Raw genomic sequence first — 57,671 nt, 5'->3', positions numbered from 1 at the left:
TCCCGTTACCAGGAAGAGCTAAACCTAACACTTCACATAAACAGTTCATAGAGTTCGCTGTAAACATACCGGAACAAGAACCACAAGATGGACAGCCATGATCTTCAATATCCTTTAATTCTTCTTCTGAAATTTTCCCAGATTGATAGGCTCCTACCCCTTCAAAAACAGAACTTAAATCGACAACTTCCCCTTTAGATGTTTTCCCCGCTGCCATCGGACCACCTGAAACGAAAACAGTTGGAATGTTTATTCGAAGTGCAGCCATCATCATACCTGGTGTAATTTTGTCACAGTTTGGAATACAAATCATTCCATCAAACCAGTGTGCATTTACAACTGTTTCTACTGAATCTGCAATGATTTCACGACTCGGAAGCGAATAACGCATACCGATATGACCCATCGCAATACCGTCATCTACTCCAATTGTATTAAATTCAAATGGAACCATGCCTGCTGCACGTACTGCTTCTTTAACAAGTTTCCCAAACTCATTTAAGTGCTTATGACCTGGAATAATTTCAATAAAAGAATTACAAATTGCTATGAATGGTTTATCAAAATCTTCATCTTTTAAACCAGTTGCTTTTAATAAACTACGATGCGGAGCTTTATCAAAACCTTTTTTAATCATGTCACTTCTCATCTTGTCAAATCCCCTCTTACGTATTTTTCACTTATATTCTCTCAATCTATTTCTTTACTAACGTTTTCTTTTCTGGTTCCTTAATCCAGCTCATCATTTCACGAAGCTCTGCTCCTACTTTTTCTAGCTGATGATTTTGTTCTGCTTTTTTCATCGCATTATACGTTGGACGCCCTGCTTGATTTTCTAAAATCCATTTCTTCGCAAATTCACCTTGCTGAATTTCTGCAAGAACACGTTTCATTTCCTTCTTCGTTTCATCTGTAACAATTCTCAATCCTGTTACATAATCTCCAAACTCTGCCGTATCTGAAATAGAATGGCGCATATTCGTTAATCCGCCTTCATACATTAAATCAACAATTAACTTTAATTCATGTAAACATTCAAAGTATGCAATTTCAGGACGATATCCACCTTCCGTTAACGTTTCAAAACCAGCTTTCACAAGTGCTGTTACTCCTCCGCAAAGCACTGCTTGCTCACCGAATAAGTCTGTTTCTGTTTCTTCTTGGAATGTCGTTTCAATTACACCTGCACGTGTACAACCTACACCTTTTGCATACGCTAATGCTACATGTAGTGCTGTCCCCGTTGCGTCTTGATGCACTGCGACTAATGCCGGAACACCATTTCCTTCTTGGAAGACACGGCGAACGAGATGACCTGGACTCTTCGGTGCGACCATCGCTACATCTACGTAACTTGGCGGATTAATTTGCCCGAAGTGAATATTAAATCCATGTGAGAAAAGTAACATTTGTCCTTCACGAAGATTCTCTTCTACTTCTGTTTTATATACATACGCTTGCTGTTCATCCGGCAATAACATTTGTACAACTTGTGCGGTTCGAACCGCTTCTGAAACGGACATTACTTCAAACCCATCTGCTTTTGCTACTTCATATGATTTACCAGGACGAACACCAACTACAACTTCCACACCAGAATCTCGTAAGTTTTGTGCTTGAGCATGACCTTGAGATCCATATCCAACTACCGCAACTGTCTTCCCTTTTAATAGCTCTAAATTTGCATCTTTCTCATAATAAGTTTTCATATTCCATACACTCCTTATAATTTATTTACTTGCAGTACATTGATTAATTTTTTCAACTGACTGACAAGTAACGTTGCTTCATTTTCAGTACAAACTGCTGTTAGTTTCATATCAGAAACACCACTTGTATCTCTTTCGTTTAAATTTAAAGAAGAAATATAATAACCACGCCGAGCAAAAATTCCGCTTATACGTAATAAGACGCTCGGATCGTTATGAATAACTAATGAAAAAGTATGACTCATTCTTCCCACCTCTTCATAATCATTTCGTTATTCCCTTTGTTTGGCGGAACCATTGGAAAGACGTTCTCACCTTCTTCTACACAAAAGTCAACTACGACAGGACCTTCATGAGAAAACGCTTCTAACATTACCTTTTTCGCCTCAAACGAATTTGTTGCTCTTAGCCCTTTTACACCATAAGCTTCTGCTACTTTCACAAAATCTGGTGACCCAATTCTCGATTCCGACAAACGGTTTTCATAAAACATTTCTTGCCATTGCCTTACCATTCCTAAAAATTTGTTGTTTATAATGAATACTTTGACAGGAATATTATTTTCAGCAATTGTTTGCAGCTCTTGAATGTTCATTTGGAAAGAAGCATCACCAGCAATACAGATGACAAGTTCTTCTTCTTTTGCAAGCTGAGCACCAATTGCTGCTGGAAAACCAAATCCCATCGTCCCTAATCCCCCTGATGTTAGAAAAGTCCGTGGTTTTCTCGCTTTATAAAAGTGAGCAGCCCACATTTGATGCTGTCCTACCTCTGTCGTGACAATCGCTTCACCATTCGTTAATTCACTTACTAAGTTGATAACATGCTGTGGTTTTAACTCAAATTCTTTTTGCTTATATGAAAGTGGATATTCTTCTTGCCACTTCTTCACTTTCTGAAGCCATTCATCTGTTTGTGTATAAATAGACATATGTAACAGCATATGTAGCGCCTTTTTCACATCACCAACAATCGGATGCTCTACAGTTACATTTTTATGGAACTCAGAAGGATCAATATCAATATGTACTTTTTTCGAATACGGAGAAAAAAGTTCTAATTTCCCTGTTACACGATCATCGAAACGAACACCTAACGCCAGTAATAAGTCACATTCTGTTACTGCCATATTTGCAGCGTACGTTCCATGCATACCGAGCATTCCTAAAAACAACGGATCTCCCGGCGGATATGCCCCCAGTCCCATTAAAGTTGAAACGACTGGAATACGATTCTCCCTCGCAAACTTGATGAGTTCTTCAGATCCGCCTGAATGAATGACGCCTCCCCCGATATAAAGGAGTGGGCGTTTTGCTTTTGAAATTGATTTTGCTACCTCTCTCAGTTTCAAACTGTCTGGAAAAGGTTCTGGTTTATATCCTAGAATCTCCACTTCTTCATTAAAGAAACTTGTTACATTTGCATTTTGAACATCTTTTGGAATATCAATTAATACCGGTCCCGGTCGCCCGCTTTCGGCGATGTAAAAAGCTTCTTGCACAGTTCGTGATAAATGATTTACATCACGAACTTGGTAATTATGCTTCGTAACAGGTACTGTAATTCCGACAACATCCGCTTCTTGAAATCCGTCTTTACCAATTAAAGGCGTTGCAACTTGCCCTGTAATGACAACTAAAGGAATCGAATCCATATAAGCATCTGCTAAACCCGTAACTAAATTCGTCGCCCCTGGGCCAGAGGTAGCAAAGACTACCCCAACCTTTCCCGAAGCTCTCGCATATCCTTCTGCCGCATGAATGGCAGCTTGTTCATGACGAGTTAACACGTGCTTTAAACCACTTTCGTATAACGCATCGTATATTGGTAAAATCGCGCCGCCCGGATAACCGAAAACAGTCGTTACACCTAATTTCTTCAAACATTGAATAACGTGTCCAGCACCTGTAGCTTCTTCACTCTGCAGTTCATCATATGCTGTATACTGTTTCTCCATTTCAATTAACTCCTCTCCCTATTTACGCTAAACTTTCCGCCAATCCTGGAACACGTACTCCTCTTTCTCTCGTTAATTTTTTAAATTCTTCGGTTAATCTTTTTGTTACATCTCCTGGTTTTCCATCTCCAATTTCTCTTGAATCTACTTTCACTACAGGAATTAGTTCCGCTGCAGTTCCTGTTAAAAACACTTCATCTGCTACATATACGTCATGGCGAGTAAACGGCCTTTCCTCACACGGAATATTAAGTCGCTCACATAACTCAATCACACTATTTCTCGTAATACCTTCTAGCGCCCCTAAGTACGAAGGAGGTGTTAACACTTTTCCATCTTTCACAATGAAAACATTATCTCCAGATCCTTCACAAACATATCCTTGTTGGTTGAGCATAAGTGCCTCAAGTACGCCTGCTTGTGCGGCTTCAATTTTCACAAGTACGTTATTTAAATAGTTCATTGACTTAATACGTGGGTCTAATGCATCTGGTGTATTACGTCTTGATGCAACAGATACAACGCTTAGTCCATTATCATAAAATTCCTGCGGGAATAACTTTAATTGCTCTGCAATAATAATTACGCTCGGTTTCACACAACTTCTCGGATCGAGTCCTAAGTCACCTTTTCCTCTTGAAACAATTAATCGAATGTAGGCATCCGCGTATTCATTTTTTTGCAATGTTTGTAAAACTGCTTCTTCCATTTCGTCAACCGCCATTGGAATTGTAAGTAAAATAGATTTCGCCGATTCATATAATCGTTTCACATGTTCTTTTAAACAAAATACATTTCCTCCGTAACTACGAATCCCTTCAAATACACCGTCCCCGTATAAAAAGCCGTGATCATATACTGAAACAACTGCCTTTTCTTTTTCTACAAATTCCCCATTCATATAAATGTACTGGTTTCCCATCTCACATCTCTCCTCTTTTTTCTCTCTATTTTTGCAACCTATTTCTATATCGATTGCTGAGATGAGTATTTTTAACAGAATATTCAGTATGCTAACCTTAAAAATATACTCGTCTCAACAATCGATTACTTACACACTTGTAGCAATCCATTGCTGAGACGAGAGACTCGTGGTACCACTCAGCTTCCTTACACTTCTCACGAAATATAAGCTCTGCAAGTCCAATTAGACTTTTGTTTTTCTATCGGAAACAACTCCGCTACTTTTTACTAACTTCAAAAGCAGTGCTCCGAGGTGATTTTCAATGATTCAATTGTTACCACCCTCACAGCCTTTGGGCGGCTCTCTGAAACAATCTTTATCATTTACTCTCCTCTTCCTCGCATTCTTTTATTCTATTTTTTAAAATAAAAACTCTCGCCTCAGCAATCAACTACTACAAATTAGTAGCTTTGATTGCTGAGGCGAGAGTTTCGCGTTACCACTCAGCTTCCTTATACTTCTCACGAAATATAAGCTTCATAGGTCCAATCAGACCTCCGTCCTTTTACCGGAGACGATGCCGCCGCCCTCTACTCAGTTTCCCTTTCGCAAGCGATGCTCCGAGGTGATCTTCAATGATTCGATTGCTACTACTCTCACAGCCTAGGAGTAGCTCTCTGAAACGACCATAATCATCTACTTTCCTCTTCTTTGCATATACAACATATAAAGTTAGAAAATTCTTAATTAACTTTTATTTGTTACACGTATTATAGGACGCGGTTCTTTCCATTGTCAACATGTTTTTAGAAAAACATTAAAATTCATTCTATTTACCAGAAATATATTTATTTTTTCTCAAAACAAAATCGGAATGAACTTCTTACACATACTCATATATTACTTAAGTATGTTCGCATTACTACATAAAGAAAAACAACTTAAAAACATATACAATTTATGAGGAGATGAGAAAACTATGTTAAAAGGTAAAATAGCATTAGTTACAGGAGCAAGCCGAGGAATTGGACGTGCTATCGCAAAACGGTTAGCAAACGACGGTGCATTAGTTGCTGTTCATTATGGAAATCGAAAAAAAGATGCTGAAGAAACTGTTCATGAAATTCAATCAAATGGCGGATCAGCTTTTTCTATCGGTGCAAATCTTGAATCTTTACACGGTGTAGATAACCTGTATATTTCTCTAGATAACGAACTACAAAAAAGAACTGGTGGAACACAATTTGATATTTTAATAAACAACGCTGGAATCGGTCCTGGTGCTTTTATTGAAGAAACGACTGAACAATTTTTTGATAGAATGGTTTCAGTAAATGCAAAAGCACCATTCTTTATCATTCAACAAGCACTACCACGTTTACGTGATAATAGCCGAATTATTAATATTTCATCAGCTGCCACCCGCATTTCTTTGCCTGATTTCGTTGCATATAGTATGACGAAAGGTGCAATTAACACGATGACTTTCACGCTTGCAAAACAACTCGGAGCACGAGGAATAACAGTAAATGCAATACTTCCAGGCTTTATTAAAACAGATATGAATGCAGAACTATTGAGCGACCCAATGATGAAACAGTACGCTACTACTATTTCCGCCTTCAATCGCTTAGGTGAAGTAGAAGATATTGCCGATACCGCTGCTTTTCTTGCCTCTCCAGACAGCCGCTGGGTTACTGGACAATTAATTGATGTGAGCGGAGGATCTTGTTTATAAAAAACATATATTTTCAAATCTTTTTTATTGCGCAATAAAACAATTTATATAATACTATATAAAACATATACATTTAGGAGGATTACAGCAATGTCCGAAAAAACATACGAACTCGCAACCTTCGCAGGTGGTTGCTTTTGGTGCATGGTAAAACCATTTGATGAACTTCCTGGTATTCATAAAGTACTTTCTGGCTATGCAGGTGGTCATATAGAAAATCCAACATATGAACAAGTAAAAGTTGGAACATCTGGCCATTTAGAAGTCGTTCAAATTACATTCGATCCTTCTATTTTCCCGTATCAAAAATTACTAGATTTATATTGGCCACAAATCGATCCGACTGATGATGGCGGACAATTTTTTGACCGTGGTCCCTCTTACCGCACAGCAATTTTTTATCATAATGAAACACAAAAAGAGCTTGCAGAAAAATCGAAGCAAACGCTAGCAGAAAGCCGTATGTTTAAAGATCCAATCGTGACTGAAATTCGCCCGGCTGCACCTTTTTATGAGGCCGAAGAATACCATCAACATTTCTATAAAAAGAATCCAGAGAAATATGCTACTGAGCAAAAAGAATCTGGCCGTGAAGACTTTATAAAAGAAAATTGGCAAAAAAAATAATAAAAACGCATCGTGCTTTTTTTCAAAGTGCGATGCGTTTTTATCTTTGAAAAAAGTACCATACAATTAAAAGAACAACCGCTGTTAATGTCCAAAGTACTATCTCGTTTTTTACTCTATTCTTTTTATTAGTCATTTCATCTCCTCCTAATAGCAATACAACTTATTCAACATTTCCTCTGTTTAATTGTCCACCTTATATACGTGAATACATCCTTACAAATTCTTATAACAAGACCACCGATGATTCCGATTGCAATTGAAATTACTAACATCTGTACAAAACTAAGAGTAGTTGTGTATGTTATGTAGATAACAATGCATACAAGTAAAACATCCGGTAAAGAAAGCAAAAACTTTTTAAGCATTTCTTCAGCTCTCCTATGCTTTATTTGTAATTTATACTTTCTACTGTAGCTTTGAAATAAAGTTTGTTCAAAAATTCCATTTAGACACTCATTTTACGAAAAAAGAATAAGAACCTCTTTTAAAAAGGGATTCTTATCTACATATCCTATTCCATAATTACTCATAAAATAGAATAATATTACTGGTGATTTATTGTAAATTATCTATCAACAAATAGTTATTAAAAACTATTTACCAGGCAATCGGATACTGCGCCAACTACCTACATCGCATTGACCGTATGTATTATCACCTACTGCTACCACCGTGCCATCTAATTTAAGTCCAACCGTATGCGCACAACCAGCCGCTATCGCTACAATATCACGCCAATCACTTACATTACATTGGCCATACTCATTCCAACCTACTGCCGCCACAGTACCATCTGATTTCAGAGCAATTGTATGATTACTCCCTGCCGCTATCGCCACAATATCGCGCCAATCGCTTACATCACATTGCCCCCGTTTATTATTACCCACTGCCGTCACCATACCGTCAGATGTAATACCAACTGTATGAAGATATCCCGCCGCTATCGCCACAATATCACGCCAGCTACTTACATTGCATTGGCCATATCGATTATTACCCACAGTCGTCACCGTTCCGTCCAATTTAAGACCGACTGTATGCCAGTCACCCACCGCGACCGCCACAATATCACGCCAGCTACTTATATTACATTCTCCTTCTTTATTTCGGCCCACTGCTATCACCGTGCCATCCGGTTTAAGGCCAATGGTACGGCGCCACCCCGCCGCAACCGATACAATATTATGCCAATCATTCACATCACATTGGTCATGATTATTCCAACCCACTGCAACCGCAGTACTGTCACATTTAAGACCGATTGTATGAGCATTACCCGTGTTCGTCGCCATATGAACATTGCCCGCTGCGACCGATACAATATCACGCCAGCCACTTACATTGCATTCTCCTTCTTTATTTCGGCCCACTGCTACCACCGTGCCATCCGATTTAAGAGCAACGGTATGACCACGACCCGCTGCTATCGTATTTTTAGGCCACCTCTTCACTTTTAACACCTCTTCTTTCGGTGAAATGTAATTCATGTTTTACCTCCTTGCATATAAGCAACTGTATCCAAATAGATATTTTCATCAAATTTCATTATAAATGAACTAATTTTTTTATAAATCTACATCTCCAAAAGAACCTATTACTTCTTCTTCAAAAAATAAAAACCTCCAGTTTAAATACTAGAGGTCTTCTATTTTTATTTCTTTAGTCTCTCAATAAAATCCTGTAACTTATCAAGCGATTTCATATTCTGATTACAAGCTACACCATCTTTACAAATATAGTTTCCCTTTTTCACGAAAGTTCCTGGTATATTACCTTTAATTTCAACTAAAAACATCCCTACTTCTTCATGTCCATGACATAATGAACAAATGCTCTTTTTATTTAAACTTTGGAACGTTCCTTGCAGACCAACAAACTTATTTTTATCATTTTTCGCTATAATAAATTTCCTGCTTGACCCTTTATCAATCCAGCTTAAATAAGATAATTCTTTCATGTCCAGTTCTTCCATATCAGGAAGTTTTAATTTTTTCGCTTTAGGAAATAATTTTTTTAATGTTTGCGCTGTAACTTCCTGAAACGGAATGACATACGGATTTATTTTCAGTAAAAACGATTCTGCATCTTCTCTATTTTGAACTGTTAATACCTTATCAATTAACTCTTTCTGTTCATCCGTTAAATTTTCAAATACATGTATTATCTTTTCAATCGCAAGTGATTTTAACGCTTGAATTACACCTCTATCATTTGCCGTCGCATGTCCATTTGCTAAAATATAAGCTTGTGACTTTATAAAATTGTATTGATCACTTCTAATAAAAGCTTCCATCTTTATCACTCCATACAAATTGTTGATCTAGTCTTATTGTATACAATGATTCAGCTTCTTGATATGTAAAAGATAACTTAGAAATGAACATTACATACTCTGACTATGTTCTACCTAGGCATTTCCTGACAAAAGAAACCATCATCTGTTTTCCATTCTGCATATAATACATCTTCAAATTTAGTAATCCCTTTTTTCTTTATTTGTTTATAAAGCCATCCTTCATCAAAACCTGCTTCCCTCAAATTATCTTTCACTACTTTTCCATCACTAATTAATGAAATCGGTAAGTATACAGGTTTATGTTTTAAACTTAAATCATTTATAGTAGGAGATTCATATTTGCTTTTCTTCAGAACACTTATGTTTCCATTAGGTTCCAAAATCATATATTCAACTTCTCGGATTGAAAATATATCTTTTTGTTGTAGTTGATTAATATCCAAATGATTTGAACTTAGTTGTTCCCGGTCAATATATCCATTACGGATAATGATTGATGGAGAGCCTTCAAAAAAACTTCTCGTCCCTCTAAATTTTTGCGTTATCACTTCTATTGTATAAATTAACACTACCCATACAAGTACTGCATATAAAATAGACCATACTTTTATTTCCGGATCATATATAGTATTTCCTACTAATTCTCCGAGAACTATGGCAGAAATAAAATCAAATGGCGTTAACTGAGAAATTTGTGTCTTCCCTAATATTTTAGTAGCAATCAATAGCACAAAAAAACCAAAAAATAGTTCTATCGTTATTTGTCCTAGATGATTCATATATGCTCACCTTTCTGCTTTTCACTCAAATGCTCTATATTCTATTTAGTAAAAAGCCGGCACATTTTTTCTATTATCTTGCCCATTCATATCCAATAGATACAAAACAAAAAGAGTCTAGTTCAATTTAATAATTGAACTAGACTCTTTTATTTTCATTTAGAATACACAATCTTTTTAATCGTTTCTCCGGAAAGAAAATGCTCCTCCGCAAGTTGATGAATGGAAATTCCACTTTTAAACGCTTCTTTAATAGCTTTGTTTCTTTCATCTAGTTGTTTTCTTCCTCCGGATTGTGTACCCCATTTACAATGTTTTGTTTCTTGTTTTGGAATGTAAATTGTTTCACCTTGTATATACTTTTGAATTTCAGCAATTAAACTTTCTGGTAAAACCGTCGCAGCTTTAACGTATTTCATTTCTGCTCGCCCCTTATTTTTTATGGTTCATTTCAATAAGGTGCAAAGCCAAATATAAAAAATGATACGAGCTCATTTAGGCGATTGTATATTACTTGTCTACCCCACGCAAAGTATCGCCATTTCCATACTTGGCTTTGCATGAGACGCTGCAGTGTCTGGCAATTGAATTATAATCGCCATATAAACACCTCCTAATATACCTTTTGCATTTTATTATATGATAAATTTCTTCCCCTTGCATCCACATCCTTTTTAAAGCACGAAGTTACTTAGTTTGATATAATACTTTTTAGTCCAATCCAAAAGTATAGTGAGGTTGCGTTATGAAAAAGAATATTATCATTACAATCGTTACATTATTCATTATTACTGTAGCATTATTCGGAACATACAAATTGATGAACGCAAGAAGTTTTCAATTGTTTGGAGGTTTAACAAACCGAGTAGAAACAAATGAAAAAGTGATTGCTTTAACTTTTGATGATGGCCCTACGAACAATGTAAAACAAATATTACCACTACTAGATACATACAATGCAAAAGCTACTTTCTTTTTAATCGGAAGTGAACTAGAGAAAAACCTATCGTTAGGAGAAGATATCGTACAATCTGGACACCAAATTGGAAACCATACATACTCTCATAACAGAATGGTTTTTAAAACACCTTCTTTTATTAAAGAAGAAATAGAAAAAACGAATTCATTAATCCGCCAAACAGGATTTACAGGCGAAATTGATTTTAGACCACCTAACGGTAAAAAGCTAATTGGTCTGCCCTATTATTTAAATAAAAACAATATCGAAACAATCACATGGGACCTTGAACCTGATACTTTTTATACATCTACAGCTGATAAAATTGAATATGTTAGTAAAAATGTAAAACCAGGTTCTATCATTTTATTACACTCTATGTATGATGAGTCTAATGAAAATTTACAGACCATTGAAGGTATTTTAGACTCTTTATCTAAGAAGGGCTATCAATTCGTAACAGTAAACGAATTACAAAAAAGAGCAAAATAAAAAGGTAGCGTATCATAGAGCGATACGCTACCTTTCTTTTATATAATTCCAAGTACATTTAGGAATACGATAATAATCGCAATTGGTGCAATATAGCGAAGTAAGAATAACCATAATACGAACAGTTTATAGCCTTTATTTTTACTTACACCAAGTTCTTTCATTAATACATCTTTCTTCATTTTTAAAGGGACAAAGATGGAAACTAATAAAACACCAAGTGGCATTAGTATGTTACTAACCGCATAGTCTGCTAAATCAAAAATTGTTTTCCCAAATGGTTTCACATCACTTAACAAACCGAATGATAAGGCTGATGGAACCCCTACAACAAAGATTAACAAGCCAACAATTAATGCCATTTTTTCACGTTTCCCTTTACTTTTACCTTTAGTTGTTAAAGACGCAACACTAATTTCTAACATCGAAATTGCTGATGTAATAGTAGCAAAGAAGAATAGTAATAAGAAAACAATGAAGAATAATTTCCCGAACGCCATTTTACTGAAAATAGCTGGCAGTACGATAAACAATAGCCCCGGCCCTTGAGATGGTTCCATTCCAAATGCGAATACAACTGGGAAAATCGCTAGCCCTGCAAGTAATGTAATAACAAGTGTTAAAGCTACGATAGAAAATGCTGAACGCGGTAAACTTTCTTCTTTCGGTAAGTATGAGCTATACGTTACCATAACGGCTACACCAACAGATAGCGAGAAGAACGATTGCCCCATTGCATATAAAATGATTTCTGACGTTACGTTTGAGAAATCAGGTTGTAAGAAGAATCGAACTCCTTCTCCAGCACCGTCTAAAGTAAGTGCACGAACAATTAGTACAAAGAATAATACGAATAATGCTGGCATGAAATATTTATTTACTTTTTCAACACCATTTTGTACACCTTTACTTACGATAAAAATAGTAATAAGGATGAATAATAGCTGTGATCCAACTGCTAAATACGGATTGGAAATGATTTCACCAAACGTAGCTTCGTATGCCCCATTTCCTTCCCATAGTCTACCTGTAATTGCATTCCATAAATATAGTAAAATCCATCCCCCTACAACACTGTAGAAAGAAAGTAGTATGAAACAAGTTACAATCCCTAATTTACCTAACCAAGGCCATAGTGTTTTTGGTGCGATTTCGCTATACGCCTCAACGGCCTCTTTTTGTGTACTTCTTCCGATAACGAATTCAGCTAATAATAGCGGTAAACCAATTAATAATGTGAAACCGATGAAAATAAGGAAGAACGCGCCGCCTCCTCCAATTCCGGCCATATACGGGAACTTCCAAATCGCTCCAAGACCAATCGCTGAACCTGCTGCAGCTAATACGAAACCTAATTTCGATGTCCATTGCTGTGAATTCATTTGTTAATCTCCTCTCTTTATCTTTATCTTTTTCTGTTTTACAATCCGATATTTATATTGTTCTATCCATACTCTTTTCTAATACGTTCACTTCCTCCCTAATAAAAAACGTCCCTACGTAAATACGTAGGGACGACAAAAATATCGCGGTACCACCCTAGTTGTGAAGATACACCAAAGTTAGGACCTAAATAAAAAACGTCCCTACGCAAATACGTAGGGACGATAAAATATCGCGGTACCACCCTAGTTATGAAGCCACACCAAAATTAGGACCTAAATAAAAAACGTCCCTACGTAAATACGTAGGGACGATAAATATCGCGGTACCACCCTAGTTGTGAAACAATCTTCACCACTTTATTTGATAACGGTATAAACTACCGTCTTTCATTTCCTCATAATGTGAGATTTATGAAAGATGCTCCAGGACGAACTTCATGAATAATCTATATACTGATTCACACCAACCATCAGCTCTCTGAAATAGGGAGATTTTCACTACTATACCCTTTCATTGCCCAAATATTATTTTCCGAATTGATTACTATCATTTTTATCATACATTAAAAATAGTGTCAACTTATATTTTGAAATTTTATGCATTACATTCTATTTAAAAATTCAAAATATGACTTTTGTATGAATAGTATTAGAACATTTATGGTTTATACTGTATTAACTTCTCTAGCAGGTTTATAGTAGTATACGATAAATGCAAGACAGCACGAGTAGGAGGAAAGAATTTTGTCTACTTCAAAAGTTTTAAAAGGTACCGCTTTATTAAGTGGTGCAACAATGATTTCACGAATTTTAGGTTTTATATACTTTTTCCCCTTTCAATTATTAGTTGGAACGCAAGGGGTCGCTTTATATGGATACGCATACTCTTGGTACGGTATTTTATTAAGCTTTTCAACAGCTGGTATTCCTATTGCCGTCTCAAAATTTGTTGCAAAACATAATGCACTTGGTGATTATAGTACAAGTAAAAAATTGTATAACTCGAGCGTAAAATTAATGATGTTTATGGGCTTTTTAGGATTTTTAACTTTATTTATTGGAGCACCGTACATATCACAATTTATTATTCGCTCGAAAACACCAGATCCACAATTTATCGCAGACGTAACACTTACAATGCGAGCATTAAGCTTCGCGCTTATTATCGTACCAGCTATGAGTGTTACACGTGGTTATTTCCAAGGTTTTCAACATATGAAACCAAGTGCTGTTTCTCAAGTCGTAGAACAAATCGCACGTGTCGTTTTCATTTTAGTTGGTAGTTTTATCGTCTCAAAACTATTAGGAGGTTCAGTAGCTTCTTCTGTTGCAGTTGCTACATTTGGTGCTGTTATCGGGGCACTTGCAAGCGTCTCTATTTTAATGATGTACTGGAAAAAATATAATGGATTAAAACCTCCTGAAGGTGAGCTGAAAACGAGATCATCAAACATTCCGTTAAGAAGTATTTATATGGAATTACTACGTTATGCAATTCCAATTGTATTTGTAGGCATTGCAATCCCGCTCTATACGTTAGTAGATCAATATACCGTAGCTGATGTCCTTAGAGCAATGGGAGAACCTTTAGAAACCGCGAATGCAGTTTTCGCTTATATAACGAACTATGCCCAAAAGTTAATTATGATTCCGGCTTCACTTGCAACTGGATTCTCATTAACAATTATTCCGGCTATAACGAAATCATTTACAAGCGGGAAGCTAGATGAATTACAAGGACAAATTTCAAAGATATTTCAAGTGTTGTTATTCTTCACTATCCCAGCCGCATTCGGTCTTGCTAGTATCGCTTACGATGCATTCCGCATGGTTTATGTAAATCCTGAAATTGCACTTGGTGGATCACAATATTTAATTTCATTTGCGCCTTCTGCTGTATTAAGTGCAATTTTCACAGTTTCAGCCGCTGTATTACAAGGAATTGATTATCAAAGAAAAACAATGATTGCATTCTCAGCCGGTATTCTCGTTAAAATTGTGGTGAACACACCGCTCTTACATTTATTCGGTGGACATGGTGCTGTACTTGGAACAATTCTTGGATATCTCGTTTCAAATATTATTATGTTATACTGCATCGTTAAGTTTGCGAAATTTAAAATTGGCGAAACAGCAAAAACAGTATTTCTAATTACGATTTACTCCGCAGCAATGTCTGCTGTTGTAATTGTATTAAGAGCAATTATAAGCTGGATTATTCCTGGACAATCTTATATAGAATCACTGATCATTGTGTTTATATGCGCATCAGCAGGAGGACTTGTTTATCTTTTATTCGTATTAACGAGTGGACTTGCTTCGCATATTCTCGGTAATCGCATTCAACGTTTACCTATACTAGGAAAGTTAGTTAAATAAAAAAACAAGAGATGTAACTCATTGTTACATCTCTTGTTTTTTTACTTCGCATATTGAATACGCTTTTGTTGTTCCGCGATATTTAACTCCGGAGCATATTGTTCTACTAAATGTAATACCTCTTCAATTAGCACTTCTAACTCCTGTACACTATACTCCGGTTTCCCTATCAACGTATTCGCCATACGCTCATATAAATTTTCAGGTTTAATACTCATTCGTCCCACATTATATGGCATCCATTTAAACGCAGGATGGTGCACGTACATTCTATTCAAACCGAATAAAACACCGAATAAATCCCTTTGTACTTCACAAATAACATCATAAAGCATAAGCCAGTCTTTTCGTTTTAAAAGCGCCTCTCGATTATGCCAACGATTGCTTAACCAAAGGTTTTCTGAAATCATCCTTTTCGCCAGTTCTTCTGGAAATGCTTCAACTCTATCTTTTAGAGCATGTACTTTTACTTCTCCATACAAACTCACACCATCATGAACCGATGATACAATACATTGTTTCTCATAATTTATATCATACTGCTCTATAACTTCTGAAATATTTTTTTCTACTGTCAATGTTAAAAAGTTACTAATCTCTAGTTTAATTCCTTCTTTCGTCAAATACGTTTCCGACCATTCTTCGTCCTCGTAAGGATGATATGACAAAATCGTTCCACCAATATTATTAATTGGACCTAGACGCTCTTCATCCTCTGGTGGTTCTGACCATAAAATATGTAATTCAATATCTGAATGTTCATCTTCTAACTTTCTCGCTACAGATCCTGCTAAAATAATAGCTTCGACTTTCTGGTTTTGCCTATAAATCTCCGACATCTCTATCGCTTTCTCTTTTAATCCCATTGCATTTCCCCCTAAAACTGCAGTACTCCCCTTACTTTTCATTTATCTATTTCGATATTAAACATTATATTACCTTTTCAAATTTCCACTAAATCATATTTCTACCCAATAACGCTGAACAATTTCGCCAGAATTAGAAGAAACTACTTCATTTTCTAGCACACCGCCAACCTTTTGAATCGTTTTAGCCGAACCAATATTAGCTTTATCACAAGTTATTAGCACTTTCTTCAACCCTAACTTTTGCGCTTCACTTAATGCAAGTTTCAATTGTTTTGTCGCGTAACCTAGGCGACGTTTATTCGGATGGATACTATAACCGATATGACCGCTTTCCAGCAATAATTCTGGATTTAATCGATGTCTAATATTCACAAAACCGATAAGTTCTCCTTTTTCAAAACTTAAAAACTGACTAGATGGCACTCGATTTGCTTGTAAGTTTTCTCCTACTTCTTGTATACTCACTTTTTCAAACCATTCATCTAGTGAATCAAAATTTTGTAAAGAACAACTACCGTGCGGTTCTTCTCCTGCATGTAAAAATGCCTGCCTATACTCCATAATTTGTTCGCTATATTCGTATGTTGGTTTCAATAGCTTCATTGTCATTCTCCCCACTCACCCATTATCTATTTTTCTAAAAGAAACACCTTAATAGGGGATTTTCATCCTTACTATTAAGGTGTTTCCATCAATTTTATTCAAATAGCCCCATACTTAAATAGCGTTCCCCTGTATCAGGTGCAATACATAAAACCTTTTTACCAGCACCTAAACGCTTCGCTATCATTATTGCGGCGTAAACAGAAGCTCCTGAAGATGGCCCTACTAGTAATCCTTCTTGTCTTGCCAAGTTCCTCATTGTAGTTAATGCCTCTTCATCTGCAATTTGCATAATTTCGTTATACACTTCTGTATTTAAGTTTTTGGGAATAAACCCTGGGCTTGTTCCGACTAGTTTATGAGGGCCTGGAACACCACCAGATAACACTGGTGATCCTTTCGGTTCTACTACGGCAATATATAAGTTTGGTAGTTTCTCTTTTAACGTTTCACCGGTCCCTGTAATTGTTCCGCCTGTTCCTGCGGTTGCTACAAATGCATCAAGTTCTCCATCCATTTGTTCATAAATTTCAAGTGCAGTCGTATAACGATGAATATTCGGATTTGCTGGGTTTTCAAATTGCTGCGGAATAAAACTATTTGGAATTTCTTTTTGTAACTCTACCGCCTTCGCAATTGCTCCTGGCATTCTTTGTTCTGCTGGTGTTAAAACTACTTCTGCTCCGTATGCTTTCAATAAATTAATACGCTCTTTGGACATATTATCTGGCATAATTAAAATAGCTTTATATCCTTTAGCAGCTGCATTCATCGCTAAGCCAATTCCTGTATTTCCACTTGTCGGTTCAATAATTGTATCACCTGGCTTAATGAGACCGTGTTCCTCGGCAATATGAATTAAGTTATAGGCAGCACGATCTTTCACACTGCGTGACGGATTAAACATTTCCAGTTTTACATACACATCCGCTGCGTCCTCTGGAATAAATTTAGATAATCGGACAACAGGTGTATCTCCTATTAATTCTGTAACGTTTTCACATAATTTCATAGCGCATCCCCTATTCTATCGTTTTCTTATCATTTGGCAGTAACAATGAAGTAAGTCCAATTAATGGTAAACCACTACATAATAGCATAATAAATTGAAGACTATACATATCAGCTAATTTCCCAAGGACTACAGCACCTAATGCTCCAAGACCAAACGCAAGACCGACAATTAATCCTGACACCATTCCAACTTTCCCTGGAACAAGTTCTTGAGCATATACAACGATTACACTAAAACTACTAGAGCTAATAAATCCAATGCATAAAAATAACGGTACAACCCACATAAGAGAAACGTGAGGTAACAATAGTGCAAGCGGCGCTGAACCGAGCATCGAAAAGACAATAATCTTTTTCTTACCGAATCGATCCGCTAGCGGACCACCAAAGAAAGTACCTAATACACCAGCAATCATAAAAGCGAAGACGAAATACTGTGCATTTTTTATAGATAAACCGTAATGCTCTATTAAATAAAATTGATAGAAATTCCCGATACCAGCACCGTACCAAGAACGTACGAATGTTAGAAAAACAAGAAGTATAATAACAAATTTAATGTGCGTACTTACAATCGCATTTTCAGCCTCAAGTGCAGCCCTCTTTTTCCTTCTTACAGCACCAGTGGCTAATTCATTTTTATACCAATTTGATACGAAAATTAGTAATACAATTCCAACTGCTGCAAAGGCTGTAAAACCTAAAGAACCAATTTGACCGAGCGGAACGAAAATTAATGCTGTAAAAATAGGTGCTAGAGAATTCCCTGTATTTCCCCCCACTTGATAAATCGCTTGTGCTAAACCTCGTTTTGCACCGGCTGCCATATAAGCAACACGAGCGCCCTCCGGATGAAAGACCGCGGAACCTAATCCAATAAATAAAACAGAAATAATAACAACTATAAAGTTCGGTGCAAATGCGAGTCCAATCATCCCAAGCATACTCGAAAACATACCGAGCGGTAATAAAAATGGTGACGGCTTCTTATCTGAATACATCCCAAAAACCGGCTGCATAATCGATGACGTCATATTTAACGCAAACGCAATCCACCCTACTTGCATATAGGATAAATTCATCGTTTTTTCCAAAATAGGAAACAACGCTGGCACAACTGCTTGCATCGAATCATTCAAAAAATGTCCGAAACTAATCGCAAATAATATTCGATATATTGTCGGTGTTTCTACTGTATTTTTTTGTGAAACTGCCTGCATATGTGTATTTCTCCTTCCTGTACAAAATGTATATTTATTACAGTTATTGTAATAAATTTAGACTTTAATCAGAATAAATTCTGAGTTTTGAAACATTTCTATTCTATACTGGTTTCATTTCTTTTTCCAGAAATTCAACTTCTAAAAAATATATTTTTTCTATCTGCTTTGTCGGATTTATTCATATGAACTCTTTGTATTTTCTTTTATACTAAGGCAGGACGAAAGGAAGGCTTGCAATTATGAAGAAAAAGACGATCCTAAAACATATTAGGGTCGCCTTTTTTTATTAAATAGAAAAACGCTTATATTTCTCATAATCACTTGTCTTACATTCTAGTGCCATTTTCGTACCTTCGTTTTCATAACTCGTAGATAAAACGTGTGCATGATTGTTGAAATACGAAACTACCTGCCCTTGATCATACGGAATTAACATTTCACACTTCGTATACTCTTTATAAATGTGTGAACGAACTACTTCTACAAGCTCTTTAATTCCAACATGTTTCTTCGCAGATAGATAAACGCGATCTTCTTGCACTTTCGGAATTTCAACATCTACCAAATCTGATTTGTTATATGCATATATCGTCGGGATATTTTCCACGCCAATTTTCTTTAACGTTTCATTTGTAATATCAATTAATTGCTCATAATTGGGATTTGAGTAATCTACAACGTGAATGAGTAAATCCGCTTCTGCCACTTCCTCTAGCGTTGAACGGAAGGCTTTCACAAGATGATGCGGTAATTTACTTACAAATCCAACAGTATCCGTTAATAAAAATGATTTATTATCCGGCAAATCAATATTTCGTACAGATGTCTCTAACGTCGCAAATAACATATCTTTTTCAAATACTTGTTTTTCTACAGTACCATTAAAAATTTCAAGCATTGTATTCATTATCGTTGATTTACCTGCATTCGTATATCCTACTAATGATACAACTGGCATTTCATTTTTCTTACGTTGTTTACGCTGCGTTTGACGCTGTGCAACAAGTGCCTCTAATTCTTTATTTAGAGCTGCAATTTGTTCTTCAATTTTACGACGATCTAATTCCAACTTCTTCTCACCGACACCTTTATTTTTCGTGCCAACTCCCCCGCTTTGTCTTCCTAAAGATTCACGAAGACCGATTAAACGAGGCATCATGTACTGAAGATGGGCCACTTCTACTTGCAACTGCGCTTCTTTCGTTTTCGCACGTTGCGCAAAGATATCTAAAATTAAAATGGTACGATCAATTACTTTACAATCTAAATCCTCTTCTAAATTTCGAATTTGTGAAGGAGATAATTCGTCATTAAAGATGACCATATTTGCATCTGCTTCTTTCACATACGCTGCTACTTCTTCAATCTTCCCTTTTCCAATATAATGCGACGGATTTACTCGTTGTAAATTTTGCGTCACTTGACCGATTACTTCCACATCACAAGCTTCCGTAAGATTTGCTAACTCTTCCATCGAATATGCAAAATCAGCTTCCTTACCTAAATTTACTCCAACTAATATTGCTCTTTGTAATAATTCTTCCATATATTTATTCCTCCATTTCGATTACGCAAAATAAAAAACACAGGTCACTGCCTGTGTTTTCGTAAACGGATAAGGGTTCACCAAAGAAATAGAAGAAAGCAGTGCTTTCGTCCTATACATGGTCAAAAAGTCCCAAGATAGTATACGTATCCAACAAGTGTTCACCTATACTATCCCATTCTATTTATAAAGGCAAAACAAAAAGAGGGCGTATTCGTCCCTCCCTCTTTTTCACATATAAGCTTAATAAAGGGTTCCTTTAAAATAGGCAGACCAATCCCGTTCACTCTGTACACAGACAGAGCCTTTGAGCGCTATTCAATTATCGGCACAAAGTATTGAGACGTAATCTGATTAAGATCAAAGGAAGCCCCTCCGTTCATTTTAAGTTAAATAAAGTGTAGCATAAGTAATTCGCTTTCACAAGATTAAACCACCTATAGAAACCGAAAGAAAATCTTTATATTTTTACTTTAATCGTCATTTTTTGCGAGTTCTTCTCACAATGAAAATAACAACAGCAATTATTAATAACACACCTATAGAAATGATAGTCACTTGCCACCAACTTAAACCGCTTACCATTTCATCTTTTAAATACACTTTCTTCGTCGGAACAGACTCTTTTGCAATATGACTTAAAGCATTTTTCTCAATCTCTGCCTCATCTAATCTCTTCGTTCCACTGCAGATAGATGTCTCTAACTTTTCCTCTCCTCTAGAAGAAGAAAAGACTAAGTACTCTCCTCCCTCTGCAAAACGAAATGCACAGCTACTTACACTTGTATATATAATAATTCGCGAAGAACTTGTCCCTTTCCAAATTTTCTTCACTTCAAATAATGTTTTAATTCCGCCTTCACCTTTCTCTTGAACTTCTAACACCTTACCTTCAAACACCACATCATTTTTTTGAAATGCATCTTCTGATGATACATTAATACAGTCACAAGCATAAGATTTCTCTGGCAAAATAAAAAAAGTAAAGCTACAAATTAAAACAAGAGACAACAAATAAATGATTCTTTTCAAGAATCTCAGACCCCTTCAAAGTATCAATTTTAGAAGCTTTCCGTATATTATTTGGACATCACTCCTCAAATCCCTTTCCACTCATTAAAATATATTAATTTTATTAAACAGAAAATCTTTATTGACATTTTTATAACCTGATATTAGTATCAGGTTATAAAAATAAGTTAGGAGATGTTCCTATGAATTCTAAATCTCGTATTACCGCAATTGGTACTTATGTTCCAGATCAAGTATTGTCTAATAACGATTTAGAAAAGATGGTCCATACGAATGATGAATGGATTGTACAAAGAACAGGCATGAAAGAAAGAAGAATTGCTAACGAAGACGAATACTCCTCACACTTAGCCATTAAAGCAATCGAAAATTTGTGTACAACATATAAGAAAAACTTAGAGGATATTGACTGTATCATCGTCGCTACAACTACTGCTGACTATGTTTTCCCTAGTGTTGCTTGCCAAATACAACAATACTTCAACATACCTCATACACTAGCTTTTGATTTAAATGCGACTTGCGCTGGTTTCACATACGGACTGCATGTCGGTAATAGCTTAATCACTTCTGGATCACATCAAAAAGTACTCGTCATAGCGACAGAGACATTATCTAAAGTTACTGATTACACCGATAGAACGTCCTGTATTTTGTTCGGTGATGGCGCTGGAGCTATTTTATTAGAAAGAGATGAAAACAAACCAAGCTTTATCGCTGCTCACATGGGAACAAACGGTGACGGTGGCATTCATCTATACAGAACAAACTTATCTACTACTATGAATGGCACACCACTACAAACAAGTGAAAAAATTGTTCAAAATGGAAGAGAAGTATATAAATGGGCTGTACGAACAGTACCATACGGCATAAAAGAACTATTACATACTGCAAATTTGCAAATAGATGATATAGAATGGTTCATACCACATAGTGCTAACTTAAGAATGATTGAATCTATTTGCGAAAAATCAAAAATATCTATTCAAAAAACATTAACGAGTGTGGAAGATATGGGGAATACATCTTCCGTCTCTATTCCACTCGCTTTAGATTTAGCTAGAAAAAAAGGAAGATTAAATAACGGAGACACACTTTTGCTATACGGATTTGGTGGTGGACTTACGCATTTAGGGCTTATTGTGGAGTGGGGTTTAGACTAACACTTTTTTATACAGCTAACATTACGGTAAATGAAATTACATCAATGATTTCCTGAATATATCTATCACAGCTCAAAATATATGAACGATTCCAGTTAAACTATTAGTTAATCGCAAAAAAACAGCATTCAAAGATTGATTACCTCCCTTTGAATGCTGCTTCTTTTATCTTAGGCTTATTCACCTGTCCGAGACCACATCACAACAGGAATTAGCAATAATGCTAACACTCCTCCCGCTAATGATAATGCCGCATAACTGGAATTAGCTACTACCATTCCTGACATCGCTCCACCTGAAGCTCCGGCTAACGCAATAAAAACATCTATTTTCCCTTGTGTTTTAGCACGTGTAGAAGGAGTTGTGGAGTCAACGATTTGTGCTGTACCACAAATCAATCCGAGATTCCATCCTAATCCAAGTAAAGAAAGAGCAACAATTAATAATAGTAAAGAATCACTCGGTGCTATCGCAGCTATGACACCCGCTGCAAGTAAAATCACCCCACCAGCTATACTCATCTTAGTACGGCCAATTTTATCAATTAACATTCCTGTAACAAGCGATGGAAGGTACATTGCACCTACATGAAAACCAATCACGAGACCTACTGCACTTAAACCATGACCGTGGTGTCCCATATGAACTGGCGTCATCGTCATAATCGCAACCATAACTACTTGAGTAAGTATCATAACGATTGCTCCAACGGTAACACCACGCTTATTCTCTATTATTTCTTCTGTTACTGGTTGCCCTTTATATGTATGTTCTTGTTTATATGTTTCTATTATGTTAGCAATAATTAACGGGTCTGGACGAAGCATAACAAAAAGAAAAAGACCCGCAAGTATAAATGCCGCTGCTGATAATATGAAAGGACCAGCAAGGTTAGGAATTCCAATTGAATGGGCAAAATCTCCCATTACGCCTACTAAATTTGGACCAGCTACCGCACCAAAAGTCGTCATAACCATCGTAATACTAATAGCAGTTGCTCGTTGTTTCTTATCTGCTAAATCGGTACCAGCATAACGAGCTTGTAGATTCGTCGCTGTACCTGCACCGTATATGAGTAAAGAAACTAGTAAAAGAATAATACTATTTGTTAACGCAGCCAATACAACTCCAATAGCCCCTAGTCCCCCTACTATAAACCCTGTTGCAAGTCCTATTCGGCGACCATATTTTTGCGATAACTTCCCAACAAAGAAAGCCGCTACCGCAGATCCCATTGTAAACATAGCAGCCGGTAATCCTGCATACGCATCCGTCCCAAGCATTTGCTGTGCAAGAAGTGCACCTACTGTAATACCAGCAGCTAATCCCGCTCCGCCAAACATTTGTGAAATACTTACGATTATTAACGTTCGTTTATATAATTTTTGTTGCTCTTCTTCTGTATACATACGCTTACTTATTAAAGTATCTGCTGTATCTATCATTTCCTCACCCTCCCTATGAAACTAATATCTCTTGTTAATGTACTATAAAACAACAAAATCCCAAAATTTAAAGCGATTAAATTTAGCCATATTTCGTTACTCCTACACCTTAAATAATGCTAAGTTCCTTTCGTGAAGAAACTTAGCAAAAAAATTATTGTTTCCAAATAATGATTAAAGTGCGATTTATTACAAATACCATTCCAAGAATAATAGCTAAGGTTATTTGATCAACAACATATAGAGCAAGTGAGGTAACTCCAAACAATATGATTTCCAACATAAACCTATATGGTTCTGGCAGTTTTAATGATGCTTTAGGTGCAATGAAAATCCCCCATATTGTCGCAAAAAGTAGTGGTGAGCCAATTCCAAAAATAAATTTCACATATACACTTTCCCAAAATTGAAAGCCCCAGTAACATAGTGATGCAAGAGCACATAATTCTAGAAAAAATCGAATCGCTAAATTTATAGGTTTTATAAACATTTAAAGAACACCCCTTTGAAAAATATATTTAAAATCCTATGAAAATAATATTATGCATCCGTTATTTGAACTTGATACGTGCCCATTCATGACATGTAAAAAACAATTATACAACTTATTAATATTATTCAGTTTACCTTTCTAAACTTCGAAAACTTGATCTTGACGGATAATGAATGAAAGCAAATACTTAATGACAGTGATACATATGCCTATAATCACAAAATAAAGAACTCCACGGTTTACGTTTCGCCCATTACCGAGGAGTTCCCAAAATAACTCTATAAATTTTTTTGACAGCTAACGTTCCATAATTAAAATGCGATTCATATTTAGCCTATTCCCCTACTACTCTTTCTTAAAGCTTCCCCTTCCTAAAACAACAAACTTACTACAGCACAAACTAAAATAATTGGTACACTCGCTTTATATAAAATACTTCCAACTAAAAAGCTGTCTTGTAATTTGGTAAAACCAAATTACAAGACAGCTTCCCTCCATATTTCCTATACAAACCTTCTTACTATTTAGCCCCTGCATCTTGCACGGATTCAATTTTCTTTTTCTTTCCTTCTTTTATTTCATTATAATAAGAAGGTAATTCTATATTATGCTCTAAGAAATAATCCTCAATCAATGAAATAATTACTTTCAATGTTTTCAAACGGGCGTATAATTTATCATTACTCGCGATAATATGCCATTTTACATTCGGCTTATTTGTATTTTCAAACATGTCTTCCATTGCTTCGACATACTCATCCCATTTTTCACGATTACGCCAGTCTTCGTCTGTAATTTTCCACCTTTTAAGAGGGTTGTTCTCTCTTTCTGTAAATCTCTTTAACTGTTCGTCTTTACTAATATGATAGAAAAACTTTCCTATTATGTAATGATCATCAGTTAATAGTTTTTCGAAATCATTAATTTCACCATACGCTCTCGTCCACTCTTCGTTTGTAGCAAACCCTTCAACACGTTCAACTAATACACGCCCATACCATGAACGGTCGAATATAGTAATTTGCCCGTACTGAGGCAGTTTCCGCCAAAAACGTTGCAAATAATGATACCGTTTTTCATGAGGAGCAGGTGCTCCAATTGGATTTACTTGGAATCCGCGTGGATCAAGATGTTCAGTCACTCGCTTAATTGCTCCGCCTTTACCTGCCGCATCCCAACCTTCCATAACCATCATAACGGCTATTTTCTCTTCTTTTAATATTTGTTGTAGTGCCAATAAACGCATTTGATATTTTTCAAGTTTCTTATTGTACTTAGATTTCGAATCAATTCTTTTCGTTAAATCTACTTTAGCAAGATGCTCTTTTTCCATCAAACGAATCCCCCTTGTTATATGACAATGTTATTTTAACATATTTATTGGTAATTTTTTCATATTAGTATCTCTTTTAACTAATACTCGTACCCCTCCACCTATATCTATCTTTTATAAGTTGGACGCTACTTTATATTAATAAATTAATCCCCCTGATATGCTTTTTCGTATCCTTTAGCAAGCATTTATTATTAATCAAAAAAAACAAGGAAACTATGCCGAAAAATCTCTACACAGTTTCCTTGTTTTTTTAATGTGCGTGTGACATACTTGGGAAGATTAATAACGAAAAGATAGGAGCTCTATCGATTCACTTATACTACAAACGAATTACAGGCGGAATATCTCCTTCTCGTAAAAAGTAAGCAAACACTGTAAATCCAATAATTAATATTGGAAATAATGTTATTATAATTCCACCTGGTAGTGTTAGAAAAATAGTATTCAAGCTACTCTTCATAGGGAAAGCAATCGAGTATATCCCTAGCAGAAGACTGATTATAGCAATAGCCACATAAACCACTACCGCATACCATGGATTGAGTTCCAATAAAACAACAGAAATAAATATATACAAAAATAACAGTTGTAGAAACATGCTGCTTCCCATACTTACTAATTCTTTCAATATACCCTCCCCTAAACTACATGGTATATTATCTTAAAAAGAGAAGATAATAACAAATAAATCCTTTAAAGAATGGGAGCTCTCTAAAGATGAAACGAAAAATATTTTCTCTCTTTGCACTAATCTGCTTAGCACTACCAATACAAGCTAGTGCATACACATTTCAATCACTACCAATTGCGTCAAAGTCTAAACAGTGGTATATCGAAATTGACAAATCTCATAACTCAAACAAGCAAGCCGTGCAGCCAAAACAAGGTGTATATGATACATATAGTTTACTCTTAAAAAATATTGGTAATGATGTTGCAAATGTATCGGTGGAAATACTTGATAACACACCTACATCTAAAGCTACCTTTAATCCTACTTCATCTAATAACAACGTTTCAAAAAGTCATACAAGCTTTGACTACATGGTATTCCCATTAGACTTTAATAGCCATAATTTTAAAGTTGTCATTACTTGGGAAGAAAAGAATTTCTCTTACAACGGTCATCCAGTACATGAGAGTAAAAAAATGAAGCAAACATTTGTGTTTAATGAAGAGTAAGTCCTAATTTGATTAGGGCTTACTCTTTATTTACAAAACCCGATTGAATTGCTTCTGTCACTTCTTTTGCAATATGTATTTTTGTAGCGTCTACACAGATTTTTTTGTCCCAAACATGTACTGAAGGCTCTTCATTAGACAAATGCTTAATTAAGATGAATCGATTATATGTCATTTTATTTTCTATAGGAGTAGCAATATACACCGTGAAATTCCTTGCTTCAAATACCTTTTCTCCCAAAACGTATTTACATCCCAACTCATGTACTACTAAATCATGTAGATTTTCTATAGTCATATACCATCCCCCTTTTTGCCTACATAATCAATCGAACCGCCGAATACTTGGTACAGACAATGCCATTCCAATTGTTATGAGTACTAAAATAGCTAGCATTATAATTGTTATCTTTCCACCTATTACAGTAGCTAACCAGCCTACAATCACATACCCTAATGGTAATAAAGCAAATGAGCCTAACATATCAAGACTTGCCACTCTTCCAAAAGCTTCTTCTGGTACAAGCTCTTGTAAACTTGTTTCCCAAATAAGCCCAAATATCATAATACCGAATCCTTCAATTGCCATTAATCCAATTAAGGCAGGTGCCCAAGAAACGAAAGGCATAATTAATAGTGCCATTCCACTTATTAAGACACCGCCATACGCAAGTAATCCTCTCTTATGCCACTGCTGCCTCCCACCAAAAATTAGCGCTGCAATTACAGCTCCAGCACCAGAAGCAGCCATACCTAAGCCATACACGTAAGCTTCAAAATGATGATGAACATTAAACAACCATGGAATTAATACAACGATAACGCCTGCATAACAAATATTAACGAAAGAAAAGACTAGAATGGTAATCCACAACCACGGATGACTTTTTAAAACTAAAATACCTTCCATAAACTCTTGTTTGTAATCGATCTTACTCTTTTCAATGGGTTTTACTTTTTTAAACTTAATTTCTTTTAAAAATAATAAACATAAAAATGATAACAAATACGTTGCTGCATCTAGTCCTAAGCCTATCCCTGCAGATGTAACTGATACTATTAACCCACCAAGTGCTGGGCCAATTAATCGTATTCCTTGATTACTCATTTGCGTTAATGCATTAGCTGCATTTCGAATTTCCGGTACAAATACTTTCGCTCTTACAGCTGAATATGCCGGCTGAAATATCCCTTCCATAAGTCCATATAATGCAACAAGTACATATAAAAGTGGAATTGTTAAAATGTCCATAAATATAAGTGTTGCAAATAAGAGCATTAATATACAGCGAATTATATCTGTAAATAACATCAATTTCACCCGGTCAATTCGATCCACGACTAATCCAGCAAACGGTAACGCAAGAATATTAGGAAGCATGTATATTGCCATAGTCATTCCCATTACAACTGTTGAACCAGTTAATGAATACACAACGACTGGCAGAATAACCATCGTTATCGAACTACCTAAAGTCGAAAGTAATTGCCCAATCCATAAAAACTTAAAGTGCGGTGACACTTTAACTGGCAATAACAATTTACCGACATAACCTAAATTTTTCTCTGTTGGTATTTCTCCTTGCATATCTCTCTCCTCTTTTCAAATGATTATAGACTTTATAATGAATAACCGAAAATTAATAATATTCTATTTTTAATTATATAAGAAACTATTATGTTATGGTAAAATTATCAAAAAAAGATAAAGGAGAATACATTATTATGCCTCAAAATTCTCATAATATCGAGCACCGCATCTATACAATGTGTATGATCCAGCGAAATAATGACGCTTTACTTATAAAACGCCCCGACCATCGAGGTTTTCCTGGCTACATAGCTCCTGGTGGAAAAGTAGATTTCCCAGAAAGCATATTACAAGCTGCTATACGAGAATCGAAAAAGGAGACCGGACTCCACGTTTCTAATTTAACTTTCAAGGGGTTAGACGAATATGTAAATCCTAAGGAAAATGTTCGATATATGGTATTTAACTATTGGACAGATTCATTTGAAGGTGAACTCCTTTTGAATCCTCCTGAAGGCGAATTATTATGGGTGCCAATTGATACAGCACTCAATCTTCCTATGCAAGATTGGTTTAAAGAGAGATTCCCATTATTTTTTGAAAAAGGTACGTTTGAAATTCAGCGTGTCTGGGACCCAGACTTGGATAAACAAGTTGCTATGACAATTACGCATACATAAAAAAGCTTGGAATCTCTCCAAGCTTTTCTTACTTTCCCTCTATTTTCTTAATCTCATAATCAATTTCTAAAAACTTAACTCCAAATATCCACATTCTATGATTAGCTTCTAATATTTGATCCTTGCTCTCTTTAATAATAAAAGTCTCTGCTAATGGTAAACGTATTGTAAAGAAACGAGTATGTAAATAAATCCCCTCATCTCCCCTGCCATTCTCTCTTAACTTACTTGTAATGATTAAAGCATTATCATCATTGCATAACTTCAAAATACCAGTCATATTTGAATATGGTAACGGTAATGCGATATTCATATATTTATCTTTCTTGTATGTATGCTTTGAATAAAGAGCTACAAAAATTGTCTCCCCTGCTTCATTTTTTCTTAGCCAAGCCCTTACATTTTCTCTTCCATCCCTCTCATCTATTATCCCAATGATAGAGCCATGCATCGTTTCCCACTTGCCGCCCATTCCTAAATGTATTTGTCCTACACGCTTACTCATTTTCTCATAACAAAATGCAAGCGGGCGGAACCAACGATTCCATTTTATATGCGATTGTAACTCATACTCTTTTGTATTTTCATAGAAACGAGTAATACTTAAAGGAATCTTCGCCATGTCAACTGCCTCACTATGAAAATCATTCATTTTATCAACTAAACCTTTGTATTCCTTGCTATCTATTAAATTTCTGTTATGTAAAAATACTTCACCAACTGTCGCAGTTCCTCTTAACCTGCTCATTGGTTTCCCGTAATATTTATAATTCGGAGTACTCTTTTCAATCATCCAACCAACAAATGCTGGTAACGCTACTCCAATTCCATTTACAACACCGTGAATCCAGACCATTTGTGCAATTGTAATCGTCATTACTTGTTTGAAATTTCCGTATGAATATATGAGTGAAAACATTATTGTTACCATAAGTGTACTGGATGAAAGAGTAAGGAGAATCTTTGCACTTATAGCATTGAATTTCGTTCTCCACACGTAAACTCCATATCCATAAATCGCACATAAATATATGAACACTGCAAAAAATTCAAATATCCTTGAGTATGTAATTCCTATCGCAACTGTCATAGGTGAAATGACTATGATAAACATAATAGCATCATACACTTTACTTCTCTTTTCTCTTTCCCTTCCAAGTAAACCAGCTGATAACGGCAATAGAAATGCCGAGTAATGAAAGTGTGCCGCTGTAAGTAAAACAATGTCAGAACTAAAGTGCATAATTGAAACCTTTGCTACTGAAGCAAAAAACCAAAAACCACCTAAAAACAAATAAATAAACGCACTATCGATAGCCGTCTCTTCTATCGGTTTCCATCCTCTTTCTAACAATCTACTTACACCAAATAACGCAACGATTCCTGTATATGCAAACCAAAGTAGCGCAAAGAAATAGTGATTTGTTACGAAAGCTAGCATTGCACTGATTGCTGCGATTGGATATAAAAACGATACAAATTTATAAAATAATACATACGATCCATTTCTTTTTTTCTTGTCAATAATACAAAAAGACATCGGTATAAATAACAAAATAGATAATAAAATAATTGCTTCAACTGGGTTTACATTTGACCACTCACATATTAGAAAAATAATATAGCAAGCAAGCCCAAATAGTATATTTTTCATATCGTTTATTCCCTTTCCACAAATGTTCCCTTATATGAAAATAACGAACCAATTAACGGATTCCGTACTTGTACATGAATTCGAAAACATTGCAGTGCATCATCATAACTTTCAACAATTTTTGCCTCTCCATATAAAAATTTTGGTAACGGGATTTTTCTTCCAAACATAAAAAACCATTGTTTCTTTGAAGAAATATGCATCCCGTCTTTTTCATCAATATAAAAATTCAATGTAGAAACGAGTAAATGTGGCTCACCAAAATAATCTACAATTTCATTATTCTCTTCATCCAACTGCATAACAGCGTTAAAATATCTTTTCTTATTATGAAAATAAAAAGTACGATTCCACCGTACAAACTCATTTCCATGTTCATCTCGCTCAGCGGTATTATGTATCACAAACGGAACTTTTTGCCCTCGCTCAGAGAAAAACATTCGAAACTTCGATGTAATTTTTAATATTAATTTAACGAAAAAAGATCCTCCATAAATTTCATCCATTTCCCCTTCCCCAATAAAGCTATTTTCCTTTGTTATCGCATATCGTTCCTGCAATTTTGGATGAAGCCTTTTATAAGAATCCCCTAATAATCTTTCATAAATATTAACCATATACTTATCCCTTTCTCGTCCTCTTGCAATTTTTTGCGCTTGGCAAATTCGTGCTATTTATATAACCGACAATCGATAACCCTATTAGAAGAAAATTTAATGTAATCGGATTAAACGGTTGCGTAAAACTAGCGATATTCGTCGATCCTGCCGCTAATGTTAAAACTATCAACAATATAATATGCAATATAAATAGTTTTCGCTTTTGAAGTGGCAATAGCCACATAACACCCCATATTATTTCTAAAAATCCAACTATTTTAAGTATAAAAATACTACTTTCATTCGATCCGATTAGTGCAGAAAGCATCTTTACTTCTTCTGAATGAGTAAACATCAATTTCGGTACAATCCCTTGATATAACCATACGAAAGCAAATAAAAAGCAAACTAGCCAATACGTCATCGTTCTTCTAATTAGCAACTTAGGATGAAGTCCCTTTTCTAACCATAATTTTAAAGCATCAAAACTCCATGCTGTCGCCCAACCTAATAGTGGACGAAAAACATATAAATCTATCACATTTCCTATACGACCAAATCTCGTATCATAATCATATTGCGTTTCAAAATGAATATGTTCTTCATTCGGTGTATACTTCCAATAACCACGCCCTATTTGTATAAGTGATAATTGATTGTCTGTCCAAAATTTTAAAGAGGAAATGCGTTCTCCAGTTTCTTTTCTTATTTCACCTATCGATTCCCCTTCTCCGGCTATTTCAAGTCCAAATCCGATCTTTGTTTTATATAAAAACTTCTGTGGTTCTCCCCCTTTTTTTCTAAATACGAAATCTCAGTAAAACGAGCATCCCACTCTGTATGTATATCAGGCTCTTGTGTATATGCCCATAGTTTCTCCATTGTTGTGTTCATTTCTGTGGCTACATAAATAGGCTTTTTCTTCCTCATCCTTCCACCTCCCATGCGCTATATTTTCAATGTACATGCAATGAATCGATTTTGCTACATTTTTCACAAACTAATTTAATAAAAAGATAGAATTTCAAAAAAATACAAAAAACACTTGATTCCCTGAAAAATTTAAATTATTATAAAACAAATGTTACCAACAACTTCATAAATCATACACTCTCGCCTAAAACGTGAGATAGAGGTTGCAACGCTTATAAGTATTCTAAAGGAGACACAGAGATGTCTATGATTTTAGAGGAAAGGAAGTGTTGCCGAAATTGATAAATTTCTCTGCATTTATCAATTGGGGCTGTTTTCGAATAGAAACAGAACTGTCATATGTACAGACGTGTACGTATGAAGAGCTATCTACAAAAAAGAGATATCATTTTTATGATATTCCTTTTTTGGCGGTTTTTTTATTAGCTCCGTTTTCTGTTTCCCTTTTCCTGTAACAGCACCATCCTCACTTATTTGAGATGGTGTTTTTTGTTTTTCTCTCTGGTAACTACAGGAATATTGGGATTTGTATATGTCCTAACCTATTCTTAAAAATGGACGAAAGAAGGAATTCGTAATGGAAACGATTGTACAAAAATTTGGCGGTACTTCTGTCGGAAGCGTCGAACGCATTCAACATGTAGCAAATTTAATTATTGAAGAATATGAACGAGGACATAGTATTGTCTCTGTCGTTTCAGCAATGGGAAAAAGTACGGATAAACTTGTAGCACTTGCTAACGCTATTACTGAAAATCCAAGTAAACGTGAAATGGATATGCTCCTATCTACAGGAGAACAAGTAACTATTTCATTATTAACAATGGCACTACAAACAAAAGGTTATAACGCAATTTCATTAACAGGATGGCAAGCTGGTATTACGACAGAATCTGTACATAGTAGTGCACGGATTACTGACATTAACACCACTCGTATTCAGTCTCACCTTACTGAAGGCACGATTGTTATAGTAGCTGGTTTCCAAGGAGTAAGTGAAGAAAATGAAATTACCACACTTGGCCGCGGTGGCTCTGATACGACTGCTGTCGCATTAGCTGCTGCACTAAAAGCAAAAAAATGTGATATTTATACGGATGTGACCGGCGTATATACGACTGATCCACGAGTTGTACAAGATGCTTATAAATTAGATGAAATTTCTTATGACGAAATGTTAGAGCTTGCCAACCTCGGTGCTGGCGTATTACACCCACGCGCTGTTGAATTTGCTAAAAATCATAATGTAATTTTAGAAGTTCGCTCAAGTATGGAACAAGAAAACGGAACAATTGTAAGGGGAGAATGTAACATGGAACAACAATCAATCGTTAAAGGTATTGCATTTGAGGATAATATTACACGCGTCACAATTAAAGGATTAGAACAAGGTGCACTTTCAACAGTTTTCTCTACATTAGCAGCAGCACATATTAATGTAGATATTATTATTCAAAGTATTACAAATGAAGGAACTGTTCACCTCTCCTTCTCAATCCATTCTAATGATTTAAGAGAAACATTAGAAGTATTGGAACAAAATCAAGAAGCACTTCACTACGAATCTGTAGAACATGAAAATCATTTAGCAAAAGTATCAATTGTAGGATCTGGTATGGTATCTAACCCAGGAGTTGCTGCGAATATGTTCACTACTTTAAAAGAAGAAGATATTCATATTAAAATGGTAAGTACATCAGAAATTAAAGTATCTGTCGTTATTGACCGTCTTCATTTAGTAACGGGTGTTGAAGCACTTCATCAATCATTTATGGCGAAAATTGAACCTTTAGTGCAAATGATTTAATTTCCACCAGTAAAACTTACAACAAATTATATGAATCTATTTCCTTCCTATATAAATAGAAAGCTGTTTGCATAGTGGAAAGTGAGAAAAAGGTTATTTAGTTTAAAATAAAGTCGTTTGAAGAACAATAAAATTGTTAAAAAGCGGAAGCAAGTCATTCTATTCAACAATCGGGCAGTTATCTCCCACCTAACTTCCTCGCATTCGCCGAATTTTGAGGTGGGAGTCTTATTGCCCGCAAATAGCGGGATAAATTTTTACACATAAGGAGATAAAGACTATGGCAAACAACAGATTACTAAGAATGGACAATGTCAGCATCGTTGTAGAATCTCTTGATAACGCAATCTCTTTCTTCAAGGAGATTGGATTAAAACTCGAAGGGCGAGCTACTGTCGAAGGTGAATGGGCTGGTCGCGTAACTGGACTCGGTTCTCAGTGCGTAGAGATTGCTATGATGGTTACGCCAGATGGTCACAGCCGAATTGAACTTTCGCGATTTCTTACCCCACCTACTATAGCAGATCACCGGACAGCTCCTGTAAACGCCCTCGGTTATCTGCGCGTCATGTTCACCGTCGAGGACATTGACGAAATGGTATCCAGACTTACTAAGCATGGTGCTCAGCTCGTTGGAGAAGTAGTTCAGTATGAGAACTCGTATCGGCTCTGCTACATTCGTGGAACCGAAGGAATTCTAATCGGTTTAGCGGAAGAACTCGGTAACAAATAAGTAATGTTTTATTAGACGTCTTTACTGAAGTAAACATATTTGAAAGAACTTTACGCTTAATAAAACTTAGATTTTGAACCCCGTCCTAGCTTTAGAACGGGGTTATGCTTGTTTAAACTTTTTAAAACATTATCAACATCCCAAAATCATTATAAAACAATTCAATTACTTGTTATACTCTTTCCTAGGAAATATAACGGACTCTTCTCACTTCTTATCATATATATCTTTTCTTTTAAAAAACGATCTGAACTCATTCAAAATAACTTTCTTCACGTCAGAGTAAAAAACCATCATGAATAGTGCAATTCCTAATAAAATCTCTTGAATTCCTTCGTAATCAATGAAAGCACTCATAATTAGCAAACCAAATCCAATATAAAAACCAAACTCATTCTCTTTCTCAAAATCCTCATCTTCTTCATCAATATGTATTTTCTCTTTAAAGTTTTGATTCCCTTTTATTAATTCATCGAGCGTAACGTTGTACATTTCGCTCAATAAAATTAAATTATCAATGTCAGGGTAACTTTTATCATTTTCCCACTTATACACAGCTTGCCTAGTTACCCCAATTTTCTTTGCAACATCCTCTTGCGAAAAACCCTTTGACTCTCGTAATTTTTTTAATTGTTCTCCCAAGTTCATAACGCCCCCTCCTTTAACAAATTATTACATAAAAGGAGATAAAAAAGAAAGAAACTATTAGTAACACTCACTGTAAACCACCAGTTTACACAATAAAAAAGGGAGAGTAACTCTATTTTCGAGCCACTCTCCCTCTCACTTATATTAAAACAAATGAATGTTTTCTTTCTTACAAGCTTCACGTAAATCATCAGGCCATACAGAAGATTGAACTTCACCGATATGTGCTTTACGTAAGAAGTACATACACATTCTTGATTGGCCGATACCACCACCAATTGTTAATGGTAGTACGTCTTCTAAAATACCTTTATGGAAATCATACTCACGTTTGAAGTCTTCACCAGTTTTCGTTAATTGCTCATCAAGTGCTTTACTATCAACACGAATTCCCATTGATGATAATTCGAACGAAGCTTGTAGTACTGGGTGCCAGAATAAAATGTCACCGTTTAATTTCCAATCATCATAATCGGACGCGCGTCCATCGTGCTTTTCACCTGAACGGAGTGCATCACCAATTCCAATAATAAAGACTGCACCGTGTTCTTTCGCAATTGCATGTTCACGATCTTTCGGTGTTAATTCTGGATATTTATCTTCCAGTTCTTGAGAAGTAATGAAAACAATTTCTTCTGGTAAATACTTTCCAAGGAACGGATACTTTTCAAATAAGTGATCTTCCAATTCTTTGAATATTCCATAAATTGTTTGTACTGTTTTTTGTAAGTAATCGATAGTACGCCATTCTTTTTGAACGATTTTTTCCCAATCCCATTGGTCAACATAAATGGAATGCGTTGCATCAAGTTCTTCATCACGACGAATCGCGTTCATGTTTGTATATAAACCTTCACCAGCTTCATATCCGTATTCATGTAATGCGAATCTTTTCCACTTCGCTAGTGAATGTACAATTTCTAATTCTTCTCCTGAATGTAACATATCAAATTCAATTGGACGTTCTACACCGTTTAAGTGATCGTTTAATCCTGATTTCTTCGTTACGAATAATGGTGCAGATACGCGGAATAGTTCAAGTCGTTTTGCTAATTGATCCTCAAAAAATGTTTTAACTTCCTTAATTGCGATTTGAGTCTCTCTTACTGTCATTAATGATTGATACATGGTGGTTTCCTCCTAAAATGTTTGGATGTTGTGAAAAGAAGCCAACAAAAAAAGCCCTTCTTTCCCAAAAAACTGGGACGAAAGACTTTGGTTCCGCGGTACCACCCAAATTAGCAACAGAGGTTGCTCACTTATACAATACGGAGATTAAAAAATCTCGATACTGTTCTTCTTGTAACGGCGAAGTTCCCGGCTAAGTCTACTTTCCTATAAAGGATTTCGGTTAGCGACTCCAGGAGGTTCTTCATAATAGGCTTCGTATCAGGCTCCCACCGTCCCTGACTCGCTTAAACTACATCCTACTACTACTCGTCCTTTCATAGTCGTTTTATTGTCACATCTCTGAAACATTTTATTAATGATTATTCTATACAAAAAATCGATAAAGTCAACAAAAAGTTTTAAAATATTTTTCAATTCTTTATTTTATGCCTTTATCGACTGTTCTTAATATAACATTTTTATTTCCTTTGTCTCTTCAATCCAAAAAACATTTCACTAATTGAAACTAACATATATACAACAACTAGTGTGATTGTTCGAAATATAGAATCCGCAGTATTTCTTATTATTTTCATTTTCTTTATAATTCCTTTCAGTTTACTTGCAATTTCATGATATACTATAGCATTCAAGCAGTTTGTTTTTATTTAAAGCAAGCATAGTCATTTATCGATAGTATTTTTCTAAAACATTGGCTATTATCAAATCAGATTTTTTATATAACGGAGTGATCATATGAGTAAAACGAAAGCAAAACCGAAAAAAGGTGTAGGACAAGGTACAGGAAGTAAAGGATGGAACCGTTGGCAATCAAGTGCGAAAAAGAAAGCTGCAAAACCATACAAAAGCAAAGGTACAAAGAAATAAAATAAATAGTGGGAGACGAACAACTCCCACTATTTAAAGTTTCACTTTATCTCTTTACTTTGTACAAAACAAAATATAATTATTACAACAAAAAAGCTATGCTTTCATCTCTATGAAAGCATAGCTTTTTGCATATTAAATCATAAGAATATCGCGGATTTCTTCCTCCGTAATAGAAGATAACTTCTCTTCTCCCGGCTCGATAATTTCAGCGATTAAATTTTTCTTACTCTCTTGTAACTCGTGCATTTTTTCTTCAATTGTTCCATGTGCTACTAACTTAATCACTTGCACTGTATTTTTTTGTCCCATTCGATACGCTCTATCCGCAGCTTGTTGTTCAACAGCTGGATTCCACCACAAGTCGTACAATATAACTGTATCTGCACCTGTTAAATTTAGTCCTGTGCCACCAGCTTTTAACGAAATAAGAAATAGATCCCCTTCTCCTTCGTTAAACCGATTGCATAGCTCTACACGTTCTTGCGCTGGTGTACTCCCGTCTAAATAAAAGTATGGAACTGCTTGACGATTTAATTCACGTCCGATTATCGAAAGCATCTTCGTAAATTGGGAAAAGATAAGAATTCTCTTCCCTGTACTTCTGCATTCCTCCAAAATTTCTAGCAGCTGATCAAATTTAGCTGAACTACCTTTATAGTCATCAACAAACAAAGCAGGATGACAACAAATTTGCCGTAGTCTCGTTAAACCAGCTAAAACCCGAATTTTATTTTTACGTAACGTATCTTTATCCAAATGTTTTAACGTTTCTTCTCTTAACTTTGCTAAATAAGCTGCGTAAAGCCTCTTTTGATCTGGTAAAAGTTCTGATGATTGCAAGTGCTCAATTTTTTCTGGGAGTTCGTGTAATACATCACCCTTTAACCTTCTTAACACGAAAGGTTTTACCCGCTTCGCAATATCTTCACGTCTTAAATCACCGAACTCTTTTCTTCCCGGTAATAATTCTGGGAAGACGACGTGGAAGATAGACCATAGCTCTTCTAATGAATTTTCTACAGGTGTTCCTGTTAATCCAAAACGGTACTCCGCCTGCACTGTTTTTACCGCTCTTGCAGTTTGCGTCGTATGATTTTTAAACGCTTGTGCTTCATCAAGAAATAGCGTATGAAATGGCTGCTCATATAACCTTATATCTCTTCTCAGTAGAGGATATGACGTAATGACAACATCAAATTTCGTTATATCTTTTAAAATTTTTCGGCGCTCTGCTTGATTTCCATCGGCAATAACTGCTCTAATATGTGGAGCGAATTTTTTTAACTCACTAAGCCAGTTGTAAACGAGGGACGACGGAGAAACAACTAATATAGGCAGTTTCTTCTCTCGAATTTCCGGCAAAACAGAGTCTATAAAAGCAATACTTTGCAACGTTTTCCCCAGTCCCATATCATCAGCTAAAATGCCGCCAAAACGATAATAGGCAAGTGTTTTCATCCACTGGAATCCGTATGTTTGATACTCTCTCATTATCGCATCTAAGCCACTTGGCACCGCAAACTTCAGCTTTTTAGGGTTTTGAATGTTCTCTACCAATTCTTGAACAGACTCATCTAAACTTAATACGTTTCCTTCTTGCAGTGAATTCATCCATTTCACACTACGAATAAGAGGGACATCTATTTCTTCGCCCTTTAAAAATCCTTTTCGAATACTAGATTCTTTTATAAACTGATTAATATCATTAAACTCTTTACTCTCAAGTGATAGTAGAGCACCACTTGCTAAACGATAATATTTTCGTTTCTCTTCAAGTGCCACTAATACCCCTTTAATTTCTGCCTCTGGAATACCTTTTATATCAAAGCGGAATGATAACCAATCAATTCTCTCTTTCCTTCTAACTCTTATAAGAGGAGCTGTGTCTCCCTTATGAATTCGTAATTTGATTGCTGACGTCGCATAAATATCAACTAAACCTTTTAACGTTGGAACAGCATGATATAAAAAGTTATACTCAGCTTCTTCATTATGCATAAAATAACCGCCTTCCGTTTTCGCAAAGGCACTTTCACTCATAATGTCTAAAATCTCTTTTTCCTTTTTCTCATCACGATTAAAAACAGATGGCTGCCCATCCTCTTCTAACGGATTAATCACGACGTTTCCATAATGAAATTCGAGACCTGCTAACAAACGATTTTTCACTCGATCTAAATACAATTTTGCTTTTAATGCGGGTGTTTCAACACGATCTGATACTACCTCATCTATTCGCACAGTTCCTAGCTTCATTAACCCTGGTACAACTTTTGCTACAAAGTGCTCCATCTTATCTGCTGGAATATACAATTGGTTACTACTAGAACGATTCATCATTTTTTGTAATTCGATAAGTCGCTTACAATCCTCAGCATTCAACTGATACAGTTTCCCTCCAAATAGAGCATAACTATACGTATCCATTACTTCTACTTGTTGTAAGCCGTCAATATAAAGTGTAAACCCACCGTTACTCCCTTTATTAAACTCAAAATGTAAAGGAAGTAGCCCTTTTGAAATTTGTAAACCGTGAAAAGATTTTCCATCTTGATTAAGTCCCACAAACTCAACTTTAGAAAGTAAAGAAAGCATATCCTTCCATGAAGCTGGCGGTATTAAAATCATACTATCATCTTGTTTTGCATGTACTTCCAGTGTATCCTCATACATTTTTTCATTATGATAAATTTTAATGAGCTGCTGAATAATCGCATCCGTTTCTTGCTTAAAGCTATGTACATCTGGTGTATATGTAAATTTATTCGAACAATTATAGGACTCTCTTTTCTCCACATTGGAAAGAAATTCTCTAATATGATTTACAAAATACATCTTGGCGAGTTTAAACTGAATACCTAGCAGTGCCCCACCATTTTTCGTAACTACTGGCGTACATATAAATTCAACATGAAGTATTTCACGTGTATCAAAACGGTGTTGTTTACTTTTTGGTCTTAATGGTTTTTCTGCAAATAAATGAAACATCCCGCTTGTTAATTGATCATTTCCACTCATATTCCCGCTACTAATAGGCACCATTCCACCGGTTTGCTGATTATAATTTATTTGTATCAATACTGCCGCAACATGTTGACAGTATGTTTGAAAAGACGCTAACGAAGGACAACTACATTTCGCAACAACATCACCTTTTTTAGCTTTTTCTACTGTAACATGAAAATCTTCGTTCCCTTTTACCGTCGCTTCGCAAATTTCTTTATTTTCATCATAATGATTTATTATTACTTTATTTGATTTATAATAAGCTTCGCCTCTTTTATATGAGGTTTCTCCGCATACTTCTTTAATAATCGATTTATTTAATGTAAAACCCATTTTTTGACACTTCCTTACTGTAAAACCATTTTCTCTTACTTAACATTTTACATGCTTCACGAGAAAATATAAAATGTTGGTTTAACAAAAAAGATACTTATTTATAAACACCTCAGACTGTAAGCAAATAGAGTTTCAGTACTTGTTAAAACCGCCTATTATGCAGGCGATTCTGAAAGCTTCCAGCGTAGTATTTAAATATCTTCTACATTATTCATGTAAAAATTTTACCGACTATCGCATCAATAATTTAAAAGATATGATTTTATGAAGAAGAGTAATAAAAGTTTTTCACACACACCATTGAGATGGATGTGCAAATTTTGATACAAGGGGCTTACTGTCTATAAAAGGAGGATAAAGTACGTAATTTACATATTTTCATGCGTGCCCTTATATAAGACTGTTATTGCGGCTACTATAAGGATAATCCCCATACAAGCAGGTGCGGCATGCCCAAGTGAAACATAAATTTGCCCTCCAATGATCGGCCCAATCATTCTTGCTAAAGCTTGAACAGATTGACTACCTCCTTGAATCCTTCCTTGTTCACTAGAATCGACAGACTTCGAGAGCATCCCATTGAATGAAGGTCCAAAGATGGAATCACCAAAACCAAATATAAACATTCCAGCGATAAGAAACGGATAAAATGAGAACAAAGCTGATGCTGCAATAAGACTATAACCTATAATCTCCGAAACCATTCCGAGAATTGCTATCTGTTTATCAGTAAGTTTTGTCAAAAGTTTTGGCATTATGAAACTTTGTGAAATGATATCTTGAAATCCCATAATTGAAAACATAAGTCCGATTAACGCAGGCTTCCAACTAAAAGTATCCATTGTAAATTGTGAAAAAATTGCCTGTAAAGATCCATTTGGTATCCAAAGTAAGAATGCTGAGACAAGTAGCCATTTTAAATTTTTCATGGAAAGTATATTTGCAAGCTGTGTAAATGGATTCAATCTTACAAAGGTAATCTCTTTCAATCTATTATTTTTGTCAAGGCTCTCAGGCATATATAAGATTCCATAAACAACATTTAATAAAGTTATTATTGCTCCAAAATACATAGGTACAGAATAACCAAACTTGGCAAGATATCCACCTATAGTTGGTCCAATGACAGTGCCTACTCCTACAACCGCACTTACCCATCCGAAGTATTTCGTTCTTTGTTCTGGAGGAATAATATCTGCAAAATATGCGAAGATAGTGCTTATGCTCCCTCCTGTTATACCTTCTATTATGCGCCCAGCAAATAGTATCCATAGAGCTCCTCCTATGCCAAAAACTAAGTACCCGATTGCGGAACCGAAAAGGCATACTAAAAGTAATGGACGACGACCATATTTATCACTCAAAGCTCCAAGTGCGGGAGCCGCAAAAAATACGCAGACTGCATAAACAGAAGTTAATAGCGTAACGACGACCGCTTGTTCTGCCGAATTACTTGTATATGGCTGCACTAAAAATGGAACGACAGGTATTATAATGCTGAATCCTATTCCGCAAAGAAACACAGAGATGAGACCGAATAGTAAGGCGTGTTTATCTATGACTCGTTCCGTATTATGTTCATTATGTGATCTGAATTTGGACATTTTCATTCTCTCCCCAACAGTTATTTTTGTTTCCTTATCAACAAAACAATAACTCCATTTTGTTTCCCTGTCAACAAAATTACAACAATAAAAAAGGCGGTCCATCCTTGGACTGCCTGCCGTTTCATTTTTATTTTTTGAATAGATTACGACTTAATATGTACACCTTGTTTCTTTATTTCTGTATCCAAATGTCTACTATACTTTTCCACGAAGCTAAGTATACTATCAAATTCTTCCTCGGTTACTTGATCAAACACAACTTTATCCCGTTCTTCAAACTCTTTGTGCAGATCCTCATGTATTTTATAAATTACTTTCCCTTGTTCAGTAAGCCTAAAATAGATTTCTTTCTTATTATCCGACTTCTGATAACTTTCGATAAGGCCTTTTTTTATAAGTTTTTTAGTTATTCTACTTATGGCACCGCGAGTCATATAAAAGGACTCCGCAAGTTTTGTCACGTTAGAATCTACATTTTTTTCAATGTATTCGATACAATGTACTTCAGAAGAATTATACCCCTTAAGACTGTCTTCCATCTTATCCTTATTAAGCCAAACAATCTTATTATATAAGTCCCTGAAACCCACTATGACCTTTTCTTCTTTATTCATGTCCTGTCCTCCTCCCCGTTGGTGCATTAACAATATTATATTTATTTTTTGTTTCTATTCCAACTCTAATTAAAAAAGAGAGTCAAAAGCATGTTAAGCACCAAGAAACTCAATGTCACTCGAACAAGACTTTGTCTACAATCTGAAACACTTATCTCTTTTCATTCTATCTCCATCAACCGTTTTGCCTCAAAATACAACACTTGAATAAACTTCTTCGTATTAATACGTATATGACCAGAAGCCGCTACTTCATCTTTTGTCATTTCTGTCATCCGTTTTCTAACTATAGTGAAATCAAAAAATTTCGGAGCATAGCTTTCAAATTTAGGATTTGAAAAGTCTGTTAATCCAAGGGAAGCTAAGTGATTTAACGATTGATAAATCGCTCTACGTACCCTTTGTTCAGATGCTTTTCTCTCCTTATCTATATCTGCATCTGAAGCTATATTCTCTAATTTTCTTATAGTTATATGGTGAAAGATATCTTTTAGCGCAGGAAATCCAAATTCAAACGTTTGCTCTTTTTCTTGTCCATATAAATATTCCAACATACTAAGTAAATCTTTACTTCCATTCTCTCCCGCAATACCGAGTTCTGATAATAAATAGCGCCCTGAATCTGCTATTCTTTTTCCTACCTGCATTGGCTCATTTCGAACTTGCGGCTGTTCCCACTTAAAAACGTTATTCAATGATTTTTGAATATCATGTATAGAGCGCTCTAAACGAATACGTTCCATTACTTTACGTACAACAGATACAACCTCAATTTTATTTAATGGTTTCGTAATATAATATTCAACACCAAGTGTATACGCCTCACCAATAAGCTGTTTCGATTCAACTTGAGAAATCATAATGATTTTCCCTGAAAAAGAGGATGCAATATGGCGAACTGTTTCAATCCCATCTCGCATTGGCATTAATAAATCAATAAATAAAATATCTACTTTTTTAAAATTTAATTGATCCGCTTCAATAAAAGCTCCGTCTTCCGATTCTCCAATTACTTCCCCAAGATCTCCATCTTCAATAATTTGTGAAAGCATGGAGCGGAAAACTTCATCATCATCTACGATATAATAAAACAACTTCATTCTCCTTCCCGCTTTAAACTGCACTCCGGTAAACAAACGACAAACTTACACCCTCCGCCAGTTTCTCGGTCTTCTAATCTCACTTCTCCACCTAGCTCTGTTACCATTTCGTTTATGTAAGAAAGTCCAATACCTGTTGAAGGTGTTCCCGCTTGATCATACTTTGAAGTAAATCCTGGCTTAAATACTAATTTCTTATACTTCTGTGCAATACCAGGACCATCGTCAATTACTTCAAAGAATATATGTTTATCTCGTTTATATAGCTTAATAATAATGAGACCTCTACCCTCAATTGCTTCAACTGCATTTGCAACTAAATTATTAAAAATTGATAAGACCGTGTACACATGATATTCTGCATGCTCACCTTCTATATGTTTAGAAAAACGTATATCTTTTCCCAACATTTCAGCGTACTTCTCATTTATTCTCACAATCATTTCCGCAAGCTCATGTCCTTCTACATACTCAGCCACACTTTTATCTAATAACAGTTTAGATAACCCTGCAAAAATTCTTTGATTATCCTTTTTTATTTCATGTACTTCTCCCGCTATTTTCAATGCTGTTTTACTACTCGAATCATCGTTCGCTTGTAAATTCCGATATAATTGATACGCTGTTTGTGTAATTAACTCCGCATTTTGTAACGTTTTTTTCAAATGAACAGATTCCACATATAAGTTAGAAAGATGCAGCAACATTTTTTCATTTTCTTTTCGCACTTGTGATTCTTTTAATTTTGTTTCATACAAGTTCATCATATTTAAAAAACCAAGCGCAAAGAAACTACGGAAAATAGCAATAATAATTAGTTTATTCACTTCAGAAACTGTTATCGTTGTCCCCAGCACTAACATATGATAAAACGCAAGTTCAGACATACTTGCGATAATTTCAATTGTAATTCCAAGACATCCTATCACAATTGGCTTCTGATGAAACTTATTCACCCTACAAAGCGAAAAAAGACTTCCATAAATAAAATAATAAAAGAACACAGGATAACGCAAATAAAATGATTCTGTCATATGGAATGAACCTTGCAATACCCAGTCAAGACATACACGAAATAAGACTACAGATATACCTACAAGAATACCTGCAGCTGCTGCTGGCACTCTTCTTAAAAATAGTAATAAAAAGAAGAAAAGTGGTGTCCCGAAACTAACACGAAACATATCATTAAAAGGATGAAAATTCAGCTCTCCAGCAATCGGAACAACAACCATTAATATAATTAAAAGATACATATCTTTCTTCCATAATTGATTCCAATTCAAAGGTGCCACTTCCTATGCTTTTTTTCAATTGTAAAAGTGAAAGCCCGCTTATAATTATAAACGGGCTTTATTTCTATATTCTAACCTTTTCTACCGCTTTTATTTGGCGATACTCCGGTTCCCATATTGCTTCTTTTACTGCAATCTTAATATCGTCATCACTTAAGTTCTCTCTAGCAACACCTTCTGCAACTGCGACTTTCGCTACTTCAATCGCAACCAGTTCAGAGATATTACGTAACTCTTCAACTTCTGGCAAAATAGGCGCTCCTGGCTGACTTGTATCTACCATACTTGCAACTGCTTCTGCTGCTGCTGCGAACATTCCATCCGTCATGACGCTTGCACGAACAACAATTGTACCAAGACCTAGTCCTGGGAAAATAAGTGCGTTATTTGACTGTCCAATCACATACGTTACACCGTTATATGTAACCGGTTCAAACGGGCTTCCTGTTGCAACTAATGCTTTTCCTTCTGTCCACTCGATTAAATCTGCTGGTTTCGCTTCAGCAAGTGGCGTTGGATTCGACATTGGTAAAATGATTGGTCTTTCTACGTGAGAAGCCATTTCTTTAATAATTTCCTCTTTAAATGCGCCTGCAACAGTAGATGTACCAATTAAAATTGTCGGTTTTACATGTTTCACAACTTCAGCAAGTCCGATAGCATCATTTTGTTTCCAATCACTTACTTCAGCTTCTTTTCTTGCATATGGAATTTGGAAATCAAGAAGATCTTCCATATTATCTGTAACCAACCCATTACGGTCAATACACCAGAAACGATTATGTGATTCTTCGTCTGATAAGCCGACACGAACCATTGCATCTCTTACTTGATCTGCGATACCGATTCCAGCCGTACCAGCACCAAACACAACTACACGGTGTTCACTTAACGGTACACCAGAAGCTTTTACTGCCGATAATACAGCAGCAAGTGAAACTGCCCCTGTACCTTGAATATCATCATTAAACGTACAAACGTCATGACGATATTTATCTAAAATTTTTCGTGCATTTCGAGAACTGAAGTCTTCCCAGTGTAGAAGTGCTTTCGGGAATTGTTTATTTACCGCTTGAACAAACGTATCAATAAATTCATCGTAAGCTTCACCTGTTATACGAGGGTGACGATTTCCAATATAAAATGGATTGTTTAATAATTCCTCACGATTTGTACCTACATCTAAAATTACCGGTAATACACGGCTAGGATCGATTCCAACTGCGGCCGTATATACAGCCAATTTCCCGATTGCGATGTTAATTCCACCAACACCCCAATCACCAATTCCTAATATACCTTCTCCATCCGTTACAACGACTAAATCAATGTTTTCAGCTGTTGCACCGATATTTGCAAATGCATCTTCAATACCTGATGGATCGTTAATTGATAAATAAATGCCACGTGGTTTACGGTATTCATGACTATATCTTTGAATTGCTACACCTACAGTTGGTGTATATACAATCGGTAACATTTCACGTAAATGCTCTGTTAAAATACGATAAAATAACACTTCATTTCGATCATGTAACGCTGTTAAGTATACATTCTTTAATAAATCATCCGGCTGAGAACTAAATTGTTCATATGCTCGGCGTGCTTGTTCTTCTAACGTTAAAACCGCTGGCGGTAATAACCCTTTTAAACCTAACTCTTCTCTTTCCTCTTGTGTGAAAGCTACCCCTTTATTTAAAAGTGGTGTTGATAATACTTCTGCTCCTCTTAATGTTGTTTCTAATGCACCATTAGAAGCCACTGTAAACTTACTCATAACATCCCTACCTCTATTCATATATAGCATTTCTATATTGTAAACAAAAAAGAGGGGATTGTCCCCCTCTTCTTTTAATTTTTCTTTAAAAGAGTTGCTCCTGCAATCCCTGGGTGTGTCATTTCGAATGGATCTAGAATTAACTCTAATTCTGCTTGTGACAATACACCATTTTTCACACATAGTTCTCGAACGGATTGCCCTGTCGCAATTGCTTCTTTCGCAACACGAGCTGCTGCTTCATAGCCGATATGAGGATTCACGGCTGTAATAATTCCTACACTCTTCTCAACGTACTCTTTTAAGCGATCTTCATTCGCTTCAATTCCTTTTAAGCAATTATCTGTAAAGGCACGGAAACCGTTATTCATAATGCTAATAGATTGAAGTAAGTTGAAAACAAGTACTGGTTCCATAACATTTAATTCTAATTGTCCTGCTTCTGAAGCAAGGCAAATTGTATGGTCGTTACCAATTACTTGGAACGCAATTTGATTAATTACTTCTGGCATAACAGGGTTTACTTTCCCTGGCATAATAGATGAACCTGGTTGACGAGCTGGTAGCATAATTTCCGCTAATCCAACGCGTGGACCTGATGCCATTAGACGAAGGTCGTTCGCAATTTTAGACATGTTCATCATACATACTTTAAGTGCTGCAGATACTTCAGTGTACGCATCCGTATTTTGAGTTGCATCTACTAAATCTTCTGCACCAACAAGTGGTAGTTCACTAATTGTAGCTAAATGTTTTACAACTGCTTCAATATATTCTGGATCTGCATTTAGGCCTGTACCAACTGCAGTTGCTCCCATGTTCACTTCATATAAATGTTGACGTGATTGCTTGATACGTTTCATGTCACGTTCAAGTACGCGGGAGTATGCTTTAAATTCTTGTCCAAGACGAATTGGCACAGCATCTTGTAAATGTGTACGACCCATTTTAATAACATGATCGAACTGTTCTGCTTTTAATTCAAATACATCATGCATATAACCCATTGTTTGTAATAAGCCTTCTAATGCATTTAATGTTGCAATATGAATCGCTGTTGGGAATGCATCGTTTGTTGATTGTGCCATATTTACATGACTGTTTGGACTAATATAATCATAGTCTCCCTTTTCCATTCCTAATAATTCAAGGGCACGATTGGCAATGACTTCATTTGCGTTCATATTCATTGAAGTTCCTGCACCGCCCTGAATTGGATCAACGATGAAATGATCATGCCATTTCCCCTCAAGGATTTCTTGTGATGCTTCTACGATAGCACCACCCTTTTTCAATTCCAATCTTCCTACATCTGCATTAGCAAGTGCTGCCGCTTTTTTTACAATTGCTAACGCTTTAATTAAACCTTCATGAACTTTGTATCCTGTAATCGGGAAATTCTCTACTGCACGCATTGTTTGTACACCGTAGTACGCATAATTTGGTACTTCTTTTTCACCTAAAAAATCTTTTTCAATTCGTACTCCATTTTTAACTTCAGTTAATGTTGCCATGATTACTCACTCCTTAACAATCTCTTACGCTGCTTTTGTTTGTTTGACCGTTTCTACATATTGTTTTGCTTTCTCATCATCGAATTCGCCTTCCCACTTCGACATAACAATGGCAGCTAATGCATTTCCTAATACATTGACAGCTGAGCGAATCATATCTAAAATGCGGTCAATTCCCGCAATTAATGCGATGCCTTCTAGCGGTAAGCCCATTGATCCTAACGTCGCTAATACAACAACGAATGATGCACCCGGAACTCCCGCCATACCTTTGGATGTTAACATGAGAACGAATAATAGCGTTATTTGCTCCGTCAGTGACATGTGTACACCGTACATTTGTGCAACAAACAATGCCGCTAACGCTTGATAAATAGCTGATCCAGTCAAGTTAAATGTATAACCTGTCGGAATTACGAAAGAGGCAACTGCCTTTGGACAACCGAACTCTTCCATTTTTCTCATTATATTAGGTAAAACAGCTTCTGAACTTGCTGTCGTAAATGAAAGAATAAGTTCTTCTTTTAAAATTTTCATTAATGTAAAAATATTTACTCCAACCATTCGCGCATTAATACCTAATACAATCACAACGAATAGTATAACAGTTACGTATACAGCTAGCACTAGTTTTCCTAAAGGAAGTAGTGTTGCTACACCAAATTTTGCAACCGTAACAGCAATTAATGCGAATACACCAAATGGTGCGAATTTCATCACTTGATTTGTAACCCAGAACATCGCTTCGAGCACACCTTCAAAAAAGTTAAAAACAGGCTTTCCTTTTTCTCCGATTGCTGCAACTCCTAAACCGAATAGTACTGAGAAGAATATAATCGGTAATAAGTCACCTTGTGTAATAGACTCAAATATATTTTTCGGTACAATATGAACAATCGTTTCTGCAAAGCCTTTCTTCTCTGTTGCATCTGCTGTTTGTTTATAAGAAGAAATATCACTTTGCTGTAAATTACTCATATCAACGCCAGTACCTGGTTGGAATATATTTGCTGCAAGTAATCCCATTAAAATAGCAATCGTCGTAATAATTTCGAAATAAAGAATTGTCTTACCACCCAGTTTCCCAAGCTTTTTCATATCACCTACACCAGCTACCGCAACAATTAATGCTGAAATAACAATTGGTACTACAATCATCTTAATTAAATGAATAAATATATCCCCAATTGGTGTGATATAAGAAATCGCCGTTTTATTGCCATAAAAGACTGCCCCTACTACAATCCCTAAAACAAGTGCGACAAAAATTTGTGTTGCCAATCCGAATTTTTTCATTTATGTTCATCCCCTTTTATGCGAACGCTTTCATTTCGTATTTATAAAAGCTTACTCACACATCATATAGGCGAACCTACAAAATCATACAAAAACCTACAAGTTCGTCACAAAAAATTCAAATTTATTTCTTATAATATTCATTGACACTTTTTTATAAAAAAGAAATAAAATAACCTTGATAAAACATCAGATTATTTCGTATAATCTAAAAGATATACGTATTCTAAATAAATGGGGATGAAAAGGAGTGGATGTTATGAAAAATCACGTGAAGAAGTTCATCATATCTATTTCTTTTCTATTTCATTTTCTTACGAAGGAACAAAGGCATTCGCCTTTGTTCCTTTTTTATTGCAATCTATATAGGGGGAATTGTTATGAAACCATATAAACGCGTCCTAATTAAACTAAGTGGCGGCGCACTTGCTGATCAATCTGGAAATAGCTTTAACTCCAAACGATTAGAACATATCGCAAACGAAATAATATCCATTATTGACCTAGATATCGAAGTATCCATTGTCATCGGCGGCGGTAACATTTTCAGAGGTCATCTAGCTGAAGAATGGGGAATTGATCGTGTAGAAGCTGATAATATCGGTACGCTAGGTACGATTATTAACAGCTTAATGCTTCGCGGCGTTTTAACAAGTAAAACAGATAGAGAAGTACGCGTTATGACTTCCATCCCTTTTAATGCAGTAGCTGAACCATATATTCGCCTACGTGCAGTACATCATTTAGATAACGGTTATGTTGTCATATTCGGTGGTGGTAACGGGCAACCATTCGTTACAACAGATTACCCAAGTGTACAAAGAGCCATTGAAATGAATAGCGACGCCATTTTAGTCGCAAAACAAGGAGTAGACGGTGTCTTTACAAGTGATCCGAAACATAACAAATCTGCGAAAATGTACAGTAAACTGAACTATAACGATATTGTTAGGCAAAACATACAAGTAATGGATCAAGCCGCTTTATTACTTGCTCGAGATTATAATTTACCGGCACACGTCTTTAACTTTGATGAGCCTGGCGTTATGAAAAGAATTTGTTTAGGTGAACATGTTGGGACGTTGATTAATGATGATGTTTCGATGCTTGTGCATGAAAAATAGTATTTTTCATTAACAAAGGGTGCCTTTTATAGACACCCTTTGTTCGTTAATCGTCACAAATAAAAATCAACCCATCCAACTACTTTCTCCTTACAACGCTCCCAGAAAGATAAGTTGTCAAAAAATATTTCTGTCATCTCTTTCGAATCACCAATGTCTTGCGTTAACGCCTCATTCACTTGCGCTATGATAGGTCCACCATGAATATACAAATTCATCTCATCATTAATATAGAAGCTACGTGCAGTTATGTTCGTTGTACCGATAACAGTTAGTTCATTATCAATCAGCATTAACTTTCCATGAAACATCCCTTTTTTATAACCATATACCGTAATCCCGTTATTAACAGCTTGACGAATATAAGGATACGCTGCCTCTTTAATAAGAGGAATATCTGGTTTATATGACCATAGTATTTTTACTGTAACACCACGTTTTTGCGCTCCAATTAAAGCATTCATTAATTCTTTATTTTTCGCTATAAAATAAGGTGTTGTAATTACAATTGAATGTTTCGCTTGTTTTATTAACTTTATATATTTTTCAGCGACATGATGTCCATTGTAGCTAACCATCGTATGTAATGTATTCCCTTTACTCGCTTTATTCGTACTTCTTTTTATATCTTCTTTCGTATCTCGTTTCCAATCTAAAGCAAACTGTTCTTCTAAATCTTTCGCTCCTTCTCCTCTTATCCGTACATGATAGTCACGCCAATATCCAAATCGCTTATCTTTCCCTAAGTACTCATCCCCCATATTAAAGCCACCCGTATAGCCAATCTCCCCATCAATCGTCGTAATACGACGATGATTACGATGGTGAAGTGAATAAAATCCGAATGGCAATTCAGGTTTTCTACTATATGTAAAATGTACACCACTTTCCCGCAATTCATTTTTCATCTTTCTTTCAAATGATAAATCATTAATGCGATCAACTGATAAATAGACGTTTACTCCTTCTTTCGCCTTCTCCTTTAATAAGTTTAAAAAAGTATGGCTACTTTTATCATCCGATAAAATATAAAAATAAGTGTAAATAGATCGCTTCGCTTCACTTATATCAGTAAATAACTGTTTATAAAACGACTTCCCTTCTACATATAATTGAAAGTCACTATAATGAGGTGCATACTCTGTCGGCATATTTTTCCCGGCTTCCATTTTCCTTCCGAGCGTAACGTCAATATGCATCCAAATTAAAATAACAACGAAAATAGCAATAATAATAGAAGTGACTCGCAATATTTTTTTAATCATTTTGATTTCCTTCCACTCATATTACTTACTATTTCGTAGTGTTTCATTAAAATAAATTTTCATTCAAAATGCATTTCCTACTTTTTGGATGTTACAAAGTTAAAGGAGAGCAGAATATGAAAATAAGAAAAACTCCTATTATTTTTATCCCAGGTCTTTTCGGTTCAATGAGTAATATTATTATTCCTGGTACCGGTAATTGGAACTTTGGGCTTTCTTCGTTTATTTATGAACCATTCATTATAATGTTAGAAAGTATCGGCTATGAACGAAATAAAAACTTGTTTATCTGTTTTTATGACTGGCGTCAGCGTATTGCTTTTTCCACTCAAAAATATTTATTAAAAACAATTGCCTATGTTAAAAAATTTACAGGGTGCGACAAACTAAATTTAGTTTGTCATAGTATGGGTGGACTTCTTGCACGTTCTTACGTTCAAAGTGAAGAATATGAAAATGATGTGGAGCAACTTATTATACTCTGTACACCAAACGCTGGATCTCCCCCCAATTATAGTTATTGGACTGGAGGTGCTCTCCCAGTACATACATCTTCTAAAATAAATATCGTTCATTTTTATATGGAACAGTACATTCACTACGTAAGCACCTTACACAAAATGAATAAAGTTGAAGCGATACACCGTTACTTTCCAGGATTACAAGATGTTATTCCTTGTAAAGATTACGGAAATTATTTATTTATAAGATCCGGCTCTGCTATTACATTTCTTCCTTATAGTAAGATGAAAACGAAAAATCCATTCCTCGATACATTAAATGCAAATAGATTTATTATAGAGAAAAGAAATATTGAAACTACACTCATTGCAGGAGATGGAGTAGAAACGATTCAATATCTACAAGTCGTCCCTTCACATTCAAAACTGGAATGGACAGACGGAAAAGTCGTCGGTGATATACTTACAAAATATGGTGATGGCAACGCTGTTCTACATAGCGTTTTTCTTCTAGAGGGAAATAAATATGTTATGCATGCTTCACATAACGAAGTGCTCTACAAAAGCATTCCTATATTACAAAAGATACTTTAAATTACGAATACAAAAAAGGTGTGGCATTGCGCCACACCTTTTCATTAAATGAAGTTCCTCGCATCATTATTTCTTCCAAACTTATAAATAGCAATTAAGAAGAATGCTATCGCGAAAGCGAATAAAATTAAAATATTTAAATACAACTCAGAAAATGGAATGCCTTGCTGTAGTTTTGAAATCGTATCTAGTAACCAACGCTGCGGAAGGAAATCAGCTACTTTTTGTACTGCTTTCGGCATAATGTCGTACGGGAAATAACATCCAGCAAGTAAACATGTTGGTACTATTACTATATTTTGCATTGCATTTGAAGCAGTTGAACTTTTTGAAAAAGACACAATGACTAATGATAAACCAATTGCAATTAAAGCGAATATCATAAGCACACCAATCATAACTATGAAAGGCATATTTATAGTTGTGTGAAAAACATTCGTCATAAAGAATACTGCAATTACAATTTGTACTGTTAATATCATCATATTTACTGCGACATTAGATAATATAAATTTCTTTCCGTCAATCGGCGTTGATAATAATCTAAAATACGTTCTGTTCTCTTTTTCTTTTAAAATAAATCCTGATAAGTTCACTGCTGAAAATAACATAAACATAATAAGATAACCCATCGTTTGATTTGTCATATCTTTATTTTTTGAAGTATCTTCAAGTGTCTCAGACTTTACTTTAAATGAACTTTTTTGATAACCCGCGTACATACTATTAAACGTACTTTGATCGGCCCCTGCCACTTTACTAATCGCAGCGATGTTATCAACATAGTTATATAAATACGATTTTATAAATCCTGTTACTTGATCGCCTTTAATCGATGAAATCTCAATATGACTCGGTTTCCCTTCTCGAACACTTTCAGAAAAACCAGACTGTAATGTAATAACACCATCAAGTTTTTTTGAAGTGAGTTTATCTTCCACTTCAGATTCCTTAATTTTACTAACATTTACATGATTGAGTCCTTCTAAAAATTTCACTGTATCATTTGCGATAGGTTGATTTTCTTTATTTATAACCCCAATATTTAACGTTCCTTGCCCTACATTCCCATATATCGAAAAGGAAATGAGCGTTCCTATTATCGGCAAGCTAATAATAATGAGTAACCCCTTTTTATTTTTCAGAAGCACAGATAACGTTTTTTGTATGAGCCATAAAATATCTTTCATACTATAGCCCCTCCCGTCTACGTAATGCAATAATCGCAATTAATAAGAAGATTGCTGAAATCCCAAGATTTAAAGATATTACCGGCAGTGCCGCTCCTACATCATTTGCATAAATAATTTTCATAATAGCTGTGTTTGCCCACGTTAATGGTGATAAATTCGTAACGAAATTTTCTTCCACTACGAAATACGCACCACCAAAAATAGACGCTAATTGCACAACAACCATAATAATCGCTCTAGATGCCTCACCTGTTTTTGTAATATATCCGATTCCTAAACCGAAGCTAATTGCTAAAAAGACTTCTGTTAGTAAAATAATAAATATGATTCCAATATGGTCGCCCCAATTCGCTTGAAAAACAAATTTACTAAATAATACGACAAGTAATAGACAAAGTGCATTCGCTACAAGACTACCGAGCACTTTCCCAATGAAAATTTCAGCCTTACTTATAGGTGCTGCAATTAAACGATCTCCTGTTTTACGTATTCGTTCTCCTCGAATTAAAAAACTCGCCCCCATTGCAGCGTACAGTGCAATCATCGTCGTCATTACAACCGCATAGTAATCCATAGAACCTGGTTTTTTAGCAGCTTGTAAAGATGTTTCTTTAATATAATCATTATGATTTCCGTTTGAAATAACTGCGCTAACCTTACTCGGGTCTACTTTTGCAACTTCGGCCACTACGTTGTACTTATCAACAAATGTTGTAAGCATGCCTTCCACAACACTTCCCTCAATACTACTTTTGTCACTTCCATAAAATTTTGCACCATCTTTATTTAACTCTACATAAGCAGCATATTTATTTTGCTTCACTTCTTCTTTCCCATCTATACCTTCGGAAGCTTTTTTAAAATGAATACCTGATTTATCGACTTCTTTCGTAAATGCTTCAAATGATTGAGAAAACGTGCTACTTGCTTCATCTTTATATAGCACTTGTATATCCTTAAACGATTGACTATCGCTATTAAATGCATTCGTTAACGCTGTTCCTAACACAAGCATAAGTACAATCGGAAATGCTAACATAAAAACTAAAGTTCTTACGTCCCTGAAATCTCTTTTAATGTGCATCACTGCAATGTTAAAGATGTTCAATTGATGAACCTCCCTTTACCTTTTCTTCATTTACCTTTATTTATCTCGTAAGTTTCTTCCAGTTAACGTAAGAAATACTGTTTCTAAGTTTGGAGCCTGCTCCTCTAACGAACGAATTTCAATGTCATGATTAATGAAATGCTGAATAATTTTATTTAAATTATTTAATCCTGCATCCGAGTTTACCTTGATTACGTTCTCTTCAATTTGAACAGCTTTCACACCATTTATCTCTTTTAAATTTTCTACATCTAAATTTTCTACTGACTTTACTTCAATCCAAATATCTTTCGTATCTGTAATAATTGCTTTTAACTGTTCTTTCGTTCCTTCTGCAATTACTTTACCGTGATCGACAATTGCTATTTTCGTACAAATCTCTTCTACTTCTTCCATGTAGTGACTCGTATAAATAATCGTACTTCCCATTTCATTTAATTTTCGGACAGACTGAAGAATGTAGTTCCTTGACTGCGGATCAATTCCAACTGTCGGTTCATCCATAATAATTAACTTCGGTCTATGAGCGATTGCACAAGCGATATTCAGTCTTCGTTTCATCCCGCCAGAAAAGTTTTTCGGATAACTTTTATGTTTATCACTAAGGCCTACAAATTGAAGTGCTTCCTCTACTCTCGCTTTTAGCTCGGCTCCTCGTAATCCATACAATCCAGCAAAGAATTTCACATTTTCATAGGCAGTTAGCTCTTCATAAATCGCAATATCTTGCGGAACGATACCGATATTCATTTTCGCAAATCGATTATGTTTCTTTATATTTTTTCCTAGTATGCTAATTTCACCTTCATTACTTCTTAACAAACCAGCAATCATATTAATCGTTGTACTTTTACCAGCACCATTTGATCCTAAAAAGCCAAATATCTCTCCTTCTTTAATAGATAAAGACATATTATCTACTGCGATGAAGTCACCAAATTTTTTCGTTAAATTTTTAATTTCCAATGTGTTCATCATTTCACCCCTATTTCGGTTTCTCTGCTTTTATTATAAACAAAAAGAATGAACCTGCTCAGTGCAGAAGTTCACCCTTTTCACATGAGATTATTCACTTTTTTCATATGAGATGATTCATCCTCGTCTCATCCTCTTATATCGGCAATAACATTGTTACTGAAAAACCACTTGTTCCATCTACAATAATTTTTCCGTTTACTGATGCTGTTCGCTCCTCCATTCCCATAATACCGAGGCCTTTCTTAACAAGAGCTGCACCTTTACCATTATCCTTCACTTGTACTTTCACCATCTTGTTCAGTACATGAATATCTATTGAAATGACTGTCGCATCAGCATATTTCATCGCGTTTGTTAGTGCCTCCGTAACATTTTCACCGATAATCTTCCACTGAATCGGTGAAATCATATCTAAATTCCCTTTATATACGAAAGGAATATTTATATCATGCTTACCGGCAAATTCCTCTATGAATAATTTCATACGATGAATACCAATTTGCTCAGTTGGTGGCTTCATATTTTTTAATGTAATCCGAATGCTTTCAATTCCATCTTTTGAAATATGAATTGCATTTTGTAATAACTCAGCAGATTTCACTTTATCTATTTCCATTAATCTCTTCGCTGCTTCCATTTGAATAAGTGCACCTGTCATTGAGTGACCGATTTTATCAT

Annotated in this window: 52 protein-coding genes, 1 pseudogene, 1 riboswitch and 4 other annotated features (2 of these 58 running past the window's edge); of the genes and pseudogenes, 12 read left to right on the top strand and 41 right to left on the bottom strand. The window is 35.5% G+C overall.

The genetic code is table 11. From position 1 onward, the window contains the following. The 5 genes in view from ilvD to ilvE are tightly spaced (at most 46 nt apart) and all read right to left on the bottom strand, a layout consistent with a single transcriptional unit that may run on beyond the window. A protein-coding gene (gene ilvD / locus MR066_RS08290) for a dihydroxy-acid dehydratase (RefSeq protein ID WP_002012150.1) crosses the window boundary here: on the bottom strand, window positions 1-649 show its 5' end (the start). It extends 1,025 nt beyond the left edge of the window; 649 of the gene's 1,674 nt are visible here — the first part of the coding sequence; the start codon lies at window positions 647-649; the stop codon falls past the left edge of the window. A 46-nt stretch (window positions 650-695) separates the two neighbouring features. Beyond that, a complete protein-coding gene (ilvC, locus tag MR066_RS08285) occupies window positions 696-1,709 on the bottom strand; it encodes a ketol-acid reductoisomerase (protein ID WP_242246696.1) in 1,014 nt (337 codons plus the stop codon). Between the two features lie 14 nt (window positions 1,710-1,723). Next, complete coding sequence (locus MR066_RS08280; protein ID WP_002165980.1) at window positions 1,724-1,954, bottom strand: ACT domain-containing protein; 231 nt, start codon at window positions 1,952-1,954, stop codon at window positions 1,724-1,726. Continuing rightward, window positions 1,951-3,666, bottom strand: a complete 1,716-nt coding sequence (gene ilvB, locus MR066_RS08275) for an acetolactate synthase large subunit (protein WP_242246691.1) — start codon at window positions 3,664-3,666, stop codon at window positions 1,951-1,953. Before ilvB ends, MR066_RS08280 begins: the two co-directional genes overlap by 4 nt. A 22-nt stretch (window positions 3,667-3,688) precedes the next feature. Then, window positions 3,689-4,588: a branched-chain-amino-acid transaminase gene (ilvE, locus tag MR066_RS08270; protein ID WP_000528143.1), complete on the bottom strand. Its 900-nt coding sequence runs from the start codon at window positions 4,586-4,588 to the stop codon at window positions 3,689-3,691. 151 nt (window positions 4,589-4,739) lie between these two features. Next, window positions 4,740-4,978, bottom strand: a binding site (T-box leader). Between the two features lie 67 nt (window positions 4,979-5,045). Next, window positions 5,046-5,291, bottom strand: a binding site (T-box leader). 258 nt (window positions 5,292-5,549) lie between these two features. Between ilvE and MR066_RS08265 the strand changes: the two genes are divergently transcribed. Together MR066_RS08265 and msrA are read left to right on the top strand one after the other, a co-directional pair. After that, window positions 5,550-6,308: an SDR family oxidoreductase gene (locus tag MR066_RS08265; RefSeq protein WP_242246690.1), complete on the top strand. Its 759-nt coding sequence runs from the start codon at window positions 5,550-5,552 to the stop codon at window positions 6,306-6,308. Between the two features lie 90 nt (window positions 6,309-6,398). Beyond that, on the top strand, window positions 6,399-6,935 hold the full coding sequence (gene msrA / locus MR066_RS08260; protein WP_242246689.1) for a peptide-methionine (S)-S-oxide reductase MsrA: 537 nt from the start codon (window positions 6,399-6,401) through the stop codon (window positions 6,933-6,935). A gap of 167 nt (window positions 6,936-7,102) precedes the next feature. Here the strand turns inward: msrA and MR066_RS08255 are convergent, their stop codons facing one another. From MR066_RS08255 to MR066_RS08235, 5 genes are all read right to left on the bottom strand, one after another. Then, window positions 7,103-7,303 (bottom strand): hypothetical protein, encoded by a 201-nt coding sequence (locus MR066_RS08255; protein WP_242246685.1) that lies wholly within the window; start codon window positions 7,301-7,303, stop codon window positions 7,103-7,105. A gap of 228 nt (window positions 7,304-7,531) precedes the next feature. Next, a complete protein-coding gene (locus tag MR066_RS08250) occupies window positions 7,532-8,428 on the bottom strand; it encodes an RCC1 domain-containing protein (protein ID WP_001106807.1) in 897 nt (298 codons plus the stop codon). A 164-nt stretch (window positions 8,429-8,592) separates the two neighbouring features. Further along, window positions 8,593-9,234, bottom strand: a complete 642-nt coding sequence (locus MR066_RS08245; protein ID WP_242246676.1) for a FusB/FusC family EF-G-binding protein — start codon at window positions 9,232-9,234, stop codon at window positions 8,593-8,595. A gap of 110 nt (window positions 9,235-9,344) precedes the next feature. Further along, on the bottom strand, window positions 9,345-10,016 hold the full coding sequence (locus tag MR066_RS08240; protein WP_242246674.1) for a DUF421 domain-containing protein: 672 nt from the start codon (window positions 10,014-10,016) through the stop codon (window positions 9,345-9,347). Between the two features lie 155 nt (window positions 10,017-10,171). Further along, a complete protein-coding gene (locus tag MR066_RS08235; RefSeq protein WP_002031213.1) occupies window positions 10,172-10,435 on the bottom strand; it encodes a CD3324 family protein in 264 nt (87 codons plus the stop codon). A 326-nt stretch (window positions 10,436-10,761) separates the two neighbouring features. Between MR066_RS08235 and MR066_RS08230 the strand changes: the two genes are divergently transcribed. After that, complete coding sequence (locus tag MR066_RS08230) at window positions 10,762-11,466, top strand: polysaccharide deacetylase family protein (RefSeq protein WP_242246672.1); 705 nt, start codon at window positions 10,762-10,764, stop codon at window positions 11,464-11,466. Between the two features lie 38 nt (window positions 11,467-11,504). Here the strand turns inward: MR066_RS08230 and MR066_RS08225 are convergent, their stop codons facing one another. After that, window positions 11,505-12,848 (bottom strand): sodium-dependent transporter, encoded by a 1,344-nt coding sequence (locus MR066_RS08225; protein ID WP_061675714.1) that lies wholly within the window; start codon window positions 12,846-12,848, stop codon window positions 11,505-11,507. Between the two features lie 304 nt (window positions 12,849-13,152). After that, window positions 13,153-13,375: a binding site (T-box leader), on the bottom strand. A gap of 220 nt (window positions 13,376-13,595) precedes the next feature. Between MR066_RS08225 and MR066_RS08220 the strand changes: the two genes are divergently transcribed. Further along, on the top strand, window positions 13,596-15,230 hold the full coding sequence (locus MR066_RS08220; protein ID WP_242246670.1) for a putative polysaccharide biosynthesis protein: 1,635 nt from the start codon (window positions 13,596-13,598) through the stop codon (window positions 15,228-15,230). Window positions 15,231-15,271: 41 nt separating this feature from the next. Here the strand turns inward: MR066_RS08220 and MR066_RS08215 are convergent, their stop codons facing one another. From MR066_RS08215 to MR066_RS08190, 6 genes are all read right to left on the bottom strand, one after another. Then, on the bottom strand, window positions 15,272-16,096 hold the full coding sequence (locus MR066_RS08215) for a DUF4037 domain-containing protein (RefSeq protein WP_016103125.1): 825 nt from the start codon (window positions 16,094-16,096) through the stop codon (window positions 15,272-15,274). 93 nt (window positions 16,097-16,189) lie between these two features. Beyond that, the gene (locus MR066_RS08210; RefSeq protein ID WP_002165982.1) at window positions 16,190-16,702 is read right to left on the bottom strand and encodes a GNAT family N-acetyltransferase; all 513 of its coding nucleotides are present in this window, start codon (window positions 16,700-16,702) and stop codon (window positions 16,190-16,192) included. A gap of 94 nt (window positions 16,703-16,796) precedes the next feature. Beyond that, window positions 16,797-17,714, bottom strand: a complete 918-nt coding sequence (gene cysK / locus MR066_RS08205; protein ID WP_002012169.1) for a cysteine synthase A — start codon at window positions 17,712-17,714, stop codon at window positions 16,797-16,799. 10 nt (window positions 17,715-17,724) lie between these two features. Continuing rightward, a complete protein-coding gene (locus MR066_RS08200) occupies window positions 17,725-18,936 on the bottom strand; it encodes an MFS transporter (protein WP_002012170.1) in 1,212 nt (403 codons plus the stop codon). Between the two features lie 289 nt (window positions 18,937-19,225). Beyond that, a complete protein-coding gene (gene hflX, locus MR066_RS08195) occupies window positions 19,226-20,485 on the bottom strand; it encodes a GTPase HflX (protein ID WP_061675719.1) in 1,260 nt (419 codons plus the stop codon). Between the two features lie 480 nt (window positions 20,486-20,965). Next, entirely contained in the window at window positions 20,966-21,517 is a 552-nt protein-coding gene (locus tag MR066_RS08190) for a cobalamin biosynthesis protein CbiN (RefSeq protein WP_242246668.1), read from the bottom strand. Between the two features lie 182 nt (window positions 21,518-21,699). On the opposite strand from MR066_RS08190, the gene MR066_RS08185 reads away from it, so the two are divergent. Next, window positions 21,700-22,683, top strand: coding sequence for a ketoacyl-ACP synthase III (locus MR066_RS08185; RefSeq protein WP_113938100.1), 984 nt, complete (start codon window positions 21,700-21,702; stop codon window positions 22,681-22,683). Window positions 22,684-22,859: 176 nt separating this feature from the next. Here the strand turns inward: MR066_RS08185 and MR066_RS08180 are convergent, their stop codons facing one another. The 4 genes from MR066_RS08180 to MR066_RS08165 all read right to left on the bottom strand — a co-directional run bounded on the left by MR066_RS08180 (window position 22,860) and on the right by MR066_RS08165 (window position 26,585). Then, window positions 22,860-24,128 carry an MFS transporter gene (locus MR066_RS08180; RefSeq protein WP_242246666.1) on the bottom strand — a complete coding sequence of 423 codons (1,269 nt, stop codon included), beginning with the start codon at window positions 24,126-24,128 and terminating at the stop codon, window positions 22,860-22,862. A 154-nt stretch (window positions 24,129-24,282) separates the two neighbouring features. Continuing rightward, window positions 24,283-24,618: a YrdB family protein gene (locus tag MR066_RS08175; RefSeq protein ID WP_088292928.1), complete on the bottom strand. Its 336-nt coding sequence runs from the start codon at window positions 24,616-24,618 to the stop codon at window positions 24,283-24,285. Between the two features lie 523 nt (window positions 24,619-25,141). Further along, window positions 25,142-25,954, bottom strand: coding sequence for a polyphosphate kinase 2 family protein (locus MR066_RS08170; protein WP_242246664.1), 813 nt, complete (start codon window positions 25,952-25,954; stop codon window positions 25,142-25,144). A 322-nt stretch (window positions 25,955-26,276) separates the two neighbouring features. Beyond that, a complete protein-coding gene (locus tag MR066_RS08165; protein WP_242246662.1) occupies window positions 26,277-26,585 on the bottom strand; it encodes an alpha/beta hydrolase in 309 nt (102 codons plus the stop codon). Window positions 26,586-26,674: 89 nt separating this feature from the next. Between MR066_RS08165 and MR066_RS08160 the strand changes: the two genes are divergently transcribed. Beyond that, a complete protein-coding gene (locus MR066_RS08160; protein WP_002086342.1) occupies window positions 26,675-27,139 on the top strand; it encodes a hypothetical protein in 465 nt (154 codons plus the stop codon). Between the two features lie 19 nt (window positions 27,140-27,158). Here MR066_RS08160 and MR066_RS08155 read toward each other — a convergent pair whose 3' ends face one another. After that, a complete protein-coding gene (locus tag MR066_RS08155) occupies window positions 27,159-27,437 on the bottom strand; it encodes a hypothetical protein (protein WP_002135550.1) in 279 nt (92 codons plus the stop codon). Window positions 27,438-27,464: 27 nt separating this feature from the next. After that, a complete protein-coding gene (locus MR066_RS08150) occupies window positions 27,465-28,727 on the bottom strand; it encodes an MFS transporter (protein ID WP_242246660.1) in 1,263 nt (420 codons plus the stop codon). 137 nt (window positions 28,728-28,864) lie between these two features. On the opposite strand from MR066_RS08150, the gene MR066_RS08145 reads away from it, so the two are divergent. Continuing rightward, entirely contained in the window at window positions 28,865-29,350 is a 486-nt protein-coding gene (locus MR066_RS08145; RefSeq protein ID WP_242246658.1) for an 8-oxo-dGTP diphosphatase, read from the top strand. Window positions 29,351-29,378: 28 nt separating this feature from the next. Here the strand turns inward: MR066_RS08145 and MR066_RS08140 are convergent, their stop codons facing one another. The 3 genes and pseudogenes from MR066_RS08140 to MR066_RS08130 form a co-directional block, all read right to left on the bottom strand. Then, complete coding sequence (locus MR066_RS08140) at window positions 29,379-31,004, bottom strand: YndJ family protein (protein ID WP_242246656.1); 1,626 nt, start codon at window positions 31,002-31,004, stop codon at window positions 29,379-29,381. A gap of 5 nt (window positions 31,005-31,009) precedes the next feature. Further along, on the bottom strand, window positions 31,010-31,621 hold the full coding sequence (locus tag MR066_RS08135) for a DUF4166 domain-containing protein (protein ID WP_242246653.1): 612 nt from the start codon (window positions 31,619-31,621) through the stop codon (window positions 31,010-31,012). A gap of 4 nt (window positions 31,622-31,625) precedes the next feature. Then, a pseudogene (locus MR066_RS08130) lies at window positions 31,626-32,533 on the bottom strand (DoxX-like family protein). Window positions 32,534-32,725: 192 nt separating this feature from the next. After that, window positions 32,726-32,912, top strand: a riboswitch (Lysine riboswitch). 201 nt (window positions 32,913-33,113) lie between these two features. Between MR066_RS08130 and MR066_RS08125 the strand changes: the two are divergent. Further along, on the top strand, window positions 33,114-34,343 hold the full coding sequence (locus MR066_RS08125; RefSeq protein ID WP_242246651.1) for an aspartate kinase: 1,230 nt from the start codon (window positions 33,114-33,116) through the stop codon (window positions 34,341-34,343). Window positions 34,344-34,623: 280 nt separating this feature from the next. Then, complete coding sequence (locus MR066_RS08120) at window positions 34,624-35,076, top strand: VOC family protein (RefSeq protein WP_242246649.1); 453 nt, start codon at window positions 34,624-34,626, stop codon at window positions 35,074-35,076. Window positions 35,077-35,283: 207 nt separating this feature from the next. On the opposite strand, the gene MR066_RS08115 is transcribed toward MR066_RS08120, so the two are convergent. Together MR066_RS08115 and asnA are read right to left on the bottom strand one after the other, a co-directional pair. Further along, a complete protein-coding gene (locus MR066_RS08115; RefSeq protein WP_242246647.1) occupies window positions 35,284-35,724 on the bottom strand; it encodes a helix-turn-helix domain-containing protein in 441 nt (146 codons plus the stop codon). Between the two features lie 144 nt (window positions 35,725-35,868). Then, window positions 35,869-36,852, bottom strand: coding sequence for an aspartate--ammonia ligase (gene asnA, locus MR066_RS08110; RefSeq protein WP_002126735.1), 984 nt, complete (start codon window positions 36,850-36,852; stop codon window positions 35,869-35,871). Between the two features lie 70 nt (window positions 36,853-36,922). Next, window positions 36,923-37,182: a binding site (T-box leader), on the bottom strand. A gap of 408 nt (window positions 37,183-37,590) precedes the next feature. Here asnA and MR066_RS08105 point away from each other — a divergent pair. Beyond that, the gene (locus tag MR066_RS08105; protein WP_000047589.1) at window positions 37,591-37,722 is read left to right on the top strand and encodes a DUF3934 family protein; all 132 of its coding nucleotides are present in this window, start codon (window positions 37,591-37,593) and stop codon (window positions 37,720-37,722) included. 135 nt (window positions 37,723-37,857) lie between these two features. Here MR066_RS08105 and MR066_RS08100 read toward each other — a convergent pair whose 3' ends face one another. The 8 genes from MR066_RS08100 to MR066_RS08065 all read right to left on the bottom strand — a co-directional run bounded on the left by MR066_RS08100 (window position 37,858) and on the right by MR066_RS08065 (window position 50,270). Continuing rightward, on the bottom strand, window positions 37,858-41,064 hold the full coding sequence (locus MR066_RS08100) for a DEAD/DEAH box helicase (protein ID WP_242246645.1): 3,207 nt from the start codon (window positions 41,062-41,064) through the stop codon (window positions 37,858-37,860). A 371-nt stretch (window positions 41,065-41,435) separates the two neighbouring features. Continuing rightward, window positions 41,436-42,671 carry an MFS transporter gene (locus MR066_RS08095; RefSeq protein WP_033730545.1) on the bottom strand — a complete coding sequence of 412 codons (1,236 nt, stop codon included), beginning with the start codon at window positions 42,669-42,671 and terminating at the stop codon, window positions 41,436-41,438. A 146-nt stretch (window positions 42,672-42,817) separates the two neighbouring features. Continuing rightward, the gene (locus MR066_RS08090; protein ID WP_001030885.1) at window positions 42,818-43,288 is read right to left on the bottom strand and encodes a MarR family transcriptional regulator; all 471 of its coding nucleotides are present in this window, start codon (window positions 43,286-43,288) and stop codon (window positions 42,818-42,820) included. A gap of 161 nt (window positions 43,289-43,449) precedes the next feature. Then, window positions 43,450-44,382 carry a response regulator gene (locus MR066_RS08085; protein ID WP_242246743.1) on the bottom strand — a complete coding sequence of 311 codons (933 nt, stop codon included), beginning with the start codon at window positions 44,380-44,382 and terminating at the stop codon, window positions 43,450-43,452. A gap of 2 nt (window positions 44,383-44,384) precedes the next feature. After that, window positions 44,385-45,683 carry an ATP-binding protein gene (locus MR066_RS08080; protein ID WP_215552566.1) on the bottom strand — a complete coding sequence of 433 codons (1,299 nt, stop codon included), beginning with the start codon at window positions 45,681-45,683 and terminating at the stop codon, window positions 44,385-44,387. A gap of 64 nt (window positions 45,684-45,747) precedes the next feature. Further along, window positions 45,748-47,460 (bottom strand): oxaloacetate-decarboxylating malate dehydrogenase, encoded by a 1,713-nt coding sequence (gene malS / locus MR066_RS08075; protein WP_002012227.1) that lies wholly within the window; start codon window positions 47,458-47,460, stop codon window positions 45,748-45,750. A 74-nt stretch (window positions 47,461-47,534) separates the two neighbouring features. Next, window positions 47,535-48,974 carry an aspartate ammonia-lyase gene (aspA, locus tag MR066_RS08070; protein ID WP_242246643.1) on the bottom strand — a complete coding sequence of 480 codons (1,440 nt, stop codon included), beginning with the start codon at window positions 48,972-48,974 and terminating at the stop codon, window positions 47,535-47,537. Between the two features lie 24 nt (window positions 48,975-48,998). Beyond that, a complete protein-coding gene (locus MR066_RS08065) occupies window positions 48,999-50,270 on the bottom strand; it encodes a cation:dicarboxylate symporter family transporter (RefSeq protein ID WP_002086365.1) in 1,272 nt (423 codons plus the stop codon). A gap of 380 nt (window positions 50,271-50,650) precedes the next feature. Here MR066_RS08065 and pyrH point away from each other — a divergent pair, with 380 nt between their 5' ends. After that, the gene (gene pyrH / locus MR066_RS08060) at window positions 50,651-51,394 is read left to right on the top strand and encodes a UMP kinase (RefSeq protein WP_002012233.1); all 744 of its coding nucleotides are present in this window, start codon (window positions 50,651-50,653) and stop codon (window positions 51,392-51,394) included. Between the two features lie 53 nt (window positions 51,395-51,447). Here pyrH and MR066_RS08055 read toward each other — a convergent pair whose 3' ends face one another. Beyond that, the gene (locus MR066_RS08055) at window positions 51,448-52,659 is read right to left on the bottom strand and encodes a phospholipase D-like domain-containing protein (protein WP_242246634.1); all 1,212 of its coding nucleotides are present in this window, start codon (window positions 52,657-52,659) and stop codon (window positions 51,448-51,450) included. Between the two features lie 116 nt (window positions 52,660-52,775). Between MR066_RS08055 and MR066_RS08050 the strand changes: the two genes are divergently transcribed. After that, entirely contained in the window at window positions 52,776-53,714 is a 939-nt protein-coding gene (locus tag MR066_RS08050; RefSeq protein ID WP_242246619.1) for an esterase/lipase family protein, read from the top strand. 44 nt (window positions 53,715-53,758) lie between these two features. Here the strand turns inward: MR066_RS08050 and MR066_RS08045 are convergent, their stop codons facing one another. The 4 genes from MR066_RS08045 to MR066_RS08030 all read right to left on the bottom strand — a co-directional run. Next, on the bottom strand, window positions 53,759-54,904 hold the full coding sequence (locus MR066_RS08045) for an ABC transporter permease (RefSeq protein WP_002086373.1): 1,146 nt from the start codon (window positions 54,902-54,904) through the stop codon (window positions 53,759-53,761). 1 nt (window position 54,905) lies between these two features. After that, the gene (locus tag MR066_RS08040; RefSeq protein WP_242246617.1) at window positions 54,906-56,015 is read right to left on the bottom strand and encodes an ABC transporter permease; all 1,110 of its coding nucleotides are present in this window, start codon (window positions 56,013-56,015) and stop codon (window positions 54,906-54,908) included. Window positions 56,016-56,051: 36 nt separating this feature from the next. After that, the gene (locus MR066_RS08035; RefSeq protein ID WP_002086377.1) at window positions 56,052-56,990 is read right to left on the bottom strand and encodes an ABC transporter ATP-binding protein; all 939 of its coding nucleotides are present in this window, start codon (window positions 56,988-56,990) and stop codon (window positions 56,052-56,054) included. 136 nt (window positions 56,991-57,126) lie between these two features. Further along, a protein-coding gene (locus MR066_RS08030; protein ID WP_242246615.1) for a sensor histidine kinase crosses the window boundary here: on the bottom strand, window positions 57,127-57,671 show its 3' portion. 556 nt of this gene lie beyond the right edge of the window; only the last 545 of its 1,101 coding nucleotides appear in the window; the start codon falls outside the window, past its right edge; the stop codon is at window positions 57,127-57,129.

Origin of the sequence: Bacillus cereus group sp. BfR-BA-01523 (assembly GCF_022662615.1) — a bacterium.
GTDB classification, from domain to species: domain Bacteria; phylum Bacillota; class Bacilli; order Bacillales; family Bacillaceae_G; genus Bacillus_A; species Bacillus_A mycoides.
Note: the sequence above shows the minus strand (reverse complement) of the source record. Positions and strands in the feature narration are given on the sequence as shown.

Excerpts from the sequence above, each read along its gene's own strand:
- MR066_RS08185 (WP_113938100.1), top strand. The coding sequence starts at position 21,700 with ATGAATTCTAAATCTCGTATTACCGCAATTGGTACTTATGTTCCAGAT.
- MR066_RS08250 (WP_001106807.1), bottom strand. The coding sequence starts at position 8,428 with ATGAATTACATTTCACCGAAAGAAGAGGTGTTAAAAGTGAAGAGGTGG.
- ilvC (WP_242246696.1), bottom strand. The coding sequence starts at position 1,709 with ATGAAAACTTATTATGAGAAAGATGCAAATTTAGAGCTATTAAAAGGG.
- MR066_RS08230 (WP_242246672.1), top strand. The coding sequence starts at position 10,762 with ATGAAAAAGAATATTATCATTACAATCGTTACATTATTCATTATTACT.
- MR066_RS08055 (WP_242246634.1), bottom strand. The coding sequence starts at position 52,659 with ATGATTAAAAAAATATTGCGAGTCACTTCTATTATTATTGCTATTTTC.
- MR066_RS08140 (WP_242246656.1), bottom strand. The coding sequence starts at position 31,004 with ATGAAAAATATACTATTTGGGCTTGCTTGCTATATTATTTTTCTAATA.
- MR066_RS08170 (WP_242246664.1), bottom strand. The coding sequence starts at position 25,954 with ATGGAAAAAGAGCATCTTGCTAAAGTAGATTTAACGAAAAGAATTGAT.
- MR066_RS08115 (WP_242246647.1), bottom strand. The coding sequence starts at position 35,724 with ATGAACTTGGGAGAACAATTAAAAAAATTACGAGAGTCAAAGGGTTTT.
- MR066_RS08245 (WP_242246676.1), bottom strand. The coding sequence starts at position 9,234 with ATGGAAGCTTTTATTAGAAGTGATCAATACAATTTTATAAAGTCACAA.
- MR066_RS08105 (WP_000047589.1), top strand. The coding sequence starts at position 37,591 with ATGAGTAAAACGAAAGCAAAACCGAAAAAAGGTGTAGGACAAGGTACA.
- MR066_RS08280 (WP_002165980.1), bottom strand. The coding sequence starts at position 1,954 with ATGAGTCATACTTTTTCATTAGTTATTCATAACGATCCGAGCGTCTTA.
- MR066_RS08135 (WP_242246653.1), bottom strand. The coding sequence starts at position 31,621 with ATGGTTAATATTTATGAAAGATTATTAGGGGATTCTTATAAAAGGCTT.
- hflX (WP_061675719.1), bottom strand. The coding sequence starts at position 20,485 with ATGGAAGAATTATTACAAAGAGCAATATTAGTTGGAGTAAATTTAGGT.
- msrA (WP_242246689.1), top strand. The coding sequence starts at position 6,399 with ATGTCCGAAAAAACATACGAACTCGCAACCTTCGCAGGTGGTTGCTTT.
- MR066_RS08045 (WP_002086373.1), bottom strand. The coding sequence starts at position 54,904 with ATGAAAGATATTTTATGGCTCATACAAAAAACGTTATCTGTGCTTCTG.
- cysK (WP_002012169.1), bottom strand. The coding sequence starts at position 17,714 with ATGAAATTATGTGAAAACGTTACAGAATTAATAGGAGATACACCTGTT.
- MR066_RS08095 (WP_033730545.1), bottom strand. The coding sequence starts at position 42,671 with ATGTCCAAATTCAGATCACATAATGAACATAATACGGAACGAGTCATA.
- MR066_RS08215 (WP_016103125.1), bottom strand. The coding sequence starts at position 16,096 with ATGGGATTAAAAGAGAAAGCGATAGAGATGTCGGAGATTTATAGGCAA.
- aspA (WP_242246643.1), bottom strand. The coding sequence starts at position 48,974 with ATGGCAACATTAACTGAAGTTAAAAATGGAGTACGAATTGAAAAAGAT.
- MR066_RS08235 (WP_002031213.1), bottom strand. The coding sequence starts at position 10,435 with ATGAAATACGTTAAAGCTGCGACGGTTTTACCAGAAAGTTTAATTGCT.
- asnA (WP_002126735.1), bottom strand. The coding sequence starts at position 36,852 with ATGTATCAATCATTAATGACAGTAAGAGAGACTCAAATCGCAATTAAG.
- MR066_RS08065 (WP_002086365.1), bottom strand. The coding sequence starts at position 50,270 with ATGAAAAAATTCGGATTGGCAACACAAATTTTTGTCGCACTTGTTTTA.
- MR066_RS08150 (WP_242246660.1), bottom strand. The coding sequence starts at position 28,727 with ATGCAAGGAGAAATACCAACAGAGAAAAATTTAGGTTATGTCGGTAAA.
- MR066_RS08175 (WP_088292928.1), bottom strand. The coding sequence starts at position 24,618 with ATGTTTATAAAACCTATAAATTTAGCGATTCGATTTTTTCTAGAATTA.
- MR066_RS08160 (WP_002086342.1), top strand. The coding sequence starts at position 26,675 with ATGAAACGAAAAATATTTTCTCTCTTTGCACTAATCTGCTTAGCACTA.
- MR066_RS08090 (WP_001030885.1), bottom strand. The coding sequence starts at position 43,288 with ATGAATAAAGAAGAAAAGGTCATAGTGGGTTTCAGGGACTTATATAAT.
- MR066_RS08100 (WP_242246645.1), bottom strand. The coding sequence starts at position 41,064 with ATGGGTTTTACATTAAATAAATCGATTATTAAAGAAGTATGCGGAGAA.
- MR066_RS08155 (WP_002135550.1), bottom strand. The coding sequence starts at position 27,437 with ATGACTATAGAAAATCTACATGATTTAGTAGTACATGAGTTGGGATGT.
- ilvE (WP_000528143.1), bottom strand. The coding sequence starts at position 4,588 with ATGGGAAACCAGTACATTTATATGAATGGGGAATTTGTAGAAAAAGAA.
- MR066_RS08180 (WP_242246666.1), bottom strand. The coding sequence starts at position 24,128 with ATGATAGATACAGCAGATACTTTAATAAGTAAGCGTATGTATACAGAA.
- MR066_RS08035 (WP_002086377.1), bottom strand. The coding sequence starts at position 56,990 with ATGAACACATTGGAAATTAAAAATTTAACGAAAAAATTTGGTGACTTC.
- MR066_RS08240 (WP_242246674.1), bottom strand. The coding sequence starts at position 10,016 with ATGAATCATCTAGGACAAATAACGATAGAACTATTTTTTGGTTTTTTT.
- MR066_RS08255 (WP_242246685.1), bottom strand. The coding sequence starts at position 7,303 with ATGCTTAAAAAGTTTTTGCTTTCTTTACCGGATGTTTTACTTGTATGC.
- MR066_RS08145 (WP_242246658.1), top strand. The coding sequence starts at position 28,865 with ATGCCTCAAAATTCTCATAATATCGAGCACCGCATCTATACAATGTGT.
- MR066_RS08120 (WP_242246649.1), top strand. The coding sequence starts at position 34,624 with ATGGCAAACAACAGATTACTAAGAATGGACAATGTCAGCATCGTTGTA.
- MR066_RS08050 (WP_242246619.1), top strand. The coding sequence starts at position 52,776 with ATGAAAATAAGAAAAACTCCTATTATTTTTATCCCAGGTCTTTTCGGT.
- malS (WP_002012227.1), bottom strand. The coding sequence starts at position 47,460 with ATGAGTAAGTTTACAGTGGCTTCTAATGGTGCATTAGAAACAACATTA.
- ilvB (WP_242246691.1), bottom strand. The coding sequence starts at position 3,666 with ATGGAGAAACAGTATACAGCATATGATGAACTGCAGAGTGAAGAAGCT.
- MR066_RS08125 (WP_242246651.1), top strand. The coding sequence starts at position 33,114 with ATGGAAACGATTGTACAAAAATTTGGCGGTACTTCTGTCGGAAGCGTC.
- MR066_RS08210 (WP_002165982.1), bottom strand. The coding sequence starts at position 16,702 with ATGAAGCTATTGAAACCAACATACGAATATAGCGAACAAATTATGGAG.
- MR066_RS08200 (WP_002012170.1), bottom strand. The coding sequence starts at position 18,936 with ATGCAGGCAGTTTCACAAAAAAATACAGTAGAAACACCGACAATATAT.
- MR066_RS08225 (WP_061675714.1), bottom strand. The coding sequence starts at position 12,848 with ATGAATTCACAGCAATGGACATCGAAATTAGGTTTCGTATTAGCTGCA.
- MR066_RS08265 (WP_242246690.1), top strand. The coding sequence starts at position 5,550 with ATGTTAAAAGGTAAAATAGCATTAGTTACAGGAGCAAGCCGAGGAATT.
- pyrH (WP_002012233.1), top strand. The coding sequence starts at position 50,651 with ATGAAACCATATAAACGCGTCCTAATTAAACTAAGTGGCGGCGCACTT.